At 56.4% G+C, this 56,816-nt stretch carries 54 protein-coding genes, 1 tRNA gene and 1 riboswitch (1 of these 56 only partly in view); of the genes, 28 read left to right on the forward strand and 27 right to left on the reverse strand.

What is annotated here, in order from left to right:
- The 3 genes from L462_RS20870 (at position 1) to pnuC (ending at position 2,097) form a co-directional block, all read left to right on the forward strand.
- Positions 1-76 (forward strand) — tRNA-Lys (locus L462_RS20870).
- 235 nt (positions 77-311) lie between these two features.
- Entirely contained in the window at positions 312-1,355 is a 1,044-nt protein-coding gene (nadA, locus tag L462_RS20865) for a quinolinate synthase NadA (protein ID WP_032677704.1), read from the forward strand.
- Between the two features lie 22 nt (positions 1,356-1,377).
- The gene (gene pnuC / locus L462_RS20860; RefSeq protein ID WP_032677705.1) at positions 1,378-2,097 is read left to right on the forward strand and encodes a nicotinamide riboside transporter PnuC; all 720 of its coding nucleotides are present in this window, start codon (positions 1,378-1,380) and stop codon (positions 2,095-2,097) included.
- Here pnuC and zitB read toward each other — a convergent pair.
- Together zitB and L462_RS20850 are read right to left on the reverse strand one after the other, a co-directional pair.
- Positions 2,094-3,032 carry a CDF family zinc transporter ZitB gene (zitB, locus tag L462_RS20855; protein WP_032677706.1) on the reverse strand — a complete coding sequence of 313 codons (939 nt, stop codon included), beginning with the start codon at positions 3,030-3,032 and terminating at the stop codon, positions 2,094-2,096. The genes pnuC and zitB overlap by 4 nt on opposite strands.
- 106 nt (positions 3,033-3,138) lie before the next feature.
- Positions 3,139-3,519, reverse strand: coding sequence for a YbgS-like family protein (locus L462_RS20850; protein ID WP_032679657.1), 381 nt, complete (start codon positions 3,517-3,519; stop codon positions 3,139-3,141).
- Between the two features lie 304 nt (positions 3,520-3,823).
- Here L462_RS20850 and aroG point away from each other — a divergent pair, with 304 nt between their 5' ends.
- Positions 3,824-4,876 (forward strand): 3-deoxy-7-phosphoheptulonate synthase AroG, encoded by a 1,053-nt coding sequence (gene aroG, locus L462_RS20845; protein ID WP_014169194.1) that lies wholly within the window; start codon positions 3,824-3,826, stop codon positions 4,874-4,876.
- Positions 4,877-4,937: 61 nt separating this feature from the next.
- Here the strand turns inward: aroG and gpmA are convergent, their stop codons facing one another.
- The 7 genes from gpmA to modE all read right to left on the reverse strand — a co-directional run bounded on the left by gpmA (position 4,938) and on the right by modE (position 12,688).
- Complete coding sequence (gpmA, locus tag L462_RS20840) at positions 4,938-5,690, reverse strand: 2,3-diphosphoglycerate-dependent phosphoglycerate mutase (RefSeq protein ID WP_020884954.1); 753 nt, start codon at positions 5,688-5,690, stop codon at positions 4,938-4,940.
- A 206-nt stretch (positions 5,691-5,896) separates the two neighbouring features.
- The gene (galM, locus tag L462_RS20835) at positions 5,897-6,940 is read right to left on the reverse strand and encodes a galactose-1-epimerase (RefSeq protein WP_032677707.1); all 1,044 of its coding nucleotides are present in this window, start codon (positions 6,938-6,940) and stop codon (positions 5,897-5,899) included.
- Complete coding sequence (gene galK, locus L462_RS20830) at positions 6,934-8,082, reverse strand: galactokinase (RefSeq protein WP_025204645.1); 1,149 nt, start codon at positions 8,080-8,082, stop codon at positions 6,934-6,936. Before galK ends, galM begins: the two co-directional genes overlap by 7 nt.
- A 3-nt stretch (positions 8,083-8,085) precedes the next feature.
- Positions 8,086-9,132 (reverse strand): galactose-1-phosphate uridylyltransferase, encoded by a 1,047-nt coding sequence (gene galT / locus L462_RS20825; protein WP_032677708.1) that lies wholly within the window; start codon positions 9,130-9,132, stop codon positions 8,086-8,088.
- Between the two features lie 9 nt (positions 9,133-9,141).
- Positions 9,142-10,158, reverse strand: coding sequence for a UDP-glucose 4-epimerase GalE (galE, locus tag L462_RS20820; RefSeq protein ID WP_032677709.1), 1,017 nt, complete (start codon positions 10,156-10,158; stop codon positions 9,142-9,144).
- 201 nt (positions 10,159-10,359) lie between these two features.
- Positions 10,360-11,832, reverse strand: coding sequence for a molybdate ABC transporter ATP-binding protein ModF (gene modF / locus L462_RS20815; RefSeq protein WP_032677710.1), 1,473 nt, complete (start codon positions 11,830-11,832; stop codon positions 10,360-10,362).
- A gap of 67 nt (positions 11,833-11,899) precedes the next feature.
- A complete protein-coding gene (gene modE, locus L462_RS20810; RefSeq protein WP_025204643.1) occupies positions 11,900-12,688 on the reverse strand; it encodes a molybdenum-dependent transcriptional regulator in 789 nt (262 codons plus the stop codon).
- Positions 12,689-12,815: 127 nt separating this feature from the next.
- Here modE and L462_RS20805 point away from each other — a divergent pair, with 127 nt between their 5' ends.
- The 4 genes from L462_RS20805 to modC all read left to right on the forward strand — a co-directional run bounded on the left by L462_RS20805 (position 12,816) and on the right by modC (position 15,668).
- Positions 12,816-12,965: an AcrZ family multidrug efflux pump-associated protein gene (locus tag L462_RS20805; protein WP_020884948.1), complete on the forward strand. Its 150-nt coding sequence runs from the start codon at positions 12,816-12,818 to the stop codon at positions 12,963-12,965.
- A gap of 179 nt (positions 12,966-13,144) precedes the next feature.
- The gene (gene modA, locus L462_RS20800) at positions 13,145-13,918 is read left to right on the forward strand and encodes a molybdate ABC transporter substrate-binding protein (RefSeq protein WP_025204642.1); all 774 of its coding nucleotides are present in this window, start codon (positions 13,145-13,147) and stop codon (positions 13,916-13,918) included.
- Positions 13,918-14,607: a molybdate ABC transporter permease subunit gene (gene modB, locus L462_RS20795; protein ID WP_014169203.1), complete on the forward strand. Its 690-nt coding sequence runs from the start codon at positions 13,918-13,920 to the stop codon at positions 14,605-14,607. The genes modA and modB overlap by 1 nt, the downstream gene beginning before the upstream one ends.
- Positions 14,608-14,609: 2 nt before the next feature.
- The gene (gene modC, locus L462_RS20790) at positions 14,610-15,668 is read left to right on the forward strand and encodes a molybdenum ABC transporter ATP-binding protein ModC (RefSeq protein WP_020884945.1); all 1,059 of its coding nucleotides are present in this window, start codon (positions 14,610-14,612) and stop codon (positions 15,666-15,668) included.
- Here the strand turns inward: modC and L462_RS20785 are convergent, their stop codons facing one another.
- A complete protein-coding gene (locus L462_RS20785) occupies positions 15,669-16,487 on the reverse strand; it encodes a pyridoxal phosphatase (RefSeq protein ID WP_020884944.1) in 819 nt (272 codons plus the stop codon).
- 140 nt (positions 16,488-16,627) lie between these two features.
- Between L462_RS20785 and pgl the strand changes: the two genes are divergently transcribed.
- Positions 16,628-17,623 carry a 6-phosphogluconolactonase gene (gene pgl, locus L462_RS20780; protein WP_032677711.1) on the forward strand — a complete coding sequence of 332 codons (996 nt, stop codon included), beginning with the start codon at positions 16,628-16,630 and terminating at the stop codon, positions 17,621-17,623.
- Between the two features lie 91 nt (positions 17,624-17,714).
- Here pgl and L462_RS20775 read toward each other — a convergent pair whose 3' ends face one another.
- Complete coding sequence (locus L462_RS20775; protein ID WP_032677712.1) at positions 17,715-18,998, reverse strand: putative acyl-CoA thioester hydrolase; 1,284 nt, start codon at positions 18,996-18,998, stop codon at positions 17,715-17,717.
- Between the two features lie 224 nt (positions 18,999-19,222).
- On the opposite strand from L462_RS20775, the gene hutI reads away from it, so the two are divergent.
- The 5 genes from hutI (at position 19,223) to hutH (ending at position 25,477) form a co-directional block, all read left to right on the forward strand.
- Positions 19,223-20,446: an imidazolonepropionase gene (hutI, locus tag L462_RS20770; protein WP_032677713.1), complete on the forward strand. Its 1,224-nt coding sequence runs from the start codon at positions 19,223-19,225 to the stop codon at positions 20,444-20,446.
- Positions 20,443-21,381 (forward strand): formimidoylglutamase, encoded by a 939-nt coding sequence (gene hutG / locus L462_RS20765; protein ID WP_032677714.1) that lies wholly within the window; start codon positions 20,443-20,445, stop codon positions 21,379-21,381. The genes hutI and hutG overlap by 4 nt, the downstream gene beginning before the upstream one ends.
- 19 nt (positions 21,382-21,400) lie before the next feature.
- A complete protein-coding gene (locus L462_RS20760) occupies positions 21,401-22,135 on the forward strand; it encodes a histidine utilization repressor (RefSeq protein ID WP_014169210.1) in 735 nt (244 codons plus the stop codon).
- Positions 22,136-22,271: 136 nt separating this feature from the next.
- Complete coding sequence (hutU, locus tag L462_RS20755) at positions 22,272-23,957, forward strand: urocanate hydratase (RefSeq protein WP_032677715.1); 1,686 nt, start codon at positions 22,272-22,274, stop codon at positions 23,955-23,957.
- Complete coding sequence (gene hutH / locus L462_RS20750; RefSeq protein ID WP_032677716.1) at positions 23,957-25,477, forward strand: histidine ammonia-lyase; 1,521 nt, start codon at positions 23,957-23,959, stop codon at positions 25,475-25,477. The genes hutU and hutH overlap by 1 nt, the downstream gene beginning before the upstream one ends.
- Before the next feature lie 42 nt (positions 25,478-25,519).
- On the opposite strand, the gene L462_RS20745 is transcribed toward hutH, so the two are convergent.
- Together L462_RS20745 and bioA are read right to left on the reverse strand one after the other, a co-directional pair.
- The gene (locus tag L462_RS20745) at positions 25,520-25,996 is read right to left on the reverse strand and encodes a kinase inhibitor (RefSeq protein WP_014169213.1); all 477 of its coding nucleotides are present in this window, start codon (positions 25,994-25,996) and stop codon (positions 25,520-25,522) included.
- A 72-nt stretch (positions 25,997-26,068) separates the two neighbouring features.
- Positions 26,069-27,376, reverse strand: a complete 1,308-nt coding sequence (gene bioA, locus L462_RS20740) for an adenosylmethionine--8-amino-7-oxononanoate transaminase (protein WP_014169214.1) — start codon at positions 27,374-27,376, stop codon at positions 26,069-26,071.
- 68 nt (positions 27,377-27,444) lie between these two features.
- Between bioA and bioB the strand changes: the two genes are divergently transcribed.
- From bioB to bioD, 4 genes are read left to right on the forward strand one after another with little or no spacing between them, the layout of a single operon-like run.
- Positions 27,445-28,485 carry a biotin synthase BioB gene (gene bioB, locus L462_RS20735; protein WP_014169215.1) on the forward strand — a complete coding sequence of 347 codons (1,041 nt, stop codon included), beginning with the start codon at positions 27,445-27,447 and terminating at the stop codon, positions 28,483-28,485.
- Positions 28,482-29,639, forward strand: a complete 1,158-nt coding sequence (gene bioF / locus L462_RS20730; protein WP_032677718.1) for an 8-amino-7-oxononanoate synthase — start codon at positions 28,482-28,484, stop codon at positions 29,637-29,639. The genes bioB and bioF overlap by 4 nt, the downstream gene beginning before the upstream one ends.
- The gene (gene bioC, locus L462_RS20725) at positions 29,623-30,378 is read left to right on the forward strand and encodes a malonyl-ACP O-methyltransferase BioC (RefSeq protein WP_032677719.1); all 756 of its coding nucleotides are present in this window, start codon (positions 29,623-29,625) and stop codon (positions 30,376-30,378) included. Before bioF ends, bioC begins: the two co-directional genes overlap by 17 nt.
- Positions 30,371-31,072, forward strand: a complete 702-nt coding sequence (bioD, locus tag L462_RS20720) for a dethiobiotin synthase (protein WP_032670604.1) — start codon at positions 30,371-30,373, stop codon at positions 31,070-31,072. Before bioC ends, bioD begins: the two co-directional genes overlap by 8 nt.
- On the opposite strand, the gene L462_RS20715 is transcribed toward bioD, so the two are convergent.
- Positions 31,035-31,757: an ABC transporter ATP-binding protein gene (locus tag L462_RS20715; protein WP_014169219.1), complete on the reverse strand. Its 723-nt coding sequence runs from the start codon at positions 31,755-31,757 to the stop codon at positions 31,035-31,037. The two genes, bioD and L462_RS20715, sit on opposite strands and share 38 nt — an antisense overlap.
- Before the next feature lie 751 nt (positions 31,758-32,508).
- On the opposite strand from L462_RS20715, the gene uvrB reads away from it, so the two are divergent.
- Positions 32,509-34,524, forward strand: a complete 2,016-nt coding sequence (gene uvrB / locus L462_RS20710; protein ID WP_020884934.1) for an excinuclease ABC subunit UvrB — start codon at positions 32,509-32,511, stop codon at positions 34,522-34,524.
- Positions 34,525-34,609: 85 nt separating this feature from the next.
- On the opposite strand, the gene yvcK is transcribed toward uvrB, so the two are convergent.
- Positions 34,610-35,518, reverse strand: coding sequence for a uridine diphosphate-N-acetylglucosamine-binding protein YvcK (yvcK, locus tag L462_RS20705; RefSeq protein WP_020884933.1), 909 nt, complete (start codon positions 35,516-35,518; stop codon positions 34,610-34,612).
- 226 nt (positions 35,519-35,744) lie between these two features.
- Positions 35,745-35,879, forward strand: a riboswitch (molybdenum cofactor riboswitch).
- Between yvcK and moaA the strand changes: the two genes are divergently transcribed.
- From moaA to L462_RS20675, 6 genes are all read left to right on the forward strand, one after another.
- Positions 35,867-36,856 carry a GTP 3',8-cyclase MoaA gene (gene moaA / locus L462_RS20700; RefSeq protein ID WP_032677720.1) on the forward strand — a complete coding sequence of 330 codons (990 nt, stop codon included), beginning with the start codon at positions 35,867-35,869 and terminating at the stop codon, positions 36,854-36,856. (Overlaps the previous riboswitch by 13 nt.)
- Positions 36,857-36,880: 24 nt before the next feature.
- A complete protein-coding gene (gene moaB, locus L462_RS20695) occupies positions 36,881-37,393 on the forward strand; it encodes a molybdenum cofactor biosynthesis protein B (protein WP_020884931.1) in 513 nt (170 codons plus the stop codon).
- A 3-nt stretch (positions 37,394-37,396) separates the two neighbouring features.
- Positions 37,397-37,882: a cyclic pyranopterin monophosphate synthase MoaC gene (moaC, locus tag L462_RS20690; RefSeq protein WP_008501142.1), complete on the forward strand. Its 486-nt coding sequence runs from the start codon at positions 37,397-37,399 to the stop codon at positions 37,880-37,882.
- On the forward strand, positions 37,875-38,120 hold the full coding sequence (gene moaD, locus L462_RS20685) for a molybdopterin synthase sulfur carrier subunit (RefSeq protein WP_032677721.1): 246 nt from the start codon (positions 37,875-37,877) through the stop codon (positions 38,118-38,120). Before moaC ends, moaD begins: the two co-directional genes overlap by 8 nt.
- Position 38,121: 1 nt before the next feature.
- Positions 38,122-38,574: a molybdopterin synthase catalytic subunit MoaE gene (gene moaE, locus L462_RS20680; protein ID WP_014169225.1), complete on the forward strand. Its 453-nt coding sequence runs from the start codon at positions 38,122-38,124 to the stop codon at positions 38,572-38,574.
- Positions 38,575-38,632: 58 nt separating this feature from the next.
- Positions 38,633-39,340, forward strand: a complete 708-nt coding sequence (locus L462_RS20675) for a Bax inhibitor-1/YccA family protein (protein ID WP_014169226.1) — start codon at positions 38,633-38,635, stop codon at positions 39,338-39,340.
- Positions 39,341-39,398: 58 nt separating this feature from the next.
- Here the strand turns inward: L462_RS20675 and L462_RS20670 are convergent, their stop codons facing one another.
- Genes L462_RS20670 through L462_RS20660 form a run of 3 tightly spaced genes read right to left on the reverse strand, consistent with a single transcriptional unit; the run spans position 39,399 to position 42,360 of the window.
- The gene (locus L462_RS20670) at positions 39,399-40,361 is read right to left on the reverse strand and encodes a lysylphosphatidylglycerol synthase domain-containing protein (protein ID WP_032677722.1); all 963 of its coding nucleotides are present in this window, start codon (positions 40,359-40,361) and stop codon (positions 39,399-39,401) included.
- A complete protein-coding gene (gene clsB, locus L462_RS20665) occupies positions 40,361-41,602 on the reverse strand; it encodes a cardiolipin synthase ClsB (RefSeq protein WP_014169228.1) in 1,242 nt (413 codons plus the stop codon). The genes L462_RS20670 and clsB overlap by 1 nt, the downstream gene beginning before the upstream one ends.
- Entirely contained in the window at positions 41,599-42,360 is a 762-nt protein-coding gene (locus tag L462_RS20660; RefSeq protein WP_014169229.1) for an endonuclease/exonuclease/phosphatase family protein, read from the reverse strand. Before L462_RS20660 ends, clsB begins: the two co-directional genes overlap by 4 nt.
- Positions 42,361-42,493: 133 nt before the next feature.
- Here L462_RS20660 and L462_RS20655 point away from each other — a divergent pair, with 133 nt between their 5' ends.
- On the forward strand, positions 42,494-42,904 hold the full coding sequence (locus L462_RS20655; protein WP_014169230.1) for a YbhQ family protein: 411 nt from the start codon (positions 42,494-42,496) through the stop codon (positions 42,902-42,904).
- On the opposite strand, the gene L462_RS20650 is transcribed toward L462_RS20655, so the two are convergent.
- Genes L462_RS20650 through cecR form a run of 5 tightly spaced genes read right to left on the reverse strand, consistent with a single transcriptional unit; the run spans position 42,866 to position 48,506 of the window.
- A complete protein-coding gene (locus tag L462_RS20650; protein ID WP_014169231.1) occupies positions 42,866-43,972 on the reverse strand; it encodes an ABC transporter permease in 1,107 nt (368 codons plus the stop codon). The two genes, L462_RS20655 and L462_RS20650, sit on opposite strands and share 39 nt — an antisense overlap.
- A 9-nt stretch (positions 43,973-43,981) precedes the next feature.
- A complete protein-coding gene (locus L462_RS20645) occupies positions 43,982-45,115 on the reverse strand; it encodes an ABC transporter permease (protein WP_020884927.1) in 1,134 nt (377 codons plus the stop codon).
- Positions 45,105-46,844 (reverse strand): ATP-binding cassette domain-containing protein, encoded by a 1,740-nt coding sequence (locus tag L462_RS20640; RefSeq protein WP_014169233.1) that lies wholly within the window; start codon positions 46,842-46,844, stop codon positions 45,105-45,107. The genes L462_RS20645 and L462_RS20640 overlap by 11 nt, the downstream gene beginning before the upstream one ends.
- Positions 46,837-47,832, reverse strand: a complete 996-nt coding sequence (hlyD, locus tag L462_RS20635; protein WP_014169234.1) for a secretion protein HlyD — start codon at positions 47,830-47,832, stop codon at positions 46,837-46,839. Before hlyD ends, L462_RS20640 begins: the two co-directional genes overlap by 8 nt.
- Entirely contained in the window at positions 47,829-48,506 is a 678-nt protein-coding gene (gene cecR, locus L462_RS20630) for a transcriptional regulator CecR (RefSeq protein WP_014169235.1), read from the reverse strand. The genes hlyD and cecR overlap by 4 nt, the downstream gene beginning before the upstream one ends.
- Before the next feature lie 237 nt (positions 48,507-48,743).
- On the opposite strand from cecR, the gene rhlE reads away from it, so the two are divergent.
- Both rhlE and dinG read left to right on the forward strand, forming a co-directional pair.
- Complete coding sequence (gene rhlE / locus L462_RS20625; RefSeq protein ID WP_020884924.1) at positions 48,744-50,132, forward strand: ATP-dependent RNA helicase RhlE; 1,389 nt, start codon at positions 48,744-48,746, stop codon at positions 50,130-50,132.
- 96 nt (positions 50,133-50,228) lie between these two features.
- A complete protein-coding gene (dinG, locus tag L462_RS20620) occupies positions 50,229-52,406 on the forward strand; it encodes an ATP-dependent DNA helicase DinG (protein ID WP_032677724.1) in 2,178 nt (725 codons plus the stop codon).
- Here dinG and L462_RS20615 read toward each other — a convergent pair.
- The 4 genes in view from L462_RS20615 to L462_RS20600 are tightly spaced (at most 26 nt apart) and all read right to left on the reverse strand, a layout consistent with a single transcriptional unit that may run on beyond the window.
- Positions 52,393-52,896 carry a fimbrial protein gene (locus L462_RS20615; RefSeq protein WP_025204629.1) on the reverse strand — a complete coding sequence of 168 codons (504 nt, stop codon included), beginning with the start codon at positions 52,894-52,896 and terminating at the stop codon, positions 52,393-52,395. The two genes, dinG and L462_RS20615, sit on opposite strands and share 14 nt — an antisense overlap.
- 5 nt (positions 52,897-52,901) lie before the next feature.
- Positions 52,902-53,891 (reverse strand): fimbrial protein, encoded by a 990-nt coding sequence (locus L462_RS20610; protein ID WP_020884921.1) that lies wholly within the window; start codon positions 53,889-53,891, stop codon positions 52,902-52,904.
- Between the two features lie 22 nt (positions 53,892-53,913).
- A complete protein-coding gene (locus L462_RS20605; RefSeq protein WP_032677725.1) occupies positions 53,914-56,457 on the reverse strand; it encodes a fimbria/pilus outer membrane usher protein in 2,544 nt (847 codons plus the stop codon).
- A 26-nt stretch (positions 56,458-56,483) separates the two neighbouring features.
- Positions 56,484-56,816 carry the final stretch of a fimbrial biogenesis chaperone gene (locus tag L462_RS20600; protein ID WP_032677726.1) on the reverse strand. Its footprint extends 342 nt past the window's final position, so the window shows 333 of its 675 coding nt (coding positions 343-675); the start codon falls outside the window, past its right edge; the stop codon is at positions 56,484-56,486.

Here is a 56,816-nt window from a genome sequence, read left to right on the forward strand (position 1 = left end):
GGGTCGTTAGCTCAGTTGGTAGAGCAGTTGACTTTTAATCAATTGGTCGCAGGTTCGAATCCTGCACGACCCACCAATGTAAAAAAGCGCCCTAAAGGCGCTTTTTTGCTATCTGTATTCCGCATATTTTTACCTTGCAGGTCGGCTCCGGCGAAGTCGCCATCCGATGCGTGCTACGCGCACCTATTTCCGGTGACTTTTTCTCGCAAATTCGCTATCTTGTTTAGTATACAAAACACATTTGCCGTCCGTTTTGCTATGTTATGCAAAAGAAAGGCAATAATGTTAAGCCAGTAAAACGAGAAGCCATAATGAGCGTGATGTTTGATCCAGAAGCCGCAATCTATCCCTTCCCGCCAAAGCCTGTCCCGCTGAGTCAGGATGAGAAGCAGTTTTACCGTGAGAAGATCAAACGTCTTCTCAAAGAGCGAGATGCAGTGATGGTTGCACATTACTACACCGACCCGGAAATCCAGCAACTGGCGGAAGAGACCGGGGGCTGCATCTCTGACTCTCTGGATATGGCACGCTTTGGTGCCAGACATCCTGCTTCCACGTTACTGGTCGCAGGCGTTCGCTTTATGGGTGAAACCGCAAAGATTCTCAGCCCTGAAAAAACCATTCTGATGCCAACGCTACATGCGGAGTGTTCACTCGACCTCGGCTGTCCGATTGATGCGTTCTCGGCTTTCTGCGATGCCCATCCGGACCGTACCGTGGTGGTCTATGCCAATACCTCTGCCGCAGTGAAAGCGCGGGCAGACTGGGTCGTGACGTCAAGCATCGCCGTTGAACTGATTGAGCATCTGGACAGCCTGGGCGAGAAAATCATCTGGGCGCCTGACCGCCATCTCGGCAATTACGTGCAGAAGCAGACCGGCGCTGACGTGCTTTGCTGGCAGGGTGCCTGTATTGTTCATGATGAATTTAAGACGCAGGCGCTCTCGCGCATGAAGGCGCTTTACCCGCACGCAGCGATCCTTGTTCACCCGGAATCACCGCAGTCCATTGTCGACATGGCGGATGCCGTGGGATCCACAAGCCAGCTTATCAATGCTGCCAGGACGCTGCCGCACAAGCAGCTCATCGTGGCAACCGACCGCGGTATCTTCTATAAGATGCAGCAGGCCGTGCCTGAGAAAGAGCTGCTTGAAGCACCAACGGCGGGCGAGGGGGCGACGTGTCGTAGCTGCGCGCACTGCCCGTGGATGGCGATGAACGGCCTGAAAGCTATCGCTGAGGGGCTGGAGAAAGGCGGAGCAACGCATGAAATCCATGTGGATGCTGCTCTGCGTGAAGGTGCGTTAATTCCGCTTAACCGCATGCTGGATTTTGCGGCTACACTACGTACTTAATTCAATACGCCCTGGGGAAAAGATGGATTTTTTTAGCACACAGAACATTCTGGTTCATATACCGATTGGTGCAGGTGGCTATGACCTGTCATGGATTGAGGCCGTGGGTACGCTGGCTGGGTTATTGTGTATCTGGCTGGCAAGCCTGGAGAAGATCAGCAACTACGCGTTCGGGTTAATTAACGTTACGCTCTTTGCGATTATCTTCTTCCAGATCCAGCTGTACGCCAGCCTGCTTTTGCAGTTGTTCTTCTTTGCGGCGAACATTTACGGTTGGTACGCGTGGTCGCGGCAGAACAGCCAGCAGGAGGCGGAGCTGCAAATCCGCTGGCTGCCCTTACCGAAAGCCATCGCCTGGTTTGTCGCCTGCGTTGTCGCCATTGGTTTAATGACCGTCTATATCAACCCGGTGTTTGCATTCCTGACCCGTGTCGCGGTGTCGGTCATGTCTGGCCTCGGGCTGAATGTCACTATGCCATCACTCCAGCCGGATGCTTTCCCGTTCTGGGACTCCTGCATGATGGTGCTGTCGATTGCTGCGATGATCCTGATGACCCGTAAATACGTTGAGAACTGGCTGCTCTGGGTCGTCATTAACGTCATTAGCGTGGTTATTTTTGCACTTCAGGGCGTCTACGCGATGTCGCTGGAGTATCTGCTGCTGACCTTCATTGCCCTGAATGGGAGCCGGATGTGGATTAACAGCGCGCGTGAGCGAGGCTCTCGCGCGCTTTCGAACTAATGATGGTGATGATGTGAATGGCCGGACTGCGCCTCGTTCAGGTGGCAGTCCGGGCCGTTACAGGGCTGGTACTCCATCTGGATGGTGGCGTGACCAATCTCATAGTGATGTTCGAGAAAGTGCTGGATGCGCTCAAGCAGGCCATCATGGTCATGGGTAGGGATCACCTGGACGTGCAATGTCATGACGGGTTTCTCACCCACCAGCCAGACGTGAACATGATGCACATTGCGCACTTCGGGCACGGAACGACGCAGGTTGCGTTTAAGCTCGGCAATGTTCACGGATGCCGGCGCCCCTTCAAGCAGTTCATTCACGCTCTCCTTCAGCAGCCGCCAGGCACTGCGCAATACCAGACACGATACCAGCACGGAAAGAATCGGGTCGACGGGCGTCCAGCCGGTATAAAGGATCACCAGCGCGGCCACAATAGCACCGACGGAACCCAGTAAATCGCCCATAACATGCAGAGCCGCAGCGCGCACGTTGAGGTTCTTTTCCCCGCTGCCGCGATGCAAAATCCAGAACGCCAGAAGATTCGCCAGCAGACCTGCTACGGCGATAACCATCATTGTCGCTCCGGCGACCGGCTGTGGGTGACGAAAGCGCTGTATGGCTTCCCAGACGATAAGAAGGGTGATAACCACCAGAGCAATAGCGTTAACAAACGCCGCCAGAGTGGTCAGTCGCAGCCAGCCAAAGGTATGACGCGCGTTAGGCGGACGGCGGGCAAACTGCACGGCCAACAGGGCAAAGAGCAGGGCGGCGGCATCGGTAAGCATATGTCCGGCATCCGCCAGAAGCGCCAGAGAGCCGGAAACCAGGCCACCAATGACCTCGATAACCATAAACGTTGCCGTGACGCCGAAGGCCAGCATAAGGCGTTTAGCGTTGTCATCGCCAGGAGATGGGGTGTGTGAATGCGTGTGCGCCATATCAGCTTTCCTTTTTGTTATTGTTTTTAGTGTAGCGTTTTTAATGGCTTACTCCAAAAAGAAAGGAGAGCCAGAGCTCTCCTTTTACGTTTACATTCGTCACGGATTATTGGGTTGTGCCATCCGTTTTGGTATTGGCATCGTCGCCCACTTTGTCATTCGAATTCGGACACTTACCGTCTTTGCACATGGTGTTCTTATGCATCTCATCGGTACTCATCGTGTCATGATTCATGGTGCCAGAGCCGCTACTGTCCGGATGCAACATCGTGCCTCCGGTATTGGTGTTCCCGGTATTGATCTGGCTGTTATCGACATTATTCGGGGCGATATTCTGTTTTGCATCACGGGCGACCTGTCCCGCCGCCGCCGCGGCATTCGCGTCACCGTTGTTATCTGTTGAGCCCGTCTCAGCGGCAAGGACGCTGCCGCTTGCCAGGGTAAGGGAGGCTGTGAGGAAGAGGGTTGCCAGTTTCGTCATTTTCATCTTGGTGCTCCTGTTCTTGTCGTTACGCTGGATAACATTTTCCAACAGTGCATCTTTTTCAGAGGCGAAAGATTCCGTCATACGGACTTACGTCAGTATGGAATCGCGTTTAATCAAACAAAAGTGGTTGTTACAGTTAAAAAGCTTAGGTTAGATCTCGTTTTTCGCTATTTTGTGGCGATTTTTAGGTGAATTCCAGGAATTATCTGCGTGAAGTGTAAAACCGTGTTTACACTTTCTGGTCGGCAAGTTAGATTGAAAGGATTGCTTTCATTACTAAAGATATGGCAGAGCTGGAAAGAAAATGAATTATCAGAACGACGATTTACGTATTAAAGAGATCAATGAGTTATTACCTCCTGTAGCACTCCTTGAGAAATTCCCCGCCACTGAAAATGCCGCAAACACGGTGTCTCATGCTCGTAAAGCGATCCATAAGATCCTGAAAGGTAATGACGATCGTCTTCTGGTGGTGATTGGCCCTTGCTCAATTCACGATCCTGCTGCGGCCAAAGAGTACGCAGCAAGATTGCTCCAGCTTCGCGAAGAACTGCAAGGCGAGCTGGAAATTGTCATGCGTGTTTACTTTGAAAAGCCGCGTACGACCGTTGGCTGGAAAGGGCTGATTAACGACCCGCATATGGATAACAGTTTCCAGATCAACGACGGTCTGCGTATTGCGCGCAAACTGCTGCTGGAGATCAACGACAGCGGTTTGCCTGCTGCCGGTGAGTTCCTCGACATGATTACGCCGCAATATCTGGCGGATCTGATGAGCTGGGGCGCAATCGGTGCGCGTACTACAGAATCTCAGGTTCACCGCGAACTGGCGTCAGGTCTCTCGTGTCCGGTTGGTTTTAAAAACGGTACCGATGGCACCATTAAGGTGGCAATTGACGCCATCAATGCCGCCGGGGCACCGCACTGCTTCCTGTCCGTCACCAAATGGGGTCACTCCGCCATTGTAAATACCAGCGGTAACGGTGACTGTCATATTATTCTGCGTGGCGGTAAAGAGCCGAACTACAGCGCAAAACATGTGGCAGACGTGAAGGTCGGGCTGGAAAAAGCGGGTCTGCCACAACAGGTGATGATCGACTTCAGCCATGCCAACTCCAGCAAGCAGTTTAAAAAGCAGATGGAAGTCGGCGCCGATGTTTGTCAGCAGATTGCCGGCGGTGAGAACGCGATTATTGGCGTGATGATCGAAAGCCATCTGGTGGAAGGTAACCAGAATCTGGAAGGCAGCGAGCCGCTGGTCTACGGTAAAAGCGTCACGGACGCCTGCATCGGCTGGGACGATACGGATGCCCTTCTGCGTCAGCTGGCGAATGCGGTAAAAGCGCGTCGCGGCTGAGTTTCAGGAGCCAAATAAAAAAGCGTGGATTGCTCCACGCTTTTTTTATGTCCAGCGAAAATTATTTCGCTTTACCCTGGTTCGCTACAGCCGCGGCTTTTGCAGCGATCTCATCAGCGTTGCCCAGATAGTAATGTTTGATTGGTTTGAAGTTTTCGTCGAACTCATACACCAGCGGAACGCCAGTTGGGATGTTCAGTTCGAGGATCTCGTCTTCACCCATGTTGTCCAGGTATTTCACCAGCGCACGCAGGGAGTTACCGTGAGCTGCGATGATCACGCGCTCGCCGCTTTTCAGGCGTGGCAGAATGGTTTCGTTCCAGTAAGGCACAACGCGGTCGATGGTCAGCGCCAGGCTCTCGGTCGTTGGCAGCTCAGCATCCGTCAGTTTCGCGTAACGCGGGTCGTGGCCCGGGTAGCGTTCGTCATCTTTGGTCAGCTCTGGTGGGGTTACCGCGAAGCCGCGACGCCACTGTTTAACCTGCTCGTCACCGTATTTTTCAGCGGTTTCCGCTTTGTTCAGACCCTGCAGCGCACCGTAGTGACGCTCGTTCAGTTTCCAGGATTTCTCAACCGGCAGCCAGGCCTGATCCAGTTCGTCCAGAACGTTCCACAGAGTATGGATGGCACGTTTCAGCACAGAGGTGTAAGCAAAATCAAAGCTGAAGCCTTCAGCCTTCAGCAGTTTACCTGCTGCTTTTGCTTCGCTTACGCCTTTTTCTGACAGATCAACGTCGTACCAACCGGTAAAGCGGTTTTCGTTGTTCCACTGGCTTTCGCCATGACGCACCAGGACCAGCTTAGTTACAGCCATATCGTACTCCTCATAAGCTTTATTGAATGATAACAATTCTCATTATATTGCCGTGACAGTGCCAGCAGCAACGCTTAACCCTAACCATAGCGAAAATAGTCTCTGAGTGTAAGATGCTTGTGAATCCAGGGTTATGATTTTGTCTGCGATCGGCGCTATTTTCAGCAAGACGGAGAGAAAAAGCCCTCCGCAAGGAGGGCTGGGAATTATGAATGCGGGATGAAATGATATTCTGTCACGCTAACGTACTCTTCACCCGGGCGCAGCACACAGTCCGGCTGTGGCCATTCTGGATGGTTCGGGCTGTCCGGCAGGAACTCGCTTTCCAGCGCCAGACCTTGCCAGTCGCTGTACTCTTCATGTTCGCGCGCCGTGGTACCGCCAAGGTAGTTGCCTGAATAGAATTGCAGGGCAGGGGCCGTGGTGTAGACCGTCATCTGCAGTTTCTCATCTGCAGACCAGACCTGCGCGGCAGGCTGAGTCACATCACCTTTCGCCTGCAGCAGGAACGCGTGGTCATAGCCTTTCACCTTGCGCTGATCGTCATCGCTCAGGAAATCCTGCGCGATGGTTTTTCCGCTGCGGAAATCAAAGCTGGTACCGCTGACGGCCTTGAGCCCCTGATACGGGATCCCCATTTCATCCACCGGCAGATAGGCATCGGCCAGGATCTGGAGCGTGTGATTACGCACGTCGCACTGGTTGCCGTCCAGGTTGAAATAAGCGTGGTTGGTCAGATTGACCGGGCACGGCTTATCAACTTTCGCGCGATATTCAATGGCGATACGGTTATCGTCAGCCAGCGTGAAATGCGCGAACGCGGTGAGGTTACCGGGGAATCCCTGGTCACCGTCACGCGAGTCCAGTGAGAACAGCACTTCGCGGTCGTTTTGCTGAACGATTTTCCAGCGGCGCTTATCGAACCCTTCAGGTCCACCGTGTAACTGGTTTTCGCCCTGACTGGAAAGCAGCGAGTAACGCTCGCCATCAAGTTCGAAAGCGCTTTTCGCGATGCGGTTAGCATAACGGCCGACAGACGCGCCAAGATAGGCGGACTGATTGACATACTGCTCAGGCGACGCGCAGCCAAGCAGGGTTTCACGTACGCTGCCATCAGGCATTGGTACGCGAGCGGATAGCAAAGTGGCACCCCAGTCCATTAACGTAACCACCATTCCTGCGCTGTTGCGCAGGGTTAACAGGCGATACGGCAGGCCATCCGGGGCAAGGGTTGGCGTTTCGTTTAGCACTGTCCTGCTCCTTGTGATGCTTTACACACGTAGAAAGTTTCTTTAATACCTGTTTTCGCTTCGTACTGTTTTTCCACCGCCTGCTGGACGGCAGGGACGAGCTCTTCTGGCATCAGGGCAACAATGCAGCCACCGAAGCCGCCGCCGGTCATGCGCACACCGCCTTTATCGCCAATCGTGGCTTTGACGATGTCCACCAGGGTATCGATTTGCGGAACGGTGATTTCAAAATCATCGCGCATGGAGGCGTGAGATTCTGCCATCAGTTCACCCATACGTTTCAGGTCACCTTTCGCCAGCGCGGACGCCGCTTCAACGGTACGGGCATTTTCCGTCAGCACATGACGAACGCGTTTCGCCACTACCGGATCCAGTTCGTGCGCCACTTTATTGAACTCGTTGAGCGAAACGTCACGCAGCGCAGGTTGCTGGAAGAAGCGTGCGCCGGTTTCACACTGCTCGCGGCGGGTGTTGTACTCGCTGCCCACCAGCGTGCGTTTAAAGTTGCTGTTAATAATTACCACAGCTGCGCCTTTTGGCAAGGGAACGGCTTTGGTGCCCAGAGAGCGGCAGTCGATAAGCAAGGCATGCTCTTTTTTACCCAGCGCAGAGATCAGCTGGTCCATGATGCCGCAGTTACAGCCCACAAACTGGTTTTCCGCTTCCTGACCATTCAGGGCGATTTGTGCCCCGTCCAGCGGCAGATGATAAAGCTGCTGGAAGACGGTACCCACGGCGACTTCCAGCGACGCGGACGAGCTTAACCCGGCGCCCTGAGGCACGTTTCCGCTGATGACCAGATCAGCGCCGCCCACGTTTTTATTACGTTTCTGCAGGTGTTTTACCACACCGCGCACGTAGTTAGACCATTGCTGGCTGTCGTGGGTAACGATGGGTGCATCGAGGGAAAACTCATCCGTCTCATTGTTGTAATCCGCTGCAATAACGCGGACTTTGCGATCATCGCGCTTAGCGCAGCTAATGACCGTCTGGTAATCAATGGCGCACGGCAGAACGAAACCATCGTTATAGTCGGTATGTTCACCAATCAGGTTCACGCGGCCAGGCGCCTGAATGACATGGGTGGCAGGGTAGCCAAATTTCTCAGCAAACAGGGATTGTGTTTTATCTTTCAGACTCATTTTTTAGACTCCTGATTCGCGATAATGGACGTCACTCACAGCACGCAGGCGTTCTGCAGCCTGTTCTGCCGTCAGGTCACGCTGGGTTTCTGCCAGCATTTCATAGCCCACCATGAATTTACGTACCGTCGCAGAGCGCAGCAGCGGCGGATAGAAATGGGCATGCAACTGCCAGTGTTGATTCTCTTCACCGTTAAACGGAGCGCCATGCCAGCCCATTGAGTAGGGGAAGGAGCACTGGAACAGGTTGTCATAACGGCTGGTCAGCTTCTTCAGTGCCAGGGCGAGGTCATCGCGCTGGGCGTCGCTCAGATCGGTGATGCGCAGAACCTGTGCTTTTGGCAGAAGCAGCGTCTCAAATGGCCATGCTGCCCAGTAAGGTACGACGGCCAGCCAATGCTCGGTTTCCACCACCGTTCGGCTGCCATCGGCCAGTTCACGACGGGTGTAATCCATCAGCATCGGCGATCCGTTTTCCGCGAAATAGGCTTTTTGCAGACGGTCTTCACGCTCGGCTTCGTTTGGCAGGAAACTGTTGGCCCAGATCTGACCGTGCGGGTGCGGGTTAGAGCAGCCCATTGCCGCGCCCTTGTTCTCGAACACTTGTACCCACGGGTAGGTCTGGCCCAGTTCAGCAGTTTGCGTCTGCCAGGTGCTGACGACCTCTTTCAGCGCGTCAACACTCAGCTCCGGCAGCGTTTTGCTGTGGTCGGGCGAGAAACAGATAACACGGCTGGTGCCGCGCGCGCTTTCACAGCGCATCAGCGGGTCCTGGCTATCCGGCGCGTCGGGCGTGTCGGTCATCAGGGCGGCAAAATCGTTGGTGAAAACGAAGGTGCCTTTGTAGTCCGGGTTTTTATCGCCCGTCACACGCGTGTTGCCCGGACACAGGAAGCAGTCCGGGTCGTGCTGGGGAAGCGTCTGTTTTGCAGGCGTCTCTTGCGCCCCCTGCCAGGGGCGCTTGGCGCGATGCGGAGAAACCAAAATCCATTGTCCGCTTAGCGGGTTAAAACGACGATGCGGATGATCGACGGGATTGAACGAAGTCATGACGGATCCTTAGTCCGGATAACCTTGTGGATGGCGAGACTGCCAGTGCCAGGTATCCTGTGCCATTTCATCAAGCGTGCGGGTGACACGCCAGTTAAGCTCTTTATCGGCTTTGGAGGCATCGGCCCAGTAAGCCGGGAGGTCGCCTTCACGGCGCGGTGCGAAGTGATAATTCACAGGCTTACCGCAGGCCTTACTGAAGGCATTCACGACGTCCAGCACGCTGCTGCCGATCCCGGCGCCGAGGTTGTAAATATGCACGCCTGGCTTATCGGCCAGCTGCTGCATTGCCGCCACGTGGCCGTCGGCCAGATCCATGACGTGGATATAATCACGCACACCGGTACCGTCTTCGGTGGGATAATCATTACCGAAAATAGCCAGAGACTCACGGCGGCCAACGGCCACCTGGGCGATGTACGGCATCAGGTTATTCGGGATGCCCTGTGGATCTTCACCCATATCGCCTGACGGATGGGCGCCAACCGGGTTGAAGTAGCGCAGCAAGGCGATGCTCCATTCAGGCTGCGCTTTTTGCAGATCGGTGAGGATCTGCTCCACCATCAGTTTGCTTTTGCCATACGGGCTTTGCGGCGTACCGGTCGGGAAGCTTTCAACGTAAGGGATTTTTGGCTGATCGCCGTAGACGGTTGCGGAAGAGCTGAAGATAAAGTTTTTGACGTTCGCTGCGCGCATGGCGGAGATCAAACGCAGGGTACCGTTGACGTTGTTGTCGTAATACTCCAGCGGTTTCGCGACGGATTCACCCACCGCTTTCAGGCCGGCGAAATGGATCACCGTCTCAAAGGCATGGTCGTGAAGGATCTCGGTCATCAACGCTTCATTGCGGATGTCGCCTTCCACGAAGGTTGGTTGTTTACCGCCAAGACGTTCAATCACAGGCAGCACGCTGCGCTTACTATTGCACAGGTTGTCGAGGATGATGACATCATGACCGTTTTGCAGCAGCTGCACGCAGGTATGACTACCAATGTAACCGCTACCACCTGTTACCAGAACTCGCATATTTCGCTCCATTGGGCTTATGGTATGTAATAACCATAGCATAACAGAGACGCGAAAAGTGTGACATGGGATAAAATAGTGGAATCGTTTACACTGCTTTTAAAATCCGTTTTTGGGCGGCAATGCGACATTGTAGATCAAAGGGATAGGGAAGTCTTTGTGCAGGTTATCCGAAAAAACGGAGGGCAGAGCCCTCCGGGGTTAATCGATTTTACTCAGCAGGTACTGATAGCGTTCACCGTCGGGCACAAACTCGAGGCGGTGCGTAATGCAGGACGGGGCATCTTCGGCATGATGGGAAACGAACAGCAGCTGCGTTTCGCCTTCGCTAATCAGGACATCCACAAAACGGCGGATCAGCTGGCGGTTTAATGGGTCCAGCCCCTGTAGCGGTTCGTCGAGGATCAGAAGGGTCGGATGTTTTACCAGCGCGCGAACGATCAGTGCCAGACGCTGCTGTCCCCACGAAAGGCTATGAAACGGCGCGTCAGCGACCCGGTTATCCATCCCCAGAATATCCAGCCACTGCTGGGCCAGCTTATGCTGTTTGTCCGAGACCGCCTGATAAATGCCGATGGAATCAAAATACCCGGACAGGATCACATTGCGCACCGTGGTGCTGACCCGGTAATCCAGATGCAGGCTGCTGCTGACATAGCCGATATGCTTTTTGATATCCCAGATCGTTTCACCGCTTCCGCGGCGGCGGCCAAACAGGGTGAGATCGTTACTGTAGCCCTGAGGGTGATCGCCGGTGATCAGGCTCAGCAGCGTTGATTTTCCCGCGCCGTTGGGGCCGACAATTTGCCAGTGTTCACCCGGGTTGACCGTCCAGCTGAGATGATTAAGGATCGGCCGATCGTCATACGCTACCACGCCATCACGCAGCACGATGCGCGGCTGGTGGGGATCTAACGCGTGGCGGGCAGAAGGTGCGTCCGGTTCCGGCAGCGTGATGCCGTCCAGGTTTTCACTGTGCGCCAGTTGGGCAATTAACGCCTGCTTAAGTAACGCCGATTTTTCGCCGGTTTCAGTCAGGTTGCAGTCAGCGAGCACGCCGGCGTTCTGAATAAACTCAGGAATTTCATCAAAACGGTTAAGCACCAGTACCAGCGTATAGCCCTGCTGGTTAAGCGAGCCGAGCAGGGTGGCCAGCTGTGCGCGGGACTGCACGTCGAGACCGTCGAACGGTTCATCCAGAATCAACAGTTCCGGCTCGCTCATCAGCGCCTGACACAGCAGCGTTTTCCGGGTCTCACCGGTCGAGAGGTATTTAAAGCGCCGGTTCAGCAGGGAGGTGATGCCAAACTGTTCTGCCAGATACGCACAACGGGCAGGATTGTTGACCTCATCCTGAATAATGTCTGCCGTCGTGCGGCCCGTATCTTCTTCGCCCGGGCTGAGTAAATCGGTGTTATTGCGCTGCCATTCATCGCTCACCAGCTTTTGTAGTTGCTCGAATGACAGGCGCGTCAGGCGCGTAAAGTTACACTGGTATTCCCCTTTAAGGTGCGCGAGCTCTCCGCTCAGCGCACGGGCCAGCGCTGATTTCCCGCTTCCGTTTGTACCGACAAACGCCCAGCTTTCACCGGCGCGTATTGTTAAATCAGAAATCGTCAGCGTTCGGGTGTCGCTAAGACGAAACGTGCCTTGCGAAATATGCAATGATGACATGACTTATCCCATTTTTTGCAGCAACAGATGTCAGGGATACTCACTGTCGACACGCTTGTCAATGTGCTCAGCACAATGTGGCGATAATCACCCGGTCGGCGTTGAAATATGCGGTCACTACAGCACCTTCTTCTAATTCTGCGGCGTCGCTGAGGGGAAGGGTTGCGCAGAGTTCTTGCCCGTCCGGCAGGGTCATCAGAACTTCACACTGCTCTTCACCGCGTTCAACGTGGCGGATGGCACCGCGTAGCTGGTTATCAGCGGCTTTTGCTTTTTCGGCATCGGCAGTGATATTCACCCACGGCGCTTTCAGTAACACCAGCACCTCTTTACCTTCATTCAGCGCCAGTCGATCTGCGCTTTGTGCGGTAATCGCGGCTTTCAGACGGGTTGTTCCATCGGCAAGCAGGATCTCAATATGACGCTGCACCTGGGCGTTATCGCCCGCCATCACCGTGCCAAACCACTGGTTACGGGCGCTGGTTTGCAGCGAAAAACGGGAAATGGCAGCCAGCAGGCTGTCCAGCGGGAGATTATCGTCGTCACTTAACACATCAAATGCTTTTTGCTGGATCTGCGCCAGCAGATCATACAGCTGAACCAGGCGCTGGCCGTAACGTGTCAGGATCGCACCTCCACCGCCTTTGCCGCCCGTGGCCCGGTCAACCAGCGTTTGCTCGCTCAGGGTGTTCATGTCGTTGATGGCATCCCAGGCGCTTTTATAGCTAATGCCAGCGTTCTTAGCCCCCTGGCTTATTGAACCGGTTTGTTCTATTTGTTTAAGCAGGGCGATACGTCGCGGATCGGCGAAAAGCTTCTGCTGTAGTCGTAGAGTGAGGAGAATTTCGGCCTGCATAACACTGTCCTGGCAAAAAGTGCATTGTGACCCAAATGGCGAAGGTCGCAAAGGGCACCGCACAAAAGGGGATGTTTTTCTCACTTTTCAGGGTAGAATAAGCCATTCACAATATCTGGAGAAAACCATGTTGGAATTGTTGAAAAGTCTGGTATTCGCCGTGATCATGGTACCAGTAGTGATGGCCGTTATCCTCGGTGCCATCTACGGCCTGGGTGAAGTGTTCAACGTATTTTCGAACATTGGTCACAGAGACCAGGCTAAAAAGCAGCATTAATTTCCCCCCGAAACGCCCGGCTTGCCCGGGCGTTTTGCTCTCAAGTATTTCCCTTTCTCGCCGATATTATTTAAAGCATCAGCTTGCTGTACCCCTTGAGCGGTACGATTTAACGCTGGGATCTCCCCGGAGTTACCGTTATATTAGTGTGTATATAACGATACTCACAGGAGCTACAAATGGCACGTACATGGGTACGCCTTTTCGCAGGGGCAACGCTGACACTTTCGCTGAGCGGACACGCGCTGGCTAACGAGGGTAAAATTACCGTCTTTGCGGCGGCGTCGTTGACCAACGCGATGCAGGATATTGCGACAGCGTATAAAAAAGAGAAGAACGTCGAGGTGGTCTCCTCTTTTGCTTCTTCATCGACGCTGGCACGTCAGATTGAAGCGGGAGCGCCGGCCGATCTGTTCATCTCTGCAGACCAGAAGTGGATGGATTACGCGGCTGAAAAGAAATCGATTGATGCGACAACCCGCGAAACATTGCTGGGGAATAGCCTCGTCGTGGTGGCGCCGAAAGCCAGTCAGCAAGGCGAAATCACTATCAACAACGAGACCCCCTGGACCCGGTTGCTGAACGGAGGACGCCTGGCCGTTGGCGATCCGGAGCATGTACCGGCGGGGATCTACGCCAAAGAAGCATTGCAAAAACTGGGGGCCTGGGAGACGTTATCGCCCACACTGGCTCCGGCTGAAGATGTGCGCGGTGCTCTGGCGCTGGTTGAACGTAATGAAGCGCCGCTGGGGATAGTCTACGGGTCGGATGCCGTCGCCAGTAAAGGGGTGAAAGTGGTTGGTACGTTCCCGGAAGACTCCCACAAGAAAGTGGAATATCCTGTTGCGATTGTTGATGGACATAAAAATGCGACCGTGACGGCCTTCAGTGAATACCTGAAAGGACCCGAAGCGTCCGCAATCTTTAAACGTTACGGATTTACGACTCACTAATGATATTGACCGATCCTGAATGGCAGGCTGTCCTGCTGAGCCTGAAAGTCTCTTCCCTGGCGGTTGCGCTGAGTTTGCCCTTTGGGATCTTCTTTGCCTGGTTACTGGTTCGCTGTAAGTTTCCCGGCAAAGCCCTGCTGGATAGCGTTCTTCATCTTCCCCTCGTGTTGCCACCGGTGGTGGTTGGCTACCTGCTACTGGTGTCGATGGGGCGGCGCGGTTTCATTGGCGAATGGTTATATGACTGGTTTGGGCTGACGTTTGCGTTTAGCTGGCGAGGGGCGGTACTGGCGGCGGCGGTGATGTCATTCCCGCTGATGGTCAGGGCCATTCGCCTGGCGCTGGAAGGGGTTGATATCAAACTGGAACAGGCTGCCCGCACGCTGGGTGCCGGGCGCTGGCGCGTTTTTTTCACCATCACGCTCCCGCTTACGCTGCCGGGCATTATTGTCGGCACGGTACTGGCTTTCGCCCGCTCGCTGGGTGAGTTTGGTGCCACGATTACCTTTGTGTCGAATATCCCCGGTGAGACACGAACGATCCCGTCAGCAATGTACACCCTGATTCAGACGCCGGGTGGAGAAGGTGCCGCGGCGCGGCTGTGCATCATCTCAATTGTGCTGGCGCTGGTCTCGCTGCTGGTTTCGGAATGGCTGGCGCGACTCAGTCGCGAGCGGATGGGGAAATAGTCATGCTCGAACTTCAGTTCACCCAGACGCTGGGAAATCATACCCTGACCCTTAACGAGACGCTGCCTGCGAGCGGCATTACCGCCATCTTTGGCGTATCTGGTGCAGGGAAAACCTCATTGATCAATGCCATCAGCGGACTGACGCGGCCGCAGTCCGGACGGATTGTGCTCAACGATCGCGTCTTAAACGACGTTGAGAACAAAATTTACCTGGCACCGGATAAGCGGCGAATTGGTTATGTTTTTCAGGATGCGCGATTATTTCCGCATTACAGCGTGCGCGGTAATCTTCGCTACGGCATGGCCAAAAGCATGGCCGCGCAATTTGATAAGCTGGTGGCGCTGCTGGGCATTGAGTCACTGCTGGACCGGCTCCCTTCATCGCTTTCTGGTGGTGAAAAACAGCGCGTGGCGATAGGCCGCGCGTTGCTCACCGCGCCAGAACTGCTGTTGCTCGACGAACCGCTGGCCTCGCTGGATATTCCGCGAAAACGTGAACTGCTGCCCTATCTTCAGCGCCTGGCGCGTGAAATCAATATCCCGATGCTCTACGTCAGCCACTCGCTGGATGAGATCCTGCATCTGGCCGATAAAGTGCTGGTGCTGGAAGAGGGCAGCGTTAAGGCATTCGGTAATCTGGAAGAGGTGTGGGGCAGCAGCGTGATGCACCCGTGGTTACCGAAGGAGCAGCAGAGCAGCATCCTTAAGGTGAGCGTGCTGGAACACCACCCGCACTATGCGATGACCGCACTGGCGCTGGGCGACCAGCATCTGTGGGTCAACAAAATCGACAAACCGCTGCAGTCTGCGTTGCGTATACGTATTCAGGCTTCAGATGTCTCTCTGGTGCTGCAAGCGCCGCTGCAGACCAGTATTCGCAATATCCTGCGCGCGAAAGTGGCGGAGTGTTTTGATGATAACGGACAGGTTGAGGTAAAGCTCGAAGTGGGCAGCAAGACGCTCTGGGCGCGCATCAGTCCGTGGGCCAGAGATGAGTTAGGAATCAAACCTGGCCTGTGGCTTTACGCGCAAATCAAGAGCGTCTCCATCACCACCTGATTACAGCAGGTGGGTATAAATATACTGCGCGATGCTGTCGGTGGTGTTATCACCAATCACGACGTTAGCACGCGCTTTTACCGCATCGTCGGCGTTGCCCATTGCCACGCCTGTACCGGCGGCCTCCAGCATGCTGATGTCGTTGTAGTTATCGCCAAAGGCAATCACATCCTGCATTGACCCGCCCTGAGACTCCACGAACTGCGTCAGACGCTTGCCTTTGCTGTTGCCTCTGCGGGCGATATCGACCTGGTCGTGCCAGGACCACTCGCACTCCAGACCCAGCGTTTGTTCAACGTGCGTCGCGAAGGCATTCAGTTTGGTGGTATCTTCATCCGTCAGCGCAAATTTCCAGATAGCATCGACATCCTGAGCCGCCTGGCGCAGGGAGGAAACCTGGGTAAAGACCGGACGCTGCGCTTCAGGCAGAGACAGTGCCCAGTTGCTGGTGCGGATCACGTGGCCTGTCGGACGTTCATACACCATTGCGTTATCTACATACATCAGGCCGTGAATGGCATGCTCATCAAGCAGATCAATCAATTGCAGCGCCTGAGGCACGGGCAGCGGATCGGATTCTAAAACCTTTTTTGCCTGATAATCATACAAATAAGTGCCATTACAACAAATTGCAGGTGTATCTAACGCCAGTGCCTGATAAAAAGGATGAATGGCAACGTGATGTCGACCCGTTACGATAAGGAGTTGATATCCCACTTCCTGCGCGCGTTTGAGTGCTTCAAGGGAAGAGGGGAGAAGGGTTTTCTGCGGAGTAAGTAAGGTACCGTCTAAATCCAGAGCTATTACACGCGAGGTCATTTGTTTTTCCGGGTTAATATTGAATTTACGTTCTGAAGGGATGGTACACCGAGAGGCAAAGGCTTCAAAATTCCCGATGACAATTCAGCATTCACCGTCAAAAGTTAACTACTTTCATGCGCAGTGAGGAGTGAATATTCATGAAACAAACCGTTTATACCGCCAGTCCTGAAAGCCAGCAGATCCACGTCTGGCGTTTAAATACCGAGGGTACCCTCACGCTGGTTCAGGTTGTTGATGTGCCAGGTCAGGTGCAGCCGATGGTTATCAGCCCGGATAAACGTTTCTTGTACGTGGGTGTGCGCCCGGAGTTTCGCGTGCTGGCCTACCGCATCTCGCCGGACGACGGCGCGCTGACTTACACTGCGGAAGCACCTTTACCGGGCAGCCCAACGCATATCTCCACCGATCGCAAAGGCAACTTCATCTTCAGCGGCTCTTACAATGCGGGCTGTGTCAGCGTAACGCGTCTGGAAGCGGGCCTACCGGTTGAAACCGTGGATGTGGTTGACGGGCTGGAAGGATGCCACTCGGCGAATATTTCTCCGGATAACCGTACGCTGTGGGTCCCTGCGCTGAAACAGGATCGTATCTGCCTGTTTACCCTGAGCGATGACGGTCACCTGGTGGCGCAGAATCCTGCAGAAGTGACCACCGTTGAGGGCGCGGGCCCGCGCCATCTGGTGTTCCACCCGAACCAGCAGTACGCCTATGTGGTGAACGAGCTGAACAGTTCTGTGGACGTATGGGAACTGAAAGATCCTAACGGCAAGATTGAGTGTGTGCAGACGCTGGATATGATGCCGTCTGACTTCTCTGACACCCGCTGGGCGGCTGATATTCACATCACACCGGATGGGCGTCATCTGTATGCCTGCGACCGTACCTCCAGCCTGATTACGGTATTCAGCGTTTCTGAAGACGGTAGCGTGCTGGCGATTGAAGGTTTCCAGCCTACCGAAACCCAGCCACGCGGGTTTAATATCGATCACAGCGGTAAATACCTGATTGCGGCGGGGCAAAAATCCCACCACATCGCGCTGTACGAAATCAAAGGTGCGCAGGGGCTGCTGGAAGAGAAAGGGCGTTACGCCGTCGGCCAGGGGCCAATGTGGGTGGTGGTAAACGCACACTAAAAGGCTTAAAACAAAAAACCTCGCAAATGCGAGGTTTTTTTATGCCCGGTGGGCACCGGGCGAGTACAGCAAAAGACATCAACGCATTCTTTTATTGCTTAGGCTCAGCAACCACTTTGCTACCCAGACCGCGGTTGTTGTATTCCCACATGCGGTTGAAGTTAGCGTCATTCAGGTTGCGCTGCACGTTACCTTTATCATCCACGCTACCGGTATTGCCGGAGAAAGGACGTTTGGAGATAGCGGCATCGGCCCATGGCTTAGCCATGTTGAAACCTTCGTTGATCACGCTGTCACGAATAACAACCTGACCGTTGGTGGCAGAGTCCACATCCAGCGAGCGGCCCAGCTGCGCGACGCCGTCACCGGACGCGTTAAAGCGGCTGTTAACGGCCAGGAAGCCGTAGAACAGGTTAGATTGCGTGGCCGGGGCAAACACATAACCTTCATGCTGAGTGCGTGAATTCACCACGCGGAAATCGGTGTTCTCAAACACCACCGCGCCGCGACCGGAGACCAGATCCACGTCACCTTCAACGTAGCTGTTAGTGACCAGCGTACGGGTCAGACGGTTATTCTGCAGCGTGTTCTGAACACCGCTGTTCGTCACGAAGAAGGTGTTCTGACGGCCGAGAATATTCACGTTGTTGATCTGCACTTTATCGCCATCGCTACGCAGTGCAACGGCCTGGTGGTTACCCGCATCAACGCTATCGCCCAGGGTATTCTGAATGGTCAGGTTCTGCAGCTGCAGGCCATTATTCTGAGACCAGACGACCGCAGAACACATCACGCCGATGGTAGCTGCACGCTTGCTCTGGCAGTTGTCAAACATGTACCACGCCGGTTTGCCTGGCATATATTTACCCGCCGGGTTGACCAGGCGACGCCAGGTGTTGCTGTCGATTTCAGAATCAATCGCCAGACCAATTTTCACGTCGACCGCTTTCTCGCCCGTCCCGTAAAGGGTGATGCTGCCCGGTGCTGCCGGAACGTAAACGGTGCCTTCATATTCCCCAGGCAGGATCGCGATGTACTGGCGAGAGGCGCTGTGTTTGGTGATAGCCGCGTCAACCGCAGCCTGAATCGTTGTGTGGGTCACGCCCTGCGTACCTGCCGGACCGACAACGAAGTCAGGTTGTTTCGGCAGGTTAATAGAAGACGGTGTCCACGGCGCAGCGTTAGGGTCCATCGCCGAGAAGTAGTGTGCACGGTCAAAGTTCTTCGCTTCATCAGCGGACAAAATCGGGCGAGAGGCGGTACCCGGTGCAACCTGCTCAGAAGGCTGCTGGTCCGGTGGGGTAGAACTGCATGCGGATAATGTCACGCCAAAGGCGAGCGCTAACGCCAGACGGGAAATCCTGGAAATGTTCAAGGTAAAGCTCCTGGGTATGCAAGTCTTAACGGGATAGACGAAATAGCCTGCTTTTTTATACTAAGTTGAGCGAAACGGGAAGATAAAAAGGGTAAAAGATGCATTTTTTACCCGCGGGAGGCGGGAAAGTCATCACAAATAAATAACATTTTCCGCCAGAGCGGTTGACAGCAGGGGGCAGATGAAAATAAATGTCTATACAACCCATGACAAGTGGAATGCCCATGCAGCAGCTTCATCCCGACGATGTAATATGGCGCAATGCGCGACTGGCGACAATGATCCCGGACGACCGCACGCCTTATGGCCTGAAAGCGCAGCACGCCCTGGTGGTGCGCGGCCAGACGATTCTGGCCGTTATTCCCGAATCCGACATCCCTTCCGGCCACCGTCACTGTGTCGATCTGCACGGTCGTCTGGTCACGCCCGGGCTGATTGACTGCCATACCCACCTGGTGTTCGGTGGCGATCGTGCGGCAGAGTGGGAGCAGCGTCTGAACGGCGTCTCTTATCAAACCATCAGCGCGCAGGGCGGCGGGATTAACGCGACCGTGACGGCGACGCGGAGCAGTTCGCCCGAGACCCTGCTCAGGCTGGCGCAACAGCGTCTGCAGCGGCTGATCGATGAAGGGGTGACCACGGTTGAAATCAAGTCGGGATATGGTCTCAACGCCGAAGCGGAAGAGAAGATGCTGCAGGTCGCCCGCCAGCTGGGCCAGAACAATCCGGTAGAGATCAGCCCTACGCTTCTGGCTGCGCATGCGGTTCCGGCGGAATACCGCCACGACGCGGACGCGTATCTCACCACGGTGTGCGAGCAGATGATGCCCACGCTGTGGCAAAAAGGCTTATTCGAAGCCGTGGATGTGTTTTGCGAAAATGTCGGCTTCACGCCAGCGCAAACCGAGCGGCTTTTCCGCGCTGCCACTGCCCTGGGGATTCCGGTCAAAGGACACGTGGAACAGCTTTCAAATCTTGGCGGCGCGGCGCTGGTCAGCCGCTTTAAGGGGCTTTCCGCCGATCATATTGAATATCTCGACGATGACGGTGTTCAGGCGATGGCGCACAACGGCACGGTTGCGGTATTACTGCCGGGGGCGTTCTATTTTCTTCAGGAGCGCCAGCGTCCGCCGGTTGAACAGCTCAGAAAAGAGGGCGTTCCCATGGCTGTCGCCACCGACTATAACCCCGGCACCAGCCCGTTCGCGAGTATTCATCTCGCGATGAATATGGCCTGCGTGCAGTTTGGCCTGACGCCTGAAGAGGCCTGGGCTGGCGTGACGCGACATGCTGCCCAGGCGCTGGGACGCGGAGCCACGCACGGGCAGCTGCAGGCTGGATTCGTGGCTGACTTTGTCGTCTGGGATGCACATCACCCGGTCGAAATGGTCTATGAGCCGGGACGCAATCCGTTGTATCAACGTATTTTCCGTGGGGAGAGCGTATGAGACTCTGGCGGCCGGTTGCCGAGACCGTCTGGCAGGGGCGCGACGACAGCGCCGAGGCCAGCAATGCAAAACGTATTTTTCAGACCCTACGACAGATGCCGGTATTTACCCCTCAGTCATCCGGCATCGCTTTGATAGGGTTTGAATGTGATGAAGGGGTAAAACGCAATCAGGGCAGGCCCGGCGCCGTACAGGCCCCGGAGGTGCTTCGCAAAGCGCTGGCGAACATGGCAAGTCATCATGGACATGACCGGCTGGTGGATATGGGGTCGGTGTATGTCGAGGGCGATAATCTGGAAGCGGCTCAGCGGGCGTTAAGCGATGCCGTGCAGGCCTGCCAGCAGTCCGGCATGCGTACGCTGGTTTTTGGCGGGGGACACGAGACCGCCTGGGCGCATGGCCGCGGGGTTCTGGATGCTTTCCCGAACGCGCGCGTGGTGGTGATAAACCTGGATGCACACCTTGACCTGCGCAAGGCGGACCACGCGACCTCCGGCACGCCGTTTCGTCAGCTGGCACACTACTGTGTGGAACAGGCGCGCGATTTTCAGTATGCCTGCCTGGGCGTCAGCCGGGCGGCGAACACGCAGGCGCTGTGGGATGAAGCTGAGCGACTAAACGTCACGCTGGTGGAAGACCTTCATTTCAGGCGAGATGCGTTATCGGCTCTGGACAAGGTTCAGGCCCAGGCCGACCGCGTTTACCTCACCATTGACCTCGATGTTTTGCCTGCTGGCGAAATGCCAGCCGTCTCAGCGCCCGCGGCGTTAGGGGTACCCGCGCTGGATCTTCTGCCGGTGATTGAACACATCTGCCGCAGTGGAAAACTGCAGGCTGCCGATCTGGTAGAATTTAACCCGCAGTACGATCGGGACGGACAGGGGGCAAAGCTTGCCGCCCGTCTGGCCTGGCAAATTGCTCACTGGTGGGCATAACAACGTTTAAGGAGTCAGAATGTTTTCACGCTCACCGCTGTCGCAGTCCAGCCCTCCCGCGCCTTTCTACGAAAAGGTGAAGCAGGCCATCAGCGAAAAAATCGCAACCGGCGTCTGGCGGCCGCACGATCGCATTCCGTCCGAGGCCGAACTGGTCGCACAGTTTGGTTTTAGCCGAATGACCATCAACCGGGCGCTGCGCGAGCTGACCGATGAGGGCCTTCTGGTGCGTCTGCAGGGGGTCGGAACCTTCGTCGCGGAGCCGAAAGGGCAATCGGCGCTGTTTGAGATCAGAAGTATTGCCGATGAGATAGCCTCGCGAAACCATCAGCACCACTGTGAAGTGCTGGTGCTCGAAGAGACACAGGCCAGCGCTGAGCAGGCCGTGGAGCTGAATGTCAAAGAGGGAAGCCGCATCTTTCATTCCGTGATGGTGCATTATGAAAACGACATCCCGGTGCAGATTGAAGATCGCTGCGTGAACGCCGATCGGGTGCCCGAGTACCTGGATCAGGATTACACCCAGACCACGCCGCATGCCTATCTTTCGCTCATCGCGCCGTTGACGGAAGGGGAGCACATCGTGGAAGCGGTTCGCGCTACGCCGCAGGAGTGCGAACTGTTGCGGATCAAAGAGCACGATCCTTGCCTGCTCATTCGTCGCCGTACCTGGTCTTCGTCGCATATTGTGTCGCATGCCAGACTGCTGTTTCCGGGAAATCGATACCGGCTGCAGGGCCATTTCATGTCGTAAGGGTCATACGTTTTAAAAGCGTGATAGCTAACGCAATATAACAAAATTGTATCTTTTTTGTTAAATCCGACCTTGTGTGTGCTTGTCTATACAAGTATATCTGAATACATCATCTGTCCCGTATGAGGAGCACACAATGTCGTCAGGTAAATACCGCCAGCAGGATGTCCGCGCCGCGCGCGGCACCACACTCACCGCCAAAAGCTGGCTCACCGAAGCCCCGCTGCGCATGTTGATGAATAACCTCGATCCTGAGGTCGCGGAGAACCCCCACGAGCTGGTGGTGTATGGCGGCATAGGCCGCGCCGCGCGCAACTGGGAGTGCTATGACGCGATTGTTGAATCCCTGACTCATCTGGAACATGACGAAACCCTGCTGGTGCAATCCGGCAAACCGGTCGGCGTGTTCAAAACCCACAAGAATGCACCGCGCGTGCTGATCGCCAACTCTAACCTTGTCCCGCACTGGGCGACCTGGGAACACTTTAACGAGCTGGACGCCAAAGGGCTGGCGATGTATGGCCAGATGACGGCGGGAAGCTGGATCTACATCGGCAGTCAGGGGATTGTGCAGGGCACCTACGAAACCTTTGTGGAAGCCGGTCGTCAGCACTATAACGGTTCGCTGAAAGGTCGCTGGGTACTGACCGCCGGTCTTGGGGGAATGGGGGGCGCACAGCCGCTGGCCGCGACCCTTGCTGGTGCCTGCTCCCTGAACATCGAATGTCAGCAGAGCCGCATAGATTTCCGTCTGCGTACCCGTTACGTCGATGAACAGGCTGAAAACCTGGATGACGCGCTGGCACGCATCAAAAAATACACGTCAGAAGGCAAAGCGATGTCGATTGCGCTCTGCGGCAACGCGGCTGACATTCTCCCTGAACTGGTGGCCCGTGGCGTACGCCCGGATCTCGTCACCGACCAGACCAGCGCGCACGACCCCCTTCACGGCTACCTGCCATCGGGCTGGACGTGGGAAGCGTACCAGCAAAACGCCGAAAGTGACCCGGAAGGCACGGTGCTCGCCGCTAAACGTTCCATGGCGGAGCACGTGAACGCCATGCTGGCCTTTAGCCAGATGGGCATTCCGACATTTGATTACGGCAACAATATTCGCCAGATGGCGAAAGAGATGGGCGTGAGTAACGCCTTCGACTTCCCGGGGTTTGTGCCTGCCTATATTCGCCCGCTGTTCTGTCGCGGTATTGGCCCGTTCCGCTGGGTGGCCCTGTCCGGCGACCCGGAGGATATCTACAAAACTGACGCCAAAGTGAAGGAGATCGTCGCCGACGACGAACATCTGCACCACTGGCTGGATATGGCTCGCGAGCGCATTAACTTCCAGGGCTTGCCGGCGCGGATCTGCTGGGTCGGGCTGGAGTGGCGACAAAAACTGGGTCTGGCCTTTAACGAAATGGTGCGCAGCGGTGAAGTCTCCGCGCCGATTGTTATCGGACGCGACCATCTCGACTCGGGCTCTGTTGCCAGCCCGAACCGTGAAACCGAAGCCATGCGCGACGGCTCCGATGCCGTGTCCGACTGGCCACTGTTGAATGCCTTACTGAATACCGCCAGCGGGGCGACCTGGGTGTCGCTGCATCACGGTGGTGGCGTAGGAATGGGCTTCTCCCAGCACTCGGGAATGGTCATCGTGTGTGATGGTACGGATGAAGCGGCAGCGCGTATCGCTCGCGTGCTGCATAACGACCCGGCAACCGGCGTAATGCGCCACGCGGATGCCGGTTACGAGATTGCGATTGAATGTGCCAAAGAGCAGGGCCTGAACCTGCCGATGATCCCTGCCACACAAGGAAAGCATTAATGAACGCCTTAACCCTCACTCCCGGCTCACTGACGCTCAAACAGCTGCGTAACGTCTGGCGTCAACCGGTCACGCTCTCACTTGATGAAAGCGCCCACGCCGCGATTAACGACAGCGTTGCCTGCGTTGAAGCCATTATTGCCGAAGGACGTACCGCCTACGGCATCAACACCGGATTTGGTCTGCTGGCGCAGACGCGTATCGCCACGCACGATCTGGAAAATTTACAGCGCTCGCTGGTGCTTTCGCATGCGGCGGGTGTCGGTCAACCGCTGGATGATGACATTGTCCGCCTGATGATGGTGCTCAAAATCAACAGTCTGGCGCGTGGGTTCTCCGGAATTCGCCTCAGCGTGATCGAGGCGCTGATGGCGCTGGTGAATGCGGAGGTCTATCCGTGGATCCCGGCAAAAGGTTCCGTCGGTGCATCCGGCGATCTTGCGCCGCTGGCTCATATGTCGCTGCTGCTGCTCGGTGAAGGTCAGGCTCGCTGGAAGGGCGAGTGGCTCCCTGCGAAAGAGGCGCTGAAAAAAGCCGGGTTAACCCCGATAACGCTGGCGGCGAAAGAAGGGCTGGCGCTGCTTAACGGGACCCAGGCCTCGACGGCGTTTGCGTTGCGTGGTCTGTTTGAAGCCGAAGATCTTTTCGCCTCCGCGGTCGTGTGCGGTGCGCTGACCACCGAGGCGGTGCTTGGCTCACGTCGTCCGTTTGACGCCCGTATCCACGAGGTGCGCGGCCAGCGCGGGCAGATTGACGCCGCGGCGATGTACCGTCACCTGCTGACCGAGACCAGCGATATTGCAGACTCTCACCATAACTGTGACAAGGTACAGGATCCGTACTCGCTTCGCTGTCAGCCCCAGGTGATGGGAGCCTGTCTGACGCAGCTGCGCCACGCGGCAGAAGTGCTGCTGGTGGAGGCGAATGCGGTGTCTGATAACCCGCTGGTGTTCGCTCAGGAAAACGAAGTGGTCTCCGGGGGAAATTTCCACGCCGAGCCTGTGGCGATGGTGGCGGATAATATCGCGCTGGCGATTGCGGAAGTGGGGGCCTTATCCGAACGTCGCATCGCGCTGATGATGGATAAACATATGTCCCAGCTGCCGCCGTTCCTGGTCCGCAACGGCGGGGTTAACTCCGGTTTTATGATTGCCCAGGTGACGGCCGCGGCGCTGGCGAGCGAGAACAAGGCCCTGTCGCATCCGCACAGCGTGGACAGTCTGCCAACGTCAGCGAACCAGGAGGATCATGTCTCGATGGCCCCGGCCGCTGGGCGTCGTCTGTGGGAGATGGCCGCCAACACCCGCGGCGTGCTGGCGGTGGAATGGCTGGCCGCATGTCAGGGCGTTGATCTGCGTGAAGGTCTGAAGTCCAGCCCTCTGCTGGAACAGGCGCGTCATCTGCTGCGTGAACAGGTCGCGCATTACGATGATGACCGTTTCTTTGCGCCGGATATTGATAAAGCGATCGCGCTGCTGGAGAAGGGAAGCCTGGTGGGCTTACTGCCTTCGGTGCTCTAAGATTTGCCCGGTGGCCCGGACACGTTCAGGCCACCGGTTTTTTTACGAATACATTGCCGTGATCGATGCGCTACCCAGCGAATGAAAATGGACGTTAAAGCCGACCATTGCGCCACTCGCACCCTCATCCACCTCAATCTTGTCCACATCCAGCGCGTGAACCGTGAAGATATAGCGGTGCGTTTCCCCTTTTGGCGGCGCGGCGCCACCGTAACCCGCTTTGCCAAAATCGGTTCGGGTCTGGATAGCGCCTTCAGGCAGCGCCACCAGGTCAGAGCCGGAACCTTGCGGCAGAACGCGCGTATCCGCAGGCAGGTTCGCCACTATCCAGTGCCACCACCCTGAGCCTGTAGGGGCATCCGGGTCATAGCAGGTGACAACAAAGCTTTTGGTTCCCGCCGGAACATCGTCCCACGCCAGATGCGGAGAGATATTATCCCCCTGATAACCCATGCCGTTAAAAACGTGGCGTTCAGGCAGTTTTTCCCCGTCGCGCAGATCTTTACTGATGATTTTCATACGATTTACCTCGGTACCCGATTATGCAAAAAGTGTAATGCATAAACAGAGTACCGACGTTAACGCTCAGGGTTAAATCGCAAAATGTGCGGGAATGTTAACGGCGTCAACTACCGCAGCCGTTAACTGACGTAGCTGAGCCGGCGAGATAACATAAGGCGGCATCAGATAGATAAGCTTGCCGAAAGGACGCACCCACACTCCCCGTTCCACGAAGAAACGCTGCAGCGCCGCCATGTTAACCGGATGGGTGGTCTCAATCACGCCGATGGCACCCAGCACGCGCACATCCGCCACGAATTCAGCCGCTGACGCTGCGCTCAGCTCCTGGCGAAGCTGCGCTTCAATCGTCGCGACCTGCGTTTGCCACTCGCCGCTCTCGAGAATGGCCAGGCTTTCGCTCGCCACCGCGCAGGCCAGCGGGTTGCCCATAAACGTCGGGCCGTGCATAAAGCAGCCTGCGTCGCCGTCGCTGATGGTGTCGGCAACGTGGCGCGTTGTCAGCGTGGCGGACAACGTCATGGTGCCGCCGGTCAGCGCTTTACCCAGACACAGAATATCCGGTGCGATCCCCGCATGCTCGCAGGCGAACAGCTTGCCGGTGCGGCCAAAGCCGGTGGCGATCTCATCGGCAATCAGCAGAATGCCTTCGCGATCGCACATCTTACGAATGCGCGTCAGCCATGCCGGGTGGTACATCCGCATCCCGCCTGCACCCTGCACAACCGGCTCAAGAATAACGGCGGCAATCTCATGGCGGTGGGCAGCCATCAGCCGCGCAAAACCGACCATGTCCATTTCATCCCACTCCCCATCAAAACGGCTTTGCGGTGCCGGGGCAAAGAGGTTCTCTGGCAGATAGCCCTTCCACAGGCTGTGCATGGAGTTATCCGGATCGCACACCGACATCGCGCCGAACGTGTCGCCGTGATAGCCGTTGCGGAAGGTGAGGAACCGCTGGCGGGTCTCACCTCTGGCGTGCCAGTACTGCAGCGCCATTTTCATCGCCACTTCCACGGCAACAGAGCCGGAATCTGCAAGGAAAACGCACTCCAGCGGGGCCGGGGTCATCGCGACCAGACGCCGGCAAAGGTCAACCGCGGGCTGATGGGTGATACCGCCAAACATCACGTGCGACATCTGGTCAATCTGCGCTTTCATCGCCGCATTCAGACGCGGGTGGTTATACCCGTGAATAGCCGCCCACCAGGATGACATGCCGTCCACAAGCGACTCACCGCTGCTCAGGGTCAGTTCGCACCCGTGAGCCGAGGCGACCGGGTAAACGGGTAGGGGGCGGGTAGTGGAAGTGTAAGGGTGCCAGATATGCTGCTTGTCGAAGGCGAGATCGTCCTGGGTCATAATCGACTTGTAAACCATTTTGAAAAGTTTTAGGTTTACGAGTATAAACCGATCTGAAAATTAACAAAACCCTTTGGAGAAGCCCCATGGCTCACCACGCACGCTGGACGATGTCGCAAGTTACTGAATTATTCAATAAACCTTTCCTTGAGCTGATGTTTGAAGCCCAACAGGTGCATCGTCAGCACTTCGATCCACGCCATGTGCAGGTCAGTACGCTGCTGTCGATCAAGACCGGCGCATGCCCAGAAGATTGCAAATACTGCCCGCAGAGTGCGCGCTATAAAACCGGGCTTGAATCTGAACGACTGATGGAAGTGGAGCAGGTGCTCGACTCCGCCCGTAAGGCGAAAAATGCAGGCTCAACCCGATTCTGTATGGGCGCGGCATGGAAAAACCCGCACGATCGCGACATGCCGTATCTGGAGCAGATGGTGAAAGGGGTGAAAGAGATGGGGCTGGAAGCCTGCATGACCCTTGGCACGCTGAACGAAGAGCAGGCGCAACGCCTTTCCGCAGCAGGGCTGGATTACTACAACCACAACCTCGACACCTCCCCTGAATTTTACGGCAATATCATCACCACGCGGACCTATCAGGAGCGTCTCGACACCCTGGATAAAGTGCGTGACGCCGGCATCAAAGTCTGTTCAGGCGGGATTGTGGGACTGGGTGAAACGGTGAAAGACCGTGCGGGTCTTCTGCTGCAGCTGGCGAACCTGCCCACGCCGCCGGAAAGCGTGCCGATCAACATGCTGGTGAAAGTTAAAGGTACGCCACTGGCGGATAACGAAGACGTGGATGCATTTGATTTTATCCGCACCATTGCGGTGGCGCGTATCATGATGCCGACCTCCTACGTGCGCCTCTCGGCGGGTCGTGAGCAGATGAGCGAGCAGACGCAGGCGATGTGCTTTATGGCCGGGGCCAACTCCATCTTCTACGGCTGCAAACTGCTGACCACCCCGAACCCGGAAGAGGACAAAGACGTCCAGTTGTTCCGCAAGCTGGGGCTGAACCCGCATCAGACCGACGTCCTGACGGGGGATAACGAGCAACAGCAGCAGCTGGAGCAGCAGATTTTCAACGCCGATACTGACCAGTTCTACAACGCGGCAACCGTATGACCTGGCAGGCACGTATCCATTCTGCGCTCGAAGAACGGCGGGCGGCAGATGCTTTTCGCGTTCGCAACGTGGTAGAAAACGGCGCAGGCCGTTTTCTCACCCGCGAGGGCCGGCAGTTTTGCAATTTCTCCAGCAATGATTATCTCGGGCTGAGCCAGCACCCGGCAATCGTCAGCGCCTGGCAGCAGGGGGCGGAGCGGTTTGGCGTCGGCAGCGGCGGCTCGGGGCATGTCAGCGGCTACACCACGGCGCATCAGGCGCTGGAGGAGGCCCTTGCCGACTGGCTGGGGTATCCGCGTGCGTTGCTGTTCATTTCAGGTTTTGCCGCCAACCAGGCGGTCATCACCGCGCTAATGGGCAAGGACGACCGCATTGTTGCCGACCGCTTAAGTCACGCCTCGCTGCTGGAAGCGGCAAGTTTAAGCCCTGCGCAGCTCCGCCGCTTTGCCCATAACGATGCGGCTCAGCTTGCTGGTCTGCTCGATAAGCCCTGCACCGGACAGCAGCTGGTGGTCACAGAAGGGGTGTTCAGCATGGACGGCGACAGCGCACCGCTGCGTCCGCTGCATGAGACGGCGCAGCGACAAAACGCCTGGCTGCTGGTTGATGATGCGCATGGTATTGGCGTGATGGGTGAGGAAGGGCGCGGTAGCATCCATCAGCAAAACGTGAAGCCGGAACTGCTGGTGGTGACTTTCGGGAAAGGTTTTGGCGTGAGCGGGGCGGCTGTGTTGTGCAGCGAGTCTGTCGCCGACTATCTGCTGCAGTTCGCCCGTCATCTCATTTACAGCACCAGTATGCCGCCCGCACAGGCCGTGGCGCTGTCTGCATCACTGGCGGTGATCCGCAGCGCTGAAGGTGCGGAACGACGGGCGCGTCTGGCGGAACATATCCGGCGTTTTCGCCAGGGGTTACGCCATCTTCCGTTCCAGAGCACCGATTCGCAGAGCGCAATCCAGCCGGTGATGGTGGGGGAAAACGGTCAGGCTCTCACGCTGGCGCAGACGCTTCGCGAGCGGGGGATATGGGTGACGGCTATTCGTCCACCAACCGTACCGCCCGGCACTGCCCGACTGCGTCTGACGCTCACGGCGGCGCACGAAGCAGAGGATATCGAGGCACTTCTGGAGGCGCTGCATGACACCCGTGAATAAACAGGCGATCGCGGCGGCATTTGGCCGGGCCGCGCGCAGCTATTCGCAGCACGATGAACTCCAGCGTCAGAGCGCGCAGGGTCTGCTTGCTTTACTCAACGAGACCCGGTTCCCTCAGGTGCTGGACGCCGGGTGTGGGCCGGGTGCTAATAGCCGACACTGGCGTGCGGCCGGCAGCGAGGTGACGGCTATCGATCTGTCGCCCGATATGCTCGAGGAGGCCCGTCAGCAGCAGGCCGCGCACCACTATCTGGTTGCCGATATTGAGTCCATTCCGCTGCCGGATGCGCGGTTTGATCTGGTCTGGAGCCATCTGGCGGTACAGTGGTGCAGTAGTCTCCCGCAGGCATTAAACGAGCTTTATCGCGTGGCACGCCCGGGCGGATGCGTGGCCTTCACCACGCTGCTGGAAAGCTCTTTACCGGAGCTCAATCAGGCGTGGAAAGCGGTGGATGAACAACCTCACGCTAACCGTTTTTTGCCGCACGAGCAGGTCATCCACGCGCTGGCGGGATGGCGCTATCGCTGCGCTGAGCAGACCATTACGCTGAATTTCGACGATGCCTTCAGCGCCATGCGCTCCCTGAAGGGCATTGGCGCGACCCATCTGCATGCGGGGCGTGAAAAGAAACCTCTTACCCGCGGCCAGTTGCAGCGTCTGGAGCTGGCGTGGCCGCAGCAGCGGGGGCAGTTCCCGCTCTCATATCAACTTTTTCATGGGATTATTGAACGTGACTGAACGTTATTTTGTCACCGGAACAGATACCGAAGTGGGCAAGACGGTTGCCAGCTCAGCGCTGCTGCAGGCGGCGCGCATGCAGGGAAAAACCACCGCCGGATATAAACCTGTCGCCTCCGGCAGCGAGATGACGGCGCACGGGTTACGCAATACCGACGCGCTGGCGCTCCAGCGCAACAGCACGCTTGAACTTGCCTATTCAGCGGTGAATCCGTACACCTTTGCCGAGCCCACCTCGCCGCATATTATCAGCGCCGATGAAGGTCGCCCGATTGATTTTGCCGTGCTTTCTGCCGGGTTACGCGCCCTTGAACGCCAGGCTGACTGGGTGCTGGTGGAGGGCGCCGGTGGCTGGTTTACGCCACTTTCGGCGGACCAGACCTTTGCTGACTGGGTGCAAATCGAGCAGCTGCCGGTAATTCTGGTGGTAGGGGTCAAACTCGGCTGTATCAACCATGCGATGCTGACTGCCCAGGCCGTTCAGCAGGCCGGGCTGCGCCTGGCCGGCTGGATAGCCAACGACGTGGTTGCGCCGGGCAGGCGACATCAGGAGTATCTGGCAACGCTGAAGCGGGTGCTTCCTGCGCCGTTTCTTGGGGAGATCCCGTGGCTGGCTGACACTGCCGGGTGCGCTGAAACCGGGCATTACCTCGATCTCAGCGTCTTGCCTCCAGCGACATCCAGTGGGCGATAAGCTCGTCATCCAGCTCGTTAACGTGGCCCTGGGCCACGTTACGCCCGCGATACAGCATGCAAAAGCGCTCCGCGACCCGGCGGATAAACGACAGCTGCTGCTCAGCTAACAACACCGTCATTCCCAGTTCCCGGTTTAACCGCACCAGCAGCTGGCTCAGCTTCTGGGCGAAGCTGTGGCCCGCGCCATGCATCGGTTCATCCAGAATCAGCATCCGCGGACGGATGACCAGCGCATTGGCCAGCGCCAGCTGATACTGGTCGTCTGGCGAAAGCGTGTTGGCCCGGGTTTGTCGCAGCGCATAGAGTTCCGGAAAGAGGTCGTAAACGTCACTTTTCGCTTCAGGGTCAGGCTTCCCTGTCGCCCGCATGGCGATATGCAGATTTTCATCAATGGTTAACTGGGAGAAAATCCGCCTGTCCTGCGGGACATAGCCTATTCCCGGACCAGCGAAGGGTTCTGGCGTCTGGCTAAGCAAATCTCGCGGCGGTGCACCGGCTTCGTGCCAGATGATGGTGCCGCTGTCGACAGGCACTTTCCCGGCGATGCAATTCATCAGGGTCGTTTTGCCCATCCCCGGCAGGCCAACAACGCCTGTACACATGCCTTTGGGAAAATCTAAATCCACGTTCCATAGCGTATGTTGGCTTCCGTAAAACTGGTTAACTGCACGCAGACTCAACATCTTTCTCTCCTTAAAAATCTGTGTGGATGAGGCTCATTGTGGGATGTGCAAAACTCCTGCCAGAAACCCTAAATTGATTAAAAAAGAGACTTTTTTAGGAATTTGTCCTGGATAAGCGGTGTGTGATTACCCCCTTTGCACATCCGCGGTGCCGGACGTGATGAGTTGTGGTGCAGGGTTAAAATGGTGGAAATGTGAGCAAGATCGCATCGGTTGGTTATGAATGACACAACTGTTTATCAGCAAAAAATAGCTATAAAAAATTTTTGCTGCCGTTTCGTGGGAAAAGTCGGGAATTTGCTGAGCGGCGGTCTGCACGGGCTGGAAGCAGTTATCCACTATTCCTGTGGATAACCATGTGCATTAGAGTTAGAAAACACGCGATAAGCGAGAGAAGACGCGGGTTACGACCAAATTGGCGCGAAACGCGGCTTTAGAAAATATCGCTTAATATTTAATTGGTTAGATAAAAGCAATTGCCGTAATGAAAGTGTCACCTGTTGCCATAAAACTATCATTACCTGGCTTGACAAATGTTAAAAAAGAAAAAGTTCTGGGGATAACCCGTCCTGACTGGTGTTTTATGTTGTCACGGTCCAAATTTTGACCGCTATCGCGCTAATCACCCTGCCGGTACTCTAAATATCCTGACATGCTACTGGTTTTTCATCCAGTGTTTTTTACTGGCATTCCTGGCAGCAACGAGTAAAATTACTCACCTGCCGCTTATAACGTCATCAGGTTGTCGCCCATGAGTAAACCGTTCAAATTGAATTCTGCATTCCGTCCTTCCGGCGATCAGCCTGAGGCGATCCGACGTCTCGAAGAGGGGCTGGAAGATGGGCTGGCGCACCAGACGCTGCTGGGGGTAACGGGTTCGGGCAAAACGTTTACCATTGCCAACGTTATCGCCGATCTGCAGCGCCCCACGATGGTGCTGGCCCCAAACAAAACCCTGGCCGCTCAGCTTTACGGCGAGATGAAAGAGTTCTTCCCGGATAACGCCGTTGAATATTTTGTCTCCTACTACGATTACTACCAGCCTGAAGCGTATGTCCCGAGCTCTGACACCTTCATTGAGAAAGATGCCTCGGTGAACGAACACATTGAGCAGATGCGTCTGTCGGCGACGAAGGCGCTCCTTGAGCGTCGCGATGTGGTGGTGGTGGCGTCAGTGTCGGCTATCTACGGTCTGGGCGATCCGGATCTCTATCTGAAGATGATGCTGCACCTGACCCAGGGGATGATCATCGATCAGCGCGCTATTTTACGCCGTCTGACAGAGCTGCAGTACACCCGTAACGATCAGGCGTTCCAGCGCGGTACCTTCCGCGTGCGCGGCGAGGTGATTGATATCTTCCCGGCAGAGTCGGACGATATCGCCCTGCGCGTTGAGCTGTTTGACGAAGAGGTTGAACGCCTGTCGCTGTTTGACCCGCTGACCGGCCACGTCGAGTCGGTCGTTCAGCGCTATACCATCTACCCGAAAACGCACTACGTGACGCCACGCGAGCGTATCGTGCAGGCGATGGAAGAGATCAAAGTTGAGCTGGCAGACCGCCGTAAGGTGCTTCTGGCGAATAATAAGCTGCTGGAAGAGCAACGCCTGAGCCAGCGCACCCAGTTTGACCTGGAGATGATGAACGAGCTGGGCTACTGCTCCGGTATCGAAAACTACTCACGTTTCCTCTCCGGGCGTGGTCCGGGCGAGCCACCGCCGACGCTGTTTGATTATCTGCCGGCAGACGGTCTGCTGGTGATCGACGAATCTCACGTGACTATCCCGCAAATTGGCGGGATGTATCGCGGTGACCGGGCGCGTAAAGAGACGCTGGTGGAGTATGGTTTCCGTCTGCCATCGGCGCTGGATAACCGTCCCATGAAGTTTGAAGAATTTGAGGCGCTGGCACCGCAAACCATCTACGTCTCGGCTACGCCGGGCAACTACGAGCTCGAAAAATCGGGCGATGAGGTGGTTGACCAGGTGGTGCGTCCGACCGGGCTGCTGGATCCGATTATCGAGGTGCGTCCGGTCGCCACTCAGGTTGACGATCTGCTGTCAGAAATCCGTATCCGCGCGGCCATCAACGAGCGCGTGCTGGTAACGACGTTGACCAAGCGCATGGCGGAAGATCTCACCGAGTATCTTGAGGAGCACGGTGAGCGGGTGCGTTATCTGCACTCGGATATCGATACCGTCGAGCGTATGGAGATCATCCGCGACCTGCGTCTGGGCGAGTTTGACGTGCTGGTGGGTATCAACCTGCTGCGAGAAGGCCTGGATATGCCAGAAGTCTCGCTGGTGGCGATTCTGGATGCCGACAAAGAAGGCTTCCTGCGTTCTGAACGCTCCCTGATCCAGACCATTGGCCGTGCCGCGCGTAACGTTAACGGTAAAGCGATCCTTTACGGTGACAAAATAACCCCGTCAATGGCGAAAGCAATTGGCGAAACGGAGCGTCGTCGTGAGAAACAGCAGCGTTACAACGAAGAGCACGGCATTACGCCGCAGGGCCTGAACAAGAAAGTGGTGGATATTCTGGCGCTGGGTCAGAACATTGCGAAGACCAAAGCGAAAGGGCGCGGGAAGGCGCGTTCAGTGGTTGAGCCGGATACCGTCGAGCTGACGCCAAAAGCGCTGCAGCAGAAAATCCACGAACTGGAAGGGCAGATGATGCAGCATGCGCAGAACCTCGAATTCGAAGAGGCCGCGCAAATCCGCGACCAGCTGCATCAGCTGCGCGATCTGTTTATCGCCGCCTCCTAGGTAAAAGCAAAATGACAGCCGCAGGCTGTCATTTTTTTAGTGGTTGCACTCTCCCGTGGGAGAGTGGTCGGGTGAAGGCTAATCTCTATCCCAGGTCCTGAATCGCCTTCTCCAGCGCTTCACGCAGCAGGTGACGGTCGTGGCGATATTTGATATCGCTCGCTTCCAGCGGCTCCTGCACCACTACGCGATCGCCAATCCCTGATACATCAACTTTCGGGCCGACCACTACGCCATCGATGATTTTCTTCCCGACGTACTGCTCCATCAGATTCAGTTTATCCGCCAGCGACAGGCTGGCCGCCGCCGGGCTCAACTCACGGCCTAAATTGCCGATGTAAACCATGGGGGCGGGCGTTCTGCGCAGGGCCTGTGCCAGCTCTTTGACCAGTAAAATGGGCATCAGACTGGTGTAAAAACTGCCCGGCCCAATCAAAATCAAATCCGCTTCGCCGATGGCCTCAATGGCTTCACGCGTGGCGGGCACGCTTGGGTAGGTCATCAGCTCTTTTGGCGGCACGGTAAGCTGGTCGATGTTCACTTCGCCATAAACCTCGTGCCCTTCCGCATCGATCGCCATTAAATCGACCGGTTGTTCGGACATTGGGATCAGGAACGCGTCAACCTTGAGCAGGTTTCGGATCAAATTGATGGCTTCCAGCGGGCGCACTGACAGGTGATCCAGCGCTTTAAGCATCAAATTTCCAAGGTTATGCCCGGAAAGTTCGCCGTTACCGCCAAAACGGTACTCAAACATCGCCGAAGCGACGCTCGGCTCGGTAATTAACTGATTCAGACAATTACGCATATCGCCCCAGGCGATACCCCCTTCCGCGCGTCGAATACGCCCGGTGGAGCCGCCATTATCCGTGGTTGTCACTATCCCTGTCAGCCTTGAGCCAAGTGAAGACAGAGAAGACATCACTCGCCCCAGACCATGGCCTCCGCCAAGAGCGACAACACGGTCAAGATCCGCAAAAGTGCGATTGCGCATACACATTCCTTATCACGTTCGATCTGCGTAACACTACCCTAACTACCCCTAAAAGACGATGCCTCACCCGGCGCAAAATGACGTATATCAATGTGAATATGCTGTTTTTAGGTATTCTGTAGCGAAAATACACGATTATGTCGTTATGTATATTGTTATATAGCGTTAAGTGATAATGGCGAAGGGGAGATTTCCGCGCTACTATCGCCATAACCACGTTTTCAAATTTGAAAACATACACTCGAGCCCTGGCGCCTGTGTCGAAAGATATGGCGTCCTGGCCGTGGCGAATATGCCACCAGGGTACAGAAAGAAATGACTGTGCCTCCCGTCTCTGGAAAGGTGTACATGGCTTCACAACTTACTGATGCATTCGCGCGTAAGTTTTTTTACTTACGTCTGTCGATTACCGATGTGTGCAACTTCCGTTGCACCTACTGCCTGCCCGATGGCTACAAACCGGGCAGCGTCACCAATAACGGCTTTCTCTCCGTGGACGAAGTGCGCCGCGTCACGCGCGCATTCTCTGAACTCGGCACGGAAAAGGTCCGCCTGACCGGAGGGGAACCCTCTCTGCGTCGTGACTTCCCCGATATCATTGCTGCGGTGCGTGAGAACGATCGTATCCGTCAGATTGCGGTCACCACCAACGGGTACCGTATGGCTCGCGACGTTGCGGCCTGGCGCGACGCGGGCTTAACCGCCATCAACGTCAGCGTGGACAGCCTCGATGCCCGCCAGTTTCATGCCATTACCGGCCAGGATAAATTCCGCCAGGTGATGGATGGAATTGACGCGGCGTTCAGTGCCGGGTTCCAGAAGGTCAAAGTCAATACGGTGCTAATGCGTGACGTCAACCATCACCAGCTTGATACCTTCCTGGCGTGGATCAAATCCCGCCCCATCCAGTTGCGTTTTATCGAGCTGATGGAAACCGGCGAGGGCAGTGAGCTGTTCCGTCGGCATCACATCTCCGGGATGGTGTTGCGTGATGAGCTGCTGAAACGCGGCTGGATCCACCAGATCCGTCAGCGCAGCGACGGCCCGGCGCAGGTCTTTTGTCACCCGGATTACGAAGGGGAAATCGGGCTTATCATGCCGTATGAGAAAGACTTCTGTGCCAGCTGTAACCGTCTTCGCGTCTCCTCCGTTGGTAAGCTGCATCTGTGCCTGTTCGGGGATGGCGGTGTCGACCTTCGCGATCTGCTGGCGGAAGACGCCCAACAGGCCGCGCTTGAAGCGCGGATTTCTGAAGCTCTGACGCACAAAAAACAGACCCACTTCCTGCATCAGGGCAACACCGGCATTACTCAGAACCTGTCCTACATTGGCGGGTAATCAGGCTTAAGAAGGAACCAGAAGATGAGTCAGGTTAGCGCGGAATTTATCCCGACACGCATTGCTATTCTTACCGTTTCCGACCGCCGCGGTGAAGAGGATGACACCTCCGGCCACTGGCTGCGCGATGCGGCACATGATGCCGGGCACAGTATTGTTGATAAGGCGATCGTGAAAGAGAACCGTTATGCCATTCGTGCACGGGTCTCTCAGTGGATTGCCAGCGATGAGGTGCAGGTGGTGCTGATCACCGGTGGCACCGGTTTTACCACAGGCGACCAGGCTCCCGAGGCGCTCGTCCCGCTGTTTGACCGGGAAGTGGAAGGCTTTGGTGAAGTGTTCCGCATGCTCTCGTTTGAAGAGATTGGCACCTCCACGCTGCAGTCGCGTGCGGTGGCCGGTGTGGCGAACGGCACGTTGATTTTTGCCATGCCAGGCTCGACAAAAGCGTGTCGCACCGCGTGGGAAAATATCATTGCGCCGCAGCTGGATGCCCGTACCCGTCCGTGTAATTTCCATCCCCATTTAAAGAAATAAGTTATGTCGCAACTGACCCACATTAACGCCGCTGGCGAAGCACATATGGTGGATGTCTCCGCCAAAGCCGAAACGGTGCGTGAAGCGCGTGCTGAAGCCTTCGTGACCATGTTGCCAGAGACCCTGGCGATGATTATTGACGGCAGCCATCACAAAGGCGACGTCTTTGCCACCGCCCGCATCGCCGGGATCCAGGCTGCGAAACGCACCTGGGACTTAATTCCGCTCTGCCACCCGCTGATGCTGAGCAAGGTGGAAGTCAACCTGCAGGCGCAGCCGGAGCACAACCGCGTGCGCATCGAATCGCTCTGCCGCTTAACCGGGAAAACCGGGGTTGAGATGGAAGCCCTGACGGCGGCCTCTGTCGCCGCGTTGACTATCTATGACATGTGCAAAGCGGTGCAGAAAGATATGGTGATTGGCCCGGTTCGTTTGCTGGCGAAAAGCGGTGGCAAATCCGGTGATTTTAAGGTGGACAGCCATGATTAAGGTGCTCTTTTTTGCTCAGGTCCGCGAGCTGGTGGGCACCGACAGCCTGACGCTTGATGCCCCGTTTGACACCGTTGCCGACCTGCGTGCGCATCTTGCCGCGCAAAGCGACCGCTGGGCGCTGGCGCTGGATGAAGGCAAGCTGCTGGCCGCGGTTAACCAGACGCTGGTGGAGCTGACCCATCCGCTGACGACCGGGGATGAAGTGGCCTTCTTCCCGCCGGTGACAGGGGGCTAAGATGGCTGAAACCCGAATTCTGGTAGGTCATGATCGTTTCAGCGTTGGTACAGAATATGACTGGCTGGCAGAGCGTGACGAAGACGGTGCGGTTGTCACCTTCACCGGTAAAGTGCGTAACCATAATCTCGGCGACAGCGTAAAGGCGCTGACGCTGGAGCACTATCCGGGCATGACGGAGAAATCCCTCGCGGAGATCGTTGAACAGGCGCGTGGCCGCTGGCCGCTCGGGCGAGTGACGGTTATCCACCGTATTGGTGAAATGTGGCCTGGCGAGGAAATCGTTTTTGTCGGCGTGACCAGTGCCCACCGTAGTAGTGCGTTTGCAGCAGGGGAGTTCATTATGGATTACCTCAAAACCAAAGCGCCATTCTGGAAACGTGAAGCGACGCCGGAAGGCGACAGGTGGGTTGAGTCGCGTGACAGTGACAAAGAAGCCGCCAGTCGTTGGTAGTCGGTTTGCGTGAATGTGTTAGTCTTAACGTGTGTGTCTACTTAATCAGGAGTGAATCATGGACCGATTTCCGCGTTCCGATTCAATAGTACAGCAGACCCGTACCGGGCTGCAGACGTATATGGCTCAGGTTTATGGCTGGATGACGGTCGGTTTACTGCTGACCGCCTTTATCGCATGGTATGCAGCCAACACGCCTGAGCTGATGATGTTTATCTTCTCAAGCAAAATCACCTTCTTTGGGCTGATCATCGCGCAACTGGCGCTGGTCTTTGTTCTCTCCGGCCTGGTGCAGAAGCTGAGCGCCGGAATGGCGACCACGCTGTTTATGCTCTACTCGGCACTGACGGGGCTAACGCTCTCCAGCATCTTCATCGTGTATACCTATTCCTCCATCGCCAGCACGTTTGTGGTCGCTGGCGGGATGTTTGGTGCGATGAGCCTCTACGGCTACACCACGAAGCGTGACCTGAGCGGTTTCGGCAGCATGCTGTTTATGGGGCTGATTGGGATTGTGCTGGCGTCGCTGGTGAACCTGTGGCTGAAGAGTGAAGCGCTGATGTGGGCGGTGACCTATATCGGGGTGGTGATCTTCGTCGGTTTGACGGCCTACGACACTCAGAAGCTGAAAAATATTGGCGAACAGATTGACGTACGCGACAGCTCAAACCTGCGCAAATACGCGATTCTGGGCGCCCTGACGCTGTATCTGGACTTCATCAACCTGTTCCTGATGTTGCTGCGTATTTTAGGCAACCGTCGTTAAGGGTGTTTCCCTTACCCGACCTGCGTTGCGCAGGCCGGGTAAGTTCCCCTGCCAGACCTCACTTCGCTAACGCTTTCTCATTCTTCGCCCGCAGTTTCTTCGCCCGACTCTCCAGCACCAGATAACACACCGTTGCCAGCGCCAGCGGCAGGAAGTAATAGAGCATACGGTAGGCCAGCAGGGCGGCAATAATCGTACCCTGTGAAACATGCTCTCCGGCGAGCAGGGCGATAAATACCGCCTCCAGCACACCAATCCCCGCCGGGATATGCACGATCACGCCGGCAATGCTGCTGACCAGCAGCACGCCCAGCACAAAGAAGTAATTCACATCTGCACCAATGAGCATCCAGATAATCGCCCCCATCGCCATCCAGTTGGCGCTGGACACGGCCATCTGCAGGACCGCGAATTTCCACGAAGGCAGCACCAGTTTTTGCCCCTTGATGGTCATGTGTCGGCGTTTGGCAAAGGCGCAGGCCCAAAGATAGAGCGCAATGATGAGCAGTAATGCAAAGCCTAAAATCCGCAGCGTGGTTTCATCGATGTACCAGTGCGCAGGCAATTGCACCACGCCGATGGTGAAAATCACTCCGCCGAGCAGAATGTAACCCAGCCAGTTGGTGGTGATGCTGAGGGAAAAAATGCGCGTAATGGTCCCGCCCGGCAGGCCGAGGCGCGAGTATAGGCGATAGCGCATGCCGATCCCGCCCACCCAGGTACTCAATGTCAGGTTAAAGGCGTAGCAGATAAACGACACCAGCATGACCTGGCGCTTCGCAAGCTTATGGCCGCAGTAGGCGCGGCCCAGCAGGTCATAGCAGCCGTACATGAGGTAGCTTACAATCACCAGCCCCACCGCGCCCAGCAGCACCAGCCGGTTGTAGTTGCGGATAACTTTCCACACCTCTTCCCAGTCAACTTTCTGGGCGTAAACCACCAGCAGAACCGCGACGGCGATGAAAAACAGCCAGGTGAGGATCTTTTTAGCCAGCCGCCAGCGTGGATGTGATTTTGACATCAGGTTTTCCCTCCATCTTCCGCTTCAACGCGGTCCTGGGTTTCCATTTCAGGCTGGACAGGCGGATCCACCAGCGCAAGTTTTGGCGTGTGCGCCGGCAGCCAGCCCACCATCGCCGGGAAATGACGCAGGAAGTGGAACACCACCACGCTAATGCCCAGATTCCACCAGGTGCGTTTGGGCACCATGGATTCGTCCACGCGCACGCAGTCGTTCACGATCAACGCCTGCAGGTTATCCCTGAGAGTCTGGTTGAACTGGCGATCGTGGATGATCAGGTTAGCTTCAAGATTCAGTGACAAACTCAGCGGGTCGAGATTGCTGGAGCCCACGGTGGCCCAGTGATCGTCCATCAGGGCTACTTTGCCGTGCAGCGGCCGGCGGCGATATTCGTAAATTTGTACGCCACCTTTCACCAGATAGTTGTACAGCAACCGGGCACCGATTTTGACAATCTGCATGTCCGGCTCGCCCTGAACGATGAGCTTCACCCGCACGCCGCGTCGGGCCGCATTGCGCATGGCATGCAGCAGGCGATAGCCCGGAAAAAAGTAGGCGTTGGCGATAATCACTTCGCGCTTCGCATTCGCCAGCATCTTCAGGTAATGCCGCTCAATGTCGTCCCGGTGCTCACCGTTATCCCGCCAGACAAACAGCGCCTGCGCTTCACCGGGGTGACGGTTCTCTTCCGGGCGATGATGGCGGCGCTGCCACCAGCGCCGGGCAGCCTCTTTACCGGGCAGGTTTTCCAGCTCAAAGAGCAGGATATCCTGCACCACCGGTCCTTCAATGCGAATCGCGTAATCCTGCTTGGCTTCCGGGCCGTAATCGGACATATGTTCAGCGGAGTAGTTAATGCCGCCAACAAACGCTACCGTCTCATCCACCACCACAATTTTGCGGTGCATCCGGCGGAAAAGATTGGTACGCATGCCGAAAAGGCGAGGGCCAGGATCGTAATAACGGAACACGACGCCTGCCGAGGTGAGCTCATTGACGAACGCATCACTGAGGTCCGGTGAGCCATAGCCATCCAGCAGCACTTCGATTTTGACGCCACGCAGGGCAGCACGAAGCAGCACGCTGTGCAACTGCTTACCGACGTCGTCTTCGAACCAGATAAACGTTTCAAGGATCACTTTCTGCTTTGCGTGGTCAATCGCGTCAAACACCGCGGGGTAATATTCATCCCCGTTGACCAGCAGCGTGATCCGGTTGCCTTCCTGCCATGAACATTTCATAAGTGGATCTCCGCGCTGAGCGGCGCATGGTCGGAAAGATGTCGCCAGTTAAGTAACGCCAGTGCAGTCGGGCTGCTGGCATGGGCGTTTTTCACGTAGATTCTGTCGAGTCGCAAAAACGGGAACCGTACCGGAAAGGTGCGTGCAGGCCTGCCGTTTGCACGGGTGAAAATCTCCTCAAGTCCCGCATCAACCTTCAACGGATGGTTAGCCCGCTGCCGCCAGTCGTTGAAATCACCGGCCACGACCACGGGTTCACCTTCGGGCAGGGCATTGGTCCATTCGGCCAGCATTTTTAGCTGTGCCTGGCGATGGGCTTCGCGCAGGCCCAGATGAACACAGCCCACGTGCACCGGGAACGCCAGGTCCGGCGGGGCGATACGGCAGTAAAGCAGCCCGCGTTTTTCACTTTCACCCACAGAGACGTCGCGGTTCTCGTAATGTTCGATGGGAAAACGTGACAGCACCGCATTACCGTGATGCCCTTCCGGGTACACCGCGTTGCGCCCGTAGGCGTAATCACTCCACATGGTGTCGGCCAGGAATTCGTAGTGCGGGGTGTCCGGCCAGTTTTCAAAGTGAAGCGGATGCACTTCGTGCGCGCCCATGACTTCCTGAAGGCAGACAATGTCCGCGCTGACGGTGCGTACCGCATCGCGCAGCTCCGGTAAAATGAAGCGGCGGTTAAATGCTGTGAAGCCTTTATGAATGTTTATCGTCAGCACTTTAAGCGAGAAATGCTGCATTTTTTTGGTCATACGTTCCTTCCAGGGTGACTATCCCGATGAAAATAAAGTGTAGTAGGCGTCACAAAAAGATGCGGTGTTACGGAATTTTCCGTAAAGTGCGGTAGTCTGATTAAGCAGAGAAAAATCCTTCAGGAGAGAAGCCATGAAGTGGCAACAACGCGTTCGTGTCGCAACTGGCCTGAGTTGCTGGCAGATAATGTTGCATTTACTGGTCGTGGCCGTACTGGTGATGGGCTGGATGAGCGGCACGCTGGTGCGGGTCGGCTTAGGGCTATGCGTCCTCTATGGCGTCACCGTACTGTCGATGCTGTTTTTACAGCGCCACCACGAAGCACGCTGGCGTGAGGTGGGTGATGTGCTCGAAGAGCTCACCACCACCTGGTACTTTGGTGCGGCGATGATTGTGCTTTGGTTGCTGTCGCGTGTGCTGCAAAACAACCTGCTGCTGGCCCTGGCCGGTCTGGCAATCCTCGCAGGGCCTGCCGTGGTCTCGTTACTGACCAAAGAGAAAAAGCTACGCGATGTTTCGTCTAAACATCACGTACGCCACTGAGCCCGTCGTGGCCGCTATGATCAGTAGCGGCCACAAACTTCCCCAGACAATGTCCAGACTCGCATCCTTCAGATAGATCTGCTTGGTGATATCCGTGAAGTGCCGAATCGGGTTTATCCACGTCAAATCCTGTAACCATACCGGCATGTTCTCGACGGGCGAGACGTAACCCGAAAGCAAAATCGCCGGCATCATAAAGACGAACACGCCAATAAATGCCTGCTGCTGGGTAGAGCAGAGCGCGGAAATCAGCAGTCCAAACCCGACCAGCGACAGCCCGTAAATCACCATCGTGAAGTAGAACAGTGCCAGCGAACCGGCGAACGGGATCTGGTAGGCCCATATTCCCACGCCCAGCACGATGGTGGCCTGGAAGGTCGCGACAATCAGCGCCGGAACCGCTTTGCCGACGAAAATTTGCCATGTTGCGAGCGGGGAAACCAGCAGCTGATCGAGCGTCCCCTGTTCGCGCTCACGGGCGACGGAGAGCGACGTTACGATCATCACTCCGATGGTGGTGATCATGGCGATCAGCGATGGCACCACGAACCATTTGTAATCCAGATTCGGGTTATACCAGTTGCGCACCACCAGCTCGCTGTTGTTAGGTTTCGGTTTCCCGTCCATCAACTCCTGTTGGTAATCTTTCACCACCTGCTGAAGATAGTTGGCTGCAATCTGGGCGCTGTTGGAGTTGCGCCCGTCGAGGATTAACTGCATTGGTGCCGTCTGGAAGGTATCCAGGTTGCGGGAAAAATCGGCCGGAAAACGCACCAGCAATAACGCTTTTTGCGTATCGATGGTGGGCTGGATCTCCTGCGGGCTTTTCAGCAGCAGGATGTGGGTAAAAGCCTTCGCCCGGGCGAAACGCTGCGTCAATTCGACGGAATGTTTGCCATTATCTTCGTTGTAGATAGCAATGGTGGCGTTAGTCACCTCCAGCGTGGCGGCAAACGGGAAGAGCAACACCTGAAGCAACACCGGTAATACCAGAATGGCGCGCGTCTGCGGCTCGCGCAGCAGCGACTGCAGCTCTTTGCGTATCAATGTCCATAAACGGTGAAACATGTTCGCTCCTTAATCCAGACGCCGTTTGGTCTTTATCCACGTCAGCCCAATAAACATCGTCGCCGATGCCAGCAAAAACAGCGTGTTGATGATCAACACCACCGGAATATTCCCCGCCAGGAACAGGCTTTGCAGCGTACTCACGAAGTAGCGCGCCGGAATAATGTAGGTCACGGCACGGATCACGGCGGGCATGCTGTCTATCTGGAAAATAAACCCGGACAGCATAATCGACGGTAAAAAGGCGGCGTTCAGGGCCACCTGCGCGGCGTTGAACTGATTACGGGTGATGGTGGAGATAAGCAGCCCCATCCCGAGGGTGCTCAGTAAAAACAGACTGGTGATAAAGAACAGCACCACCAGCGATCCGCGGTACGGCACGCCGAGGATAAACACCGAGACCAGCATGCAGAGCAGCATCGCCAGCATGCCGAGGAAGTAGTAGGGGATAAGCTTACAGAGCAGCAGTTCAACCCGTGTGACCTCGGTAGACAGCAGCGCTTCCATGGTGCCGCGTTCCCACTCGCGGGCAATCACCAGCGAGGTCAAAATGGCGCCAATAACCGTCATGATGATGGTCACCGCACCCGGGATAATAAAATGCTGGCTAATGGCCGCAGGGTTAAACCAGTAGCGCGTCTGCACGTCGATCAGCGGTTCGAAGGTTTCCCCGCGATCTTCGGCACGCTGCATTTGCCACAGCTGCCAGATACCCTCCACATAGCCTTGTACAAAGTTCGCGGTGTTTGGCTCGCTGCCGTCGGTGATCACCTGCACCGGCGCACTGGCATCGGTGCGCGCCATGTTGGCGGCAAAATCCACCGGGATCACCACCAGCCCGCGTATCTTCCCGGCCTGCATCATCTGGATTAGCGCCTGCCGGTTGTCGCTGATGGTGGCGTCAATGTAAGGGGAGCCGGTCATGGTGTGGGTGAAATCAAGCGCCTCTTCGCTCTGCTGCTCCAGCAAAATCCCGACCCGCAGTTTGCTGGAGTCGAGGTTGATCCCGTAGCCAAAGATAAAGAGCAGCAGCAGGGGGATCACCACAGCGATCAGCCAGCTGCTGGGGTCACGCACGATCTGGCGCGTCTCTTTGATACACAACGCACGCACCCTGCGCCATGAAATGGCGTTATTGCGCATGGGCATTCTCCTTATCCCAGTCGTGGATGAGGGTAATAAACGCCTGTTCCATGGTCGGGTCCGGCACCTCGTCATCGGCGGCCTGTTCTTTCAGGTCGTCCGGCGTACCGTGGGCAATCAGCTTGCCGCGATACACCAGCCCGATGCGGTCGCAGTATTCCGCCTCATCCATAAAGTGGGTGGTTACCATGACCGTGACCCCTTTCTCCACCATGCTGTTAATATGCAGCCAGAACTCGCGGCGGGTGAGGGGGTCAACGCCGGAGGTCGGCTCATCGAGAAACAGGATATCGGGCTCATGCATTAATGAGCAGGCCAGCGCCAGCCGCTGCTTGAAACCGAGCGGCAGTTCGTCGGTGGCATGGGAAGCAATGCCCGTCAGGCCAAAGGCCTCGCTCATGCGGTGGATTTTCTCGTTCTGCGCGCGGCCCCGCAGGCCGTACACGCCGGAGAAAAAGCGCAGGTTCTGCTCGACCGTCAGGTTGCCATACAGCGAGAATTTTTGCGCCATATAGCCCAGATGCTGACGCGCCTTGCCGGAGCTGACCTTCAGGTCCATGTCGAGCACCAGCGCTTTCCCCGAGGTAGGTACCAGCAGGCCGCACATCATCTTAAAAGTGGTCGATTTCCCGGCGCCGTTTGGCCCGAGCAGGCCAAAAATCTCACCGCGTTTCACCGCGAAATTGACGTTATCGGTGGCGGCGAAATCCCCAAACTTTTTGGTGAGGGATTTGGCTTCAATCACCGTTTCACCCGGCGTGCCTTCAACCGTGTGCAGGATCGCGGCGAGGGGGGATTCTGATGTCCCTGCGCCGCCGAGCAGATCGATAAACGCATCTTCAAAGCGTGGCGCGGTCTCCTCCATCTCAATTTCAGGCATTCCCGGTGCACGGCGTATATCGTCCGCGGTCGCCTCTTTCGTGAGGATCACGCGCACCGAACGGCCCTGAATCATTCCGTCGCTGACCTGAGGCAGCTTTAGCACCCGCTGCAGCAGCTGACGGTTGGAGGCCTGGGCGCTGTGCAACAGGAAGCTGCGTCCAGCCATGCTCTGCGTCAGCGTGGTCGGCTCCCCCTGATAAAGCAGCTCACCTTCGTTCATCAGCAGAACGTCACGGCACTGTTCCGCTTCATCAAGGTACGAGGTGCTCCAGAGGATCAGCATCCCATCGCCGGCTAACTCATGCACCATCTGCCACAGCTCGCGGCGCGAAATCGGGTCGACGCCCACGCCGGGTTCATCGAGCAAGAGAACCTTCGGCTCGCCCACCAGCGTACAGGCCAGCCCCAGCTTCTGTTTCATCCCGCCGGAGAGCTTGCCCGCCAGCCGGTCGGTGAAGGGGCCAAGCGAGGTAAATTCCAGCAAACGGGCAAAGGTCTTCTGACGGGCTTCGCCAGTGACGCTGCGCAGGTCAGCATACAGATTGAGGTTTTCCATCACCGTCAGGTCTTCATACAGACCAAACTTCTGCGGCATATAGCCCAGCATGGCATGGAGCGCGCCATCGTCTTTAATCGGGTCGAGTCCGAGCACGCTGGCGGTTCCTTCATCGGGCTTTAACAAACCCGCCAGCATCCGCATCAGCGTCGTTTTGCCTGCGCCGTCCGGGCCAACCAGCCCGGTCACATAGCCTTTCTGAATGGTACAGTTCAGCGGGGCGACGGCAGGTTTTTCCATCCCCGCGAAGCGTTTGACCAGATTGTTGAGCTGAATAACCGCGTCATTCATGTCGTTCCCCGTCGCTGACTTTTACGGTGACAGGCATGCCCTGACGCAGCGCGTCGTCGGCATCGGTCACGATGATGCGCAGGCGATAAACCAGGTCGGTACGCAGATCCGGCGTTTCAACCGTTTTGGGCGTGAATTCAGCCGTCGGCGACACAAAGCCAACTTTGCCATGATACGGTTTATCCGGCCGACCGTCGGTGTAGAGCAGCAGCTCGCGGCCCGGCTGCATCTGGCCGAGGTTAGGCTCATCAATGTAGGCGCGCACCCATACCGGACGCGTCAGAGAAAGCGTCAGGACGGTGCTCCCCGCACTTAACATGCTGCCCGGCTCCACGGCGCGGGTCATCAGCGTGCCGTCAGACGGGGCAATGAGCGTGGTGTCGTGCAGATCCAGTTCCGCCTGCGCCAGCTGCGCCTGCGCCTGTTCCAGGCTGGCTTTTGCCTGCGCGATGTCCTGCGGGCGGTTACCGGTGTGGTACTGGCTTAATTTATCCTGGGCGGATTTCAGCGTCGCCTGGGCCTGGTCGCGGGAGGAGCGGGCGTTTTCCAGGTCGTTGGCAGAAATGGTGCGGCTTTTCCACAGGCCCTGCTGACGAGCATAGAAGTTTTGCGCGTAGTCATAGGCGGCCTGCGCCTGTTTGACCGCGGCGGCGGCCTGAGCAATCTCTTCGTCACGGTAGCCGGCCAGCATCAGGTCATATTGCGCCTGCGCCACGGAAACGCCTGCTTTCGCCTGCATCAGCGCGTTCTCGTACGGGGCCTTGTCGAGCATCCCCAGCATCTGACCGGTTTTGATGGTATCGCCTTCATCAACGGTGAGGGAGGCCAGGCGCCCCCCGACGCGGAAACTCATATTCACGGTGCGAATATCGACGTTACCGTACAGCGTCAGGCCTCTGTCCTGGTGACTTTGATACCACAGCCAGCCGCCGATACCTGCGGCAAGCAGAACAACGACCACCAGAATGATGGCGACAGGTTTTTTCATGACTTCAGGCTCCTTTGCGTTAAGCCTTGCAGGATCAGATCGAGATGACAGGTGATGACCTGGCTAATCTGCGCGGCTTTATCCTCATCAAATTGTGTCCAGCCGGTGCGTAACAGGATCGTTTCGCGCCCAAGACGGAAGGCGAGAATTTCACCCAGCAGGGCGTGGGTATGCAAAATAGTCTCGGTATCGTCGGCGTCTCGTCCGGTATAGGCCGCGATCAGCCGGGTCAGGTGCGTATGCATCGGGGCAATCACCTGATCGTGCACTCGCTGGTAAGCCGCCGTAGGGGAGAGCTGCTCACGGGAGATGAACTTACTCAGGCTCAGCGTCTCGTCGTGGGTCAGCAGGCGAATCATATTGTCGCAGGCGCTGATAATCAGCTGCCTGATGGCGGCGCGATCCGGCGACGGCTGGCTCAATAGCCCGCTGGCCTCTTCAACGTGTGGCCGAAAATGGTTACCGATAAAGTCGGCGATCCACTGGGCACAGGCGAGGTACAAATCCTCTTTTGAGCCAAAATAGTAGGTAATGGCCGCAATGTTTTGCCCGGCCTGCGCCGCGATGTCCCGCGTGGTGGCATGCAGACCATATTCGCCAAACTGCGCCAGCGCGGCGGCAATAAGCTGGTTTTTGGCCTGTTCACCTTTCGATGTCGTTGGGGTCGTATTCATGGCGGTTTTAAAAATTAATCAATCGATTGATTAACATTATGCCCGGTTGCCCTTTTTGTCCAGTGACCACACGGCGGGAAATCTTTCGTCAACGCAGCGCCGCGGGATATTTTATGCGCCACGTCACAAAACCTGCTACACTCCGCTGCTTCACGACATTGTGGTTTTTGTCCTTCCCTATTCGTTATATCTCCCTGAAAACTACACCTGTGATGGTCGGGGCGGTTCGGAGTTTTTATGTCTTTTGATTCCCTTGGCCTGAACCCTGAAATTTTGCGCGCTATCGCAGAGCAGGGCTACGTCGAGCCAACCCCAATCCAGCAGCAGGCTATTCCGGCCGTTCTGCAGGGCCGCGACCTGATGGCCAGCGCCCAGACCGGTACCGGTAAGACCGCGGGTTTTACCCTGCCGCTGTTAGAGTTGCTGGTAAAAAATCAGCCGCACGCCAAAGGACGTCGTCCGGTGCGTGCCCTGATCCTCACCCCAACGCGTGAGCTGGCGGCCCAGATTGGTGAGAACGTGCGTGAGTACAGCCGCTATCTCAACATTCGCTCGCTGGTGGTTTTCGGTGGAGTAAGCATTAACCCGCAGATGATGAAGCTGCGCGGTGGCGTGGACGTGCTGGTGGCAACGCCGGGTCGTCTGTTGGATCTTGAGCACCAGAATGCCCTGAAGCTTGATAGCATCGAAATCCTGGTGCTGGACGAAGCTGACCGCATGCTGGATATGGGCTTTATCCACGACATTCGTCGCGTGCTGGCTAAGCTGCCGCCGCGTCGTCAGAACCTGCTGTTCTCTGCCACCTTCTCTGATGAGATCAAGGCGCTGGCGGAAAAACTGCTGCATAACCCGCTGGAAGTGGAAGTGGCGCGCCGTAATACCGCCTCTGAGCAAATTACCCAGCACGTGCACTTCGTTGATAAAAAGCGTAAGCGGGAACTGCTCTCCCATATGATTGGTCAGGGCAACTGGCAGCAGGTGCTGGTCTTTACCCGTACCAAGCACGGCGCTAACCATCTGGCGGAACAGCTGAATAAAGACGGTATCCGCAGCGCGGCGATCCACGGCAACAAAAGCCAGGGGGCACGTACCCGCGCGCTGGCTGAATTTAAATCCGGTGACATTCGCGTCCTGGTTGCCACCGACATTGCTGCCCGTGGTCTGGATATTGAAGAGCTGCCGCACGTCGTAAACTACGAGCTGCCAAACGTACCGGAAGACTATGTTCACCGTATCGGTCGTACCGGTCGTGCGGCGGCAACCGGTGAAGCGCTTTCGCTGGTGTGTGTGGATGAACACAAACTGCTGCGTGATATCGAACGTCTGCTGAGAAAAGAGATCCCGCGCATCGAAACCCCGGGCTATGACGTGGACCCGTCCATCAAGGCGGAGCCTATTCAGAATGGCCGTCAGGGCGGCGGCGGTGGTCGTGGTCAGGGTGGCGGGGGGCGCAGTCAGCAGCCGCGTCGTTCTGAAGGCGGTGCACCGAAAGCCGCGGGCAAACCTCCGCGTCGTAATACAGAGGCTAAGCCAGGCGGTGAAAGCCCATGGCGTAGCGGCGAGGGGAAACCGGCAGGGGAAGGGCAGCGCCGACGCCGCCCGCGTAAACCTGCTAACCCGCAGTAATCTGGAAGCCCGGTCGTAAAGCCGGGCTTTTCTTTTGCGGCAGCGGAAAGAAAGTGCCACAATAGTGGCTGTTTATACAGTATTTCAGGTCCTCCGATGGCTTTAACCGCGGCGCTCAAAGCGCAAATTGGCGCCTGGTATAAGGCGCTACAACAGCAGATCCCCGATTTTATCCCCCGAGCGCCTCAGCGGCAGATGATTGCTGATGTGGCAAAAACGCTCTCCGGGGACGACGGACGACATCTGGCGATTGAAGCCCCGACGGGTGTCGGGAAAACCCTTTCGTATTTAATCCCGGGCATTGCCATTGCGCGGGAAGAGCAAAAAACGCTGGTGGTCAGCACCGCTAACGTGGCCCTGCAGGATCAAATCTTCAGCAAAGACCTGCCGCTGCTGCGCAAAATCATCCCTGAACTGCGATTTACAGCCGCCTTTGGCCGTGGGCGTTATGTGTGTCCGCGCAATCTCGCGGCTCTCGCCAGCAGTGAGCCCTCTCAGCAGGATCTGCTGGCCTTCCTGGATGATGAACTGACGCCGAACAACAAAGCGGAACAGGAGCAGTGCGCGAAGCTAAAAACCGAGCTCGACAGCTACAAGTGGGACGGCCTTCGCGATCACACCAGCCATGCCATCAGCGATGATTTGTGGCGCAGGCTCAGCACCGATAAAGCCAGTTGCCTTAACCGCAACTGCCACTACTACCGCGAGTGCCCGTTCTTTGTCGCACGGCGGGAGATTCAGGAAGCGGAGGTGGTTGTCGCTAACCACGCGCTGGTCATGGCCGCGCTGGAGAGTGAGGCCGTCCTGCCGGAGCCCAAAAACCTGCTGCTGGTGCTCGATGAAGGCCACCATTTGCCGGATGTGGCGCGGGATGCGCTGGAGATGAGCGCCGAAATCACCGCGCCGTGGTTCCGCCTGCAGCTGGATCTGTTCTGCAAGCTGGTGGCGACCTGTATGGAGCAGTTCCGCCCGAAAACCACGCCGCCGCTGGCGGTGCCCGAGCGGCTGAGCGAACATTGCGAAGCGGTCTACAGCCTTATTGCTTCCCTGAATAACATCCTCAATCTTTATCTCCCGGCGACCCAGGAAGCAGAGCATCGCTTTGCGATGGGAGAGCTGCCCGACGAGGTGATGGAGATCTGCCAGCAGCTGGCGAAGCACCTTGAAAAGCTGCGCGGGCTGGCGGAGATGTTCTTAAACGATCTCAGTGAGAAAACCGGTACCCACGACGTGGTGCGTTTGCACCGCATTCTGCTGCAGATGAACCGTGCGTTGGGCATGTTCGAAGCCCAGAGCAAGCTCTGGCGTCTGGCCTCGATGGCGCAGGCGTCCGGTGCGCCGGTCACCAAATGGGCAACCCGTGACGTGAAAGACGGGCAGGCGCACCTGTTTTTCCACTGCGTGGGGATTCGTGTTGCCGATCAGCTGGAAAAGCTTATCTGGCGCAGCGTGCCGCACGTGGTAGTGACTTCCGCGACGTTGCGTTCCCTGAACAGTTTCTCCCGTTTACAGGAGATGAGCGGGCTGAAAGAGAAAGCCGGCGATCGTTTTGTGGCGCTGGATTCGCCGTTTAACCACTGCGAACAGGGCAAGCTGGTCATTCCGCGCATGAAGTATGAGCCGCTTATCGACAACGAAGAACAGCACATTGCCGAAATGGCAGCGTATTTCCGCGAGCAGCTGGAGAGTGAAAAACATCCCGGCATGCTGGTCCTGTTTGCCAGTGGAAGGGCGATGCAGCGTTTTCTGGAGCACGTTACCGACCTGCGATTACTGTTGCTGGTGCAGGGCGATCAGCCCCGCTACCGGCTGGTAGAGCTGCACCGCAAACGCATTGATAACGGGGAACGTAGCGTGCTGATCGGGCTGCAGTCATTCGCGGAGGGGCTGGATCTGAAGGGGGATTACCTGACGCAGGTGCATATCCATAAAATCGCCTTCCCGCCCATCGACAGCCCGGTCGTCATCACCGAAGGTGAATGGCTCAAAAGCCTCAATCGCTATCCGTTCGAGGTCCAAAGCTTACCCGCGGCATCGTTTAATCTGATTCAGCAGGTGGGGCGTCTCATCCGTAGCCACAGCTGCTGGGGAGAGGTGGTGATTTATGACAAACGTCTGCTCACCAAAAATTACGGCCAGCGGTTACTCAACGCTCTGCCGGTTTTTCCGATTGAACAGCCGGACGTGCCCGACGTTAAAAAACGTCCGGCAAAACCTGCCGCCGGGCGGCGTAAAAGCGTCCGTACGAAGGGGCGCGGTTCTACTGGTAAGTAAAGGTCACCTGGACCACACTGTTAAACGTTCCGGCGGTGACGGGCAATGCGCTGGCATAATAGCGGGCAGCCAGAGGAAACGTTGCCGTGTGGTCCGCTGAGTTAACCGGAACGTTAAAGGCTGCCTGCGGGGCAATGAGTATATTGTCCTGGCGGTCTGCCAGTTCCAGAGCCAACCCTTTCGCACTGCCGATATTGGCGAATTTTGTCGGGTGCGTACTGTCGGCCTGACCATAGAAAAAGGCGGTCGCCAGCGCAAGTGTGGGAGGGCAATGTGAGACCGAGAGCGTAAAGTCTTTCCACGCGCCGGTATCGCCCACATTTTTAAAATCCCCTGATACCGCCTGGCCTAAATCCACCGTCAGGTTGCGGCTGGCGCTGTCAATAATGCAGGTGTTGGCGTAAATATTGCCTGTCATCTGGATCTGAATATCGTCCGCCTGTGCCCGGGCAATCAAGCCGAGAATCAGGATCGCAAGTGTCTTTTTCATGTTGGTCACTTATAAGCCAGAGTGATCGTCGCCACGGTATTGGCCGGCCCCGGTGTCACCACGTTGCTGACCTGTTCGTAACGAACCTCGAACGGTATTCGCAGGGTTTCGTTGGCGATGGCCTGGCTTCGGGTGCTGACATAGGTGTCAAAGGTGGCGAGATGGTCATCAAAGAGCATTCTCACGCCCACGCCGGTTGCCATGCCGTTCTGCTGAGTCAATTTGATCACCCCTTCGAATGCCGTTTCGTAGCCGTTTGCGCTGGTCACCTTTAGCTCAGGCTGGACGGTGCTGTCGCAATTAATCGTGACGTCAAAGTTTTGTGCAGGGCTGGATAGCAACCCGATACTGATAAAATCACTGACGGGAAAATCGCCCAGATTCACGGTGAGATTTTTAGGCAGGACAGAGCAGGTAACCGTTTCGAGATTCACATTGCCCGCATAGGAAATCGTATTGGGATCGCTGATGCCTTCATGCTGATAAACCCCGACACCAAATTTAGACTCCGCCTGAGAAAGCGAACCTGATTTGACCGTATTGCTCGTTTTCACCAGTTCCAGCGTGACATTAAAGTTAAAGGACTCAGAAATGTCGTTGGAGACATAACCCAGCGGCGTGCCGCTTGAGTTACAGTAAATTCCCCCGGCACCGGTAATTCGCTGGCCTTTGTCATTCATCAGCGCTACGCCAATTCCTTCCAGCCCTGATTCATACACCCCAGAAAGACCGGGGATCTCCAGACCTGCGCCGTAATAGCACGCAACAATCGGAAGCCCGAAGTCAGAAGGGTTATAGCAGTTGCCCGCCACGTGAACGGTCTGTTCGGTGCCTGGAATGGTGGCACCTACCGGCAACGTGCTCGAGACGGATACGGAGGCCACATTAATCTGTTTTGGCAGATCGGAGGAGGTACAGAGCGCGTTAGCATGTGGCATAAATAACGCGGCGGTTCCCAGGACCAGGAAGAAAAAGCACTGTTTAATCATTTGCATAATCGTTTGCCTGAACGGTGAATCAGTGGCACTGCGCAGCAGCGTTAAGGATGTTGGTTTTCTCTGTCTCATCCGTAAGGACGTAGTCGGCCTCGCAGTGCTCGCTCGCATCTTGTCCCCAGGTGACGGCGAGATGCCCTTGCTTTGGCAGGCCGGAGAGATAGGTCTGGCCGTCATTGCCGACAATAAATTCGCTGTCCTTATCCTCCGTTGTTACCGTCGCACCGAAGGGCAGCGGTTTACCGTTGTGCGTCAGCGTCATCAGGACGCGGCTGCCCACGCGGGTATTAAAGCTGGCGCGCACCACGGCCCCGCGTGTCGGGGTCACAACGTACGCTGCGTGCGTCACGTCGGCCTCGTCGGGTAGGGTTTCGGTATCCAGCGCAATGGTATTGTGGCGATAAGGGATAACAAACGGCACGACGGTATAGCCGCGGAAGTCGGTCTCAACGCCCGTCTGATTGGCGATATGCGTACCGTGTGTTCCCGGTGCTTTCACCAGCGCAATGGTCTCTCCGAGCGGCTGGCTCAGGGTTATCCCGTTGGCGTGCACGATCGCGCCACCCTGCAGCCCGACGTTTACGGTTTGCTGGTATTTATCCTGGCTTACCCCGCCACTCACTTCGCCATAGGTCGCTTTATAATCGGCGTTCATGCTGGTGGAGTTTCCGCTACCGGTGCTGCTCAGCCCCTCCTGAATATTCCAGTTGAGGTTGTCTCCCTTCAGCGCGGTACCGTTAAGGCCGATGTTCTGCGTCGTACCGTCTTTGGTGTTGTTGAGGTTGTAGGTGGCCCAGGTGTTATGCATCCAGCGATCCAGTGGAACGGAGACGTTTAACGAGAACTGGTTGTCGTTCATCACATCCTCACCGTTCGTATCGCTGTCCTGGGTGTTTTTGTTCATGCTGTAGCTCAGGCTGTAGCTGACGCCGTGCCAGCTGTTGTTGTAGCTGACGCTCATGGAGGTCATATCCTGGCTCTGGCTCCAGTAGGTCTCTTTGACCAGGCTCAGGGTGACAGAGCCCCAGCCCGCGGGCAGCGTCTGGTCGACGGTGGCTTCCGTTCGGGCACGTCGCTGCTGCGGCGCAGACCCGTTGTCTGAACGGGTGTAAGACTCCATCGTGTCTTCCAGGGTGTAAAACCCTTTGCTGTTGTAGCGATAGCCCGCCAGGGAGAAGTGAGTGCCCGAGGCGACAAAATCTTTGCTGTAGCGAACGCGCCAGGAGCGGCCTTTGCTGGCCTGCTGCTTTTTCAGCAGCGCTTTGGCGCGGGTGACATCAAGGGAGAAAGCACCCAAATCGCCCAGGTTTTTCCCGACGCCCAACGCCCGGGACTGATAATGGCGACTCTGCTGCGCACCACCGTAGGCGGTGAAACCCAATGGCATGCCGTAGATGGCGCTGCCCTCGGCAAACGGGGTTTGTTCGACGTCTTTGTCGTAAGACCGGTAACGCCCGGCAGTCACGCTGTAGCGGAGATTCTTTTCACGCTGCAGTACCGGGACCGAGGCGTAGGGCACGACAAAGTGACTTTCGCTGCCGTCGGTCTCTTTCACGGTGACCTGCAGATCGCCGCTGCTGCCGGTGGGATAGAGATCGTTAATTTCAAACGCACCGGGTGCGACCGTGTTCTGATAAATGACGTAACCGTTCTGACGAACCATCACCAGCGCATTGCTGTGGGCAGTGCCGCGAATAATCGGCGCATAGCCTTTTTCACTGTCCGGGAGCATGTCGGTATCGGATTTCAGCTCAACCCCGGTATAGGGCACGCTGTCGAAAACGTCCGACGGGGAGGTGCTTTGCCCGACGGTCATATCGCTTTTCATCGCCACGATATCGCGTTGAGCATAGGTGTAGACGGAGGAGAACCTGTGCTCTTCGTCGTTGCCCGTTGTGCTGCGATTCCACGTGGAATAATTGCGTATGCGCCAGGCGCCCACATTGAGGCCCGGGCGCAGGTTAACGTACTGGCTGCTGTTATCCTGCTCTCCCTGTACACGGGCATGGCTCTGGCTGGCGGTGGCGCTGTAGTTCAGCAGACCTGCGGTGATCCCTTCGTCGAACGTTTTCGGGTCGATATACCCGCGTGGGACCTGGCCCAGTGCCGTTTGTGGAATACTGAGCAACAGTTGCTGATGACGAACCTGAAACGTTGCGAATGCCGCGGGAATGGCGTTTATATCGGCGCACTGGCCTTTAGCCATCAGCGCGGGATACTGCCGGGTTTTGATCCCAAGGTTTTTTAGCTCATCCAGGCTAAAGCAGGGTTGAAGAGAATGATTGCCCTGAGCGTCTTTTATTAATTTGAACGTGACATCACGGGTATCAATTTTATTATTGTTGATGAAAATATTGACCTGATATTTCCCGGGGGCTTGTCCCGGTCCTTTTTCATAAACAGACAGGTCGGTTTTCCCCTGTTGAGGATTATCAATATCCAGTAATGCCGGGTTGAAATAATCATCAGCCATAACCTGCTGCGCAAAGATCGCCAGTGCCAGGCCACATAAAATGACCAGCATTGAAGAAAGGCGATGGATGAACGGCTTTTTATGGCTGTACATGATGATATTAATAGCCTGAGTGGGTGTTAATGAACGGATGCCGACCAGGTCTGACTGATGCTGCCGTAATCAGTAATAATGGAGTAGGTGACGGTCGACCCGCTGGCATTATCGGGTAAGGCAAAGTGCGTTTCCGTTTTGGGGACTGCCCAGGTGGCTTTATCCACTTTATGGCCGTTAAGCATCACCGTCTGGAAATTCATATAGAAAGGCGTCGGGTTATTCACAACCAGGTCGTGACCTTCACGATGCCACTGAAGCTTGTCCGCCACAGCCTCGGGTTTGCCTGTTATTGCTGACGGGCGATACAACAATTTAATGCGTGTATTAATGGCAATCTGCAGGGTATTTACCCCTTC

Origin of the sequence: Enterobacter sp. BIDMC 26, assembly GCF_000534435.1 — a bacterium.
GTDB classification, from domain to species: Bacteria; Pseudomonadota; Gammaproteobacteria; order Enterobacterales; family Enterobacteriaceae; genus Enterobacter; species Enterobacter ludwigii.

Excerpts from the sequence above, each read along its gene's own strand:
- nadA (WP_032677704.1), top strand. The coding sequence starts at position 312 with ATGAGCGTGATGTTTGATCCAGAAGCCGCAATCTATCCCTTCCCGCCA.
- pnuC (WP_032677705.1), top strand. The coding sequence starts at position 1,378 with ATGGATTTTTTTAGCACACAGAACATTCTGGTTCATATACCGATTGGT.
- zitB (WP_032677706.1), bottom strand. The coding sequence starts at position 3,032 with ATGGCGCACACGCATTCACACACCCCATCTCCTGGCGATGACAACGCT.
- L462_RS20850 (WP_032679657.1), bottom strand. The coding sequence starts at position 3,519 with ATGAAAATGACGAAACTGGCAACCCTCTTCCTCACAGCCTCCCTTACC.
- aroG (WP_014169194.1), top strand. The coding sequence starts at position 3,824 with ATGAATTATCAGAACGACGATTTACGTATTAAAGAGATCAATGAGTTA.
- gpmA (WP_020884954.1), bottom strand. The coding sequence starts at position 5,690 with ATGGCTGTAACTAAGCTGGTCCTGGTGCGTCATGGCGAAAGCCAGTGG.
- galK (WP_025204645.1), bottom strand. The coding sequence starts at position 8,082 with ATGAGTCTGAAAGATAAAACACAATCCCTGTTTGCTGAGAAATTTGGC.
- galT (WP_032677708.1), bottom strand. The coding sequence starts at position 9,132 with ATGACTTCGTTCAATCCCGTCGATCATCCGCATCGTCGTTTTAACCCG.
- galE (WP_032677709.1), bottom strand. The coding sequence starts at position 10,158 with ATGCGAGTTCTGGTAACAGGTGGTAGCGGTTACATTGGTAGTCATACC.
- modF (WP_032677710.1), bottom strand. The coding sequence starts at position 11,832 with ATGTCATCATTGCATATTTCGCAAGGCACGTTTCGTCTTAGCGACACC.
- modE (WP_025204643.1), bottom strand. The coding sequence starts at position 12,688 with ATGCAGGCCGAAATTCTCCTCACTCTACGACTACAGCAGAAGCTTTTC.
- L462_RS20805 (WP_020884948.1), top strand. The coding sequence starts at position 12,816 with ATGTTGGAATTGTTGAAAAGTCTGGTATTCGCCGTGATCATGGTACCA.
- modA (WP_025204642.1), top strand. The coding sequence starts at position 13,145 with ATGGCACGTACATGGGTACGCCTTTTCGCAGGGGCAACGCTGACACTT.
- modB (WP_014169203.1), top strand. The coding sequence starts at position 13,918 with ATGATATTGACCGATCCTGAATGGCAGGCTGTCCTGCTGAGCCTGAAA.
- modC (WP_020884945.1), top strand. The coding sequence starts at position 14,610 with ATGCTCGAACTTCAGTTCACCCAGACGCTGGGAAATCATACCCTGACC.
- L462_RS20785 (WP_020884944.1), bottom strand. The coding sequence starts at position 16,487 with ATGACCTCGCGTGTAATAGCTCTGGATTTAGACGGTACCTTACTTACT.
- pgl (WP_032677711.1), top strand. The coding sequence starts at position 16,628 with ATGAAACAAACCGTTTATACCGCCAGTCCTGAAAGCCAGCAGATCCAC.
- hutI (WP_032677713.1), top strand. The coding sequence starts at position 19,223 with ATGCAGCAGCTTCATCCCGACGATGTAATATGGCGCAATGCGCGACTG.
- hutG (WP_032677714.1), top strand. The coding sequence starts at position 20,443 with ATGAGACTCTGGCGGCCGGTTGCCGAGACCGTCTGGCAGGGGCGCGAC.
- L462_RS20760 (WP_014169210.1), top strand. The coding sequence starts at position 21,401 with ATGTTTTCACGCTCACCGCTGTCGCAGTCCAGCCCTCCCGCGCCTTTC.
- hutU (WP_032677715.1), top strand. The coding sequence starts at position 22,272 with ATGTCGTCAGGTAAATACCGCCAGCAGGATGTCCGCGCCGCGCGCGGC.
- hutH (WP_032677716.1), top strand. The coding sequence starts at position 23,957 with ATGAACGCCTTAACCCTCACTCCCGGCTCACTGACGCTCAAACAGCTG.
- L462_RS20745 (WP_014169213.1), bottom strand. The coding sequence starts at position 25,996 with ATGAAAATCATCAGTAAAGATCTGCGCGACGGGGAAAAACTGCCTGAA.
- bioA (WP_014169214.1), bottom strand. The coding sequence starts at position 27,376 with ATGGTTTACAAGTCGATTATGACCCAGGACGATCTCGCCTTCGACAAG.
- bioB (WP_014169215.1), top strand. The coding sequence starts at position 27,445 with ATGGCTCACCACGCACGCTGGACGATGTCGCAAGTTACTGAATTATTC.
- bioF (WP_032677718.1), top strand. The coding sequence starts at position 28,482 with ATGACCTGGCAGGCACGTATCCATTCTGCGCTCGAAGAACGGCGGGCG.
- bioC (WP_032677719.1), top strand. The coding sequence starts at position 29,623 with ATGACACCCGTGAATAAACAGGCGATCGCGGCGGCATTTGGCCGGGCC.
- L462_RS20715 (WP_014169219.1), bottom strand. The coding sequence starts at position 31,757 with ATGTTGAGTCTGCGTGCAGTTAACCAGTTTTACGGAAGCCAACATACG.
- uvrB (WP_020884934.1), top strand. The coding sequence starts at position 32,509 with ATGAGTAAACCGTTCAAATTGAATTCTGCATTCCGTCCTTCCGGCGAT.
- yvcK (WP_020884933.1), bottom strand. The coding sequence starts at position 35,518 with ATGCGCAATCGCACTTTTGCGGATCTTGACCGTGTTGTCGCTCTTGGC.
- moaA (WP_032677720.1), top strand. The coding sequence starts at position 35,867 with ATGGCTTCACAACTTACTGATGCATTCGCGCGTAAGTTTTTTTACTTA.
- moaB (WP_020884931.1), top strand. The coding sequence starts at position 36,881 with ATGAGTCAGGTTAGCGCGGAATTTATCCCGACACGCATTGCTATTCTT.
- moaC (WP_008501142.1), top strand. The coding sequence starts at position 37,397 with ATGTCGCAACTGACCCACATTAACGCCGCTGGCGAAGCACATATGGTG.
- moaD (WP_032677721.1), top strand. The coding sequence starts at position 37,875 with ATGATTAAGGTGCTCTTTTTTGCTCAGGTCCGCGAGCTGGTGGGCACC.
- moaE (WP_014169225.1), top strand. The coding sequence starts at position 38,122 with ATGGCTGAAACCCGAATTCTGGTAGGTCATGATCGTTTCAGCGTTGGT.
- L462_RS20675 (WP_014169226.1), top strand. The coding sequence starts at position 38,633 with ATGGACCGATTTCCGCGTTCCGATTCAATAGTACAGCAGACCCGTACC.
- L462_RS20670 (WP_032677722.1), bottom strand. The coding sequence starts at position 40,361 with ATGTCAAAATCACATCCACGCTGGCGGCTGGCTAAAAAGATCCTCACC.
- clsB (WP_014169228.1), bottom strand. The coding sequence starts at position 41,602 with ATGAAATGTTCATGGCAGGAAGGCAACCGGATCACGCTGCTGGTCAAC.
- L462_RS20660 (WP_014169229.1), bottom strand. The coding sequence starts at position 42,360 with ATGACCAAAAAAATGCAGCATTTCTCGCTTAAAGTGCTGACGATAAAC.
- L462_RS20655 (WP_014169230.1), top strand. The coding sequence starts at position 42,494 with ATGAAGTGGCAACAACGCGTTCGTGTCGCAACTGGCCTGAGTTGCTGG.
- L462_RS20650 (WP_014169231.1), bottom strand. The coding sequence starts at position 43,972 with ATGTTTCACCGTTTATGGACATTGATACGCAAAGAGCTGCAGTCGCTG.
- L462_RS20645 (WP_020884927.1), bottom strand. The coding sequence starts at position 45,115 with ATGCGCAATAACGCCATTTCATGGCGCAGGGTGCGTGCGTTGTGTATC.
- L462_RS20640 (WP_014169233.1), bottom strand. The coding sequence starts at position 46,844 with ATGAATGACGCGGTTATTCAGCTCAACAATCTGGTCAAACGCTTCGCG.
- hlyD (WP_014169234.1), bottom strand. The coding sequence starts at position 47,832 with ATGAAAAAACCTGTCGCCATCATTCTGGTGGTCGTTGTTCTGCTTGCC.
- cecR (WP_014169235.1), bottom strand. The coding sequence starts at position 48,506 with ATGAATACGACCCCAACGACATCGAAAGGTGAACAGGCCAAAAACCAG.
- rhlE (WP_020884924.1), top strand. The coding sequence starts at position 48,744 with ATGTCTTTTGATTCCCTTGGCCTGAACCCTGAAATTTTGCGCGCTATC.
- dinG (WP_032677724.1), top strand. The coding sequence starts at position 50,229 with ATGGCTTTAACCGCGGCGCTCAAAGCGCAAATTGGCGCCTGGTATAAG.
- L462_RS20615 (WP_025204629.1), bottom strand. The coding sequence starts at position 52,896 with ATGAAAAAGACACTTGCGATCCTGATTCTCGGCTTGATTGCCCGGGCA.
- L462_RS20610 (WP_020884921.1), bottom strand. The coding sequence starts at position 53,891 with ATGCAAATGATTAAACAGTGCTTTTTCTTCCTGGTCCTGGGAACCGCC.
- L462_RS20605 (WP_032677725.1), bottom strand. The coding sequence starts at position 56,457 with ATGTACAGCCATAAAAAGCCGTTCATCCATCGCCTTTCTTCAATGCTG.